Here is a 57671-nt window from a genome sequence, read left to right as displayed (position 1 = left end):
GTCATGGAATCTCCCCTTATAAAAATAATTTTGGAAGCAGTTTTGAAAAATTATTTCCACTCGAAAGTTGTTTCAGATGTAAGAAGGTGCTTTCAACCACATTCAAAAAGGGTTTCTTCGCATAATTTTAGTAATTCCGGTCGATTGCTCCACAGCGCAGAAAATGCTAGGACAGGAGAAAAGAACGTGTTTATTATGGAGAAATTTGTACAGGCTTGATATTCTGCTTGAAACGGTCAGAACCTTTTTTTAAGAATTTCTGAATTCTCGCTTCTTAACGATGATGATCTCCTCTTGCCTGTTCAGGTGAAAACAGTATAAAACAAATTCCTTTTTAAGACAATTTTTTTCGGGTAAGACGGAAAACGTCTTTGATGAGCCAATTGATATTTTGCGGTCGTTCAGCCAAACGGCGCATGTAATAGCCGAACCAGTCACGGCCGAAAGGCATATACGTTGTCATTTGATAGCCTTCGTTTGCCAATTCATATTGCATTTCCTGTCGAAATCCATAGAGCATTTGAAACTCAAATCGATCTTTTGGAATATTGTTTTCTTGAATAAATTTTTTCAATTGACGAATAATCCGATGGTCATGGGTTGCAATGGAAGTGAATGTATTGCCAAGCAGTCTTTTTTTCGCCAATTTCAAAAAATTTTGATCGATTTCTGTTTTGCATTGAAACGCAACTGCCGGACTTTCCTTATAGGCTCCTTTGACAATCCGAATGCGAACATTTTTCAATTTATCAAGAACCTCTTCCGCACATCGAAGATAGCTTTGTATAACCGTTCCCACGTTTTGATAATCTTTCAAAAGCAATTTTAAAATATCTATTGTCGGCTGAAAATGGGCATAATCTTCCATATCAATGTTTATAAAAATACAGTATTTGGTGGCCGCATCCAAGATTTCTCTCATATTTCCAAGGCAAAAATCCCGATCAATATCCAGCCCCAATTGGGTTAATTTTACTGAAACATGGCAATCCAGTTTTTCTTGATGAATTTTTTCCAACATATTAATGATTTGTCTTTTTGCTTTGCCGGCTTCTTCTTTATCGGATACGAATTCCCCCAGATTGTCAACAGTACAGCTGATTCCTTGTTCGTTCATTTTTTTAATTGTAAGTGTGACGCTGTCAATATCTGTCCCGGCAACGAACTTCTCAGCTCCAAGACGGAATCCCCATTTTCTTGCTTTTTTATTTAAAAATTTGTTTGTTGACAGAGCGATGAAAAAATTTCTTATTAAATTCTGCACCCCTTTTCCCCCTTACCTTTTTTACTCGGACCATCCGTTTATCAAGTTAACAATTCCCGCCTCTAGACATCGCTTTTATTGGACCTTTGTTCCTCAATTCTAATGTTTTCATCAATCAAAACATTTCGGAAACGGTTTTTGCTACCATGAACAATTTTAAATAGTCAGGGCCTCCAGCTTTTGAATCGGTACCGGACATTTTGAACCCCCCAAAAGGCTGATAGCCGACAATCGCAGCGGTGCATCCTCTGTTAAAATAAAGATTTCCAACATGAAATTCATATTTCGCCCGTTCCAAATGCTCCCTTGTATTTGAAATCACTGCACCTGTCAGCCCGTATTCAGTGTTGTTGGCAATTTCCAGCATTTCATTAAAATCTCTCACTTTTGCGAAAGCCACGACCGGGCCGAAAATCTCTTCCTGCATAATGCGCGCACTCGCATCCACATCTTTAAAAATTGTCGGGTACACAAAATATCCTTCGGAATCATCCGTTTGCCCGCCGTACACAAGTGTTCCTTCCTTTTTTCCGATTTCAATATAGCTTTTGATTTTATCAAATTGTTTTTGATTAATGACTGCCCCCATGTATACATCTTCTTCAGCTGGATTTCCCACCGTTAATGATTTTGTCAGCTCAACCGTTTTTCTCAACACTTCGTCATATACAGCCTCGTGAACCACCACTCTCGAGCAGGCCGAACATTTTTGGCCTGAAAAACCGAATGCGGAATGGACAATGGCATCGGCAGCCAAATCCAGATTTGCACTTTTATCTACAATGATCGTATCCTTGCCGCCCATCTCGGCAATCACCCGTTTTAAAAAATGCTGACCTTCCTGTACTTTTGCTGCCCGTTCATATATCCGGACACCAGTAGCCCTTGAACCGGTAAAATTAATGAAGTGCGCATCCTTATGGTCAACCAAGTAGTCCCCGATTTCTGCTGGGTCTCCGGGGACGAAATTGAGCACGCCTTCGGGCAGACCGGCTTCCTCTAGAATTTCCACCAGTTTGTATGCAACAACAGGAGTATTTTCCGACGGTTTCAGCAATACCGGGTTTCCGGCAACAAGGGGGGCAACTGTTGTTCCGACCACAATGGCGAAAGCAAAGTTCCATGGCGGAATCACCACCCCTGGCCCCATTGGCTGGTAAAAATAGATGTTATGTTCATTGGGCCGGTTGTTCATCTCTTGGTTCTTTGCAAGTTCGAGCATCTGTCTTCCATAGTATTCCAAAAAGTCAATACCTTCTGCTGTATCCGCATCTGCCTGTCTCCAAGGTTTGCCGGCATCATAGACGAGCCAGGCGGAAATCTCATGTTTTTTGCCGCGGGTGATGGCTGCCGCTTTAAAAAGCACATTTGCACGTGCCTCTGGGGACATTGTTCTCCATTTTTTAAAAGATTCCTTTGCTGCTTCAAAAGCCTGGTCAATGTGTTCTTTTGTCGCTTTTGACACTTTGCCGACAACCTGTACTTTGTTCGCCGGATTAACAGATGTCAGCTTTTCTTCGGTAAAAATTCTCTTGCCATTGATGATTAATGGGTACTCTTTGCCCAGTTCGCAACGAACCTTTTTTAAAGCGGCTTTAAACTCCCTTCGGTCAGCTGGATTGAGAAAATTGGTAAGTGGCTCGTGTTTGTAGGGAAAAACCATTAGTAAAACCTCCTTCATAAATCAACCTTCACTTTAAAATATGCAAAAATCATGCCAATCTTCTAAAATATTGGAAAAGTGGCATACATATTTTAATTTGTAATACTGCCCGTTTTTTTACTTGCAGCACACTTTCCAGTTCCAAGGCAACCTTCTATTTGTAGTAAATGACGCAGTTGAGAATGATCTTTTTTCAATGGCGTTTTGCCCGGGTTAGAAGAATTTTTCGCGCAATGGCCGCTGAACATATCAGCAAAGAAATAATCTCCCCCACCAAATACCTCAGCTGTTTCTACTTTAAAAACAATCTCTCTCTTTTCCATTTCCAACAAACAATATTTACAGCGAAATGGGGTCAAGTCCTAATTATTGTGTAAAATCACACTCCCAGCTCAGCGAACTTAGCTCCCGGCAAATCAATACACAAAATTCTGGACTTAATCCGAAATGGCACCGATCTTTCACTGAAAACTGAAACATTTTTAACAAGCTATTCAAATGATGTTACAACATCTTCCCTTCCCTCAATTGAAAGGCTATATGCCAATCCGGCATCACGAATCCATTATTCATAAACTTTTCAAAAGCGATGATGATGTGATGCAAATCACGTATTGCGGGAGTTGTTTTTACTATGATGAACATTGATAAAAAAGATGGAAAGGAGAAGATGGATGGGAAAAACTGTTGAATTAGATGTTCGCGAAGATTTAAAGAAGAAATTAGAGCCGTTTCAAAAAATAATGGCGGCCATTCAAACTCTTGCACAAAGAGATGTATTTATTTTACACGCTCCGTTTAAACCTGTTCCGCTTTTTCCTATCATGAAGAAAAAAGGGTTTTCTTATCAAGCGGAAAAAATAGAGGATAAACATTGGAAAATTACCTTTGTAAAAACGGAGGAATAAAAAAATGATACTGGATAATCGCGGCTTAGAGCCTCCACAACCGATGATGCGGACTTTAACGGCATTAGCAAAATTAAAAAAAGGAGAAACGTTGAAAATTATTAATGACCGCCGCCCGATGTTTTTATTTGAACAGCTTGACGATCTCGGTTATACCTATCAAACGGAAAAGCGCAGTGAGTCTTATCGGCCACGATCGCTGCCCTTGCCTCTTCAAGTGCTGGTCTATTTTATCTTGCACAAGGAGGAATGGTGCTGTTTTCTGGATTATTTGCCTGTACGATTGGCTCCGTATTGCTGAAATAAAAAAATAAGGGAACGATTTACTGAAATATAAAGGGTGATGTTACAATGGAAATAAAAGCAAAAATTTTGGAAAAACTGCAAAACGTTTTAGATCCTGAATTGGGAATTAATGTCGTTGATTTAGGACTGATCTATAAGATTGAAGTAAAAGACGGAACTGCATTCATTTTAATGACATTGACTACACCCGGCTGTCCGTTGCACGACTCAATTGCAGGCGGTGTGAAACGTGCATTGCGTGATATTGAAGGCATTCAAGACGTAAATGTTCAAATCACCTGGAATCCGCCTTGGTCCCTTGATAGAATGAACGAAAAAGCATTAAGGAAGCTAGAGTTCCTTACTTAAACGTTTATCAAAGACTGTTCCTTTCCTGAAAGGGACAGCAAGAAGTCACAATGATTTTGGTGTTTTTGGCTCCACTTCCAGCGCACAAACAACAGCGTCACATTTAAGATTTTCGTCGTTTCATCCTTTCCCAGCCAAAAAAATCCCCCTCCAGGAAAACCTTTTTACAAATGCTGTCTGCCTGCAGGGGATAAGTTTTGGTTGGATCTTGCACAATTAATATTGGTCGGCTGTTTTTTCAACTGTTTTTCCTAATGCAATGCGATTTAATATATAACACACTATAGCAAATAAGCAAAGAAGCAAAAACCCTAGCGAATAAGAACTTGTCGCATCTTTTACGATTCCCATTAAAATGGGAGGAAAGAAACCGCCGATGCCGCCCCAGGCTCCAACAATCCCTGTTACAGCACCAGTTTCCTTTGCAAATAATTGCGGAACTAATTTAAAAACCGCACCATTTCCTAATCCTGCCATGATGGCAATCAACAAACAGGCGATAGTCATGACAAACATGTTGCTCATTCCGAATGCAAGGATGGCTGCCCCGATTGCAATACCCGCAAAAACAAACGTTAAAATCCTCTCTGCTCCCATCCTATCGCTCATATATCCGCCAATTGGTCTTGCCAAAGTGGCAATTACAGTAAAACCGGCTGCTCTAAGTCCTGCATCGACGGAAGATATATGAAACAAATCAATCAGAAGCGACGGCAAATACAAACCTAAAGCAACAAAAGCGCCGAATGTCACAAAATAGAGAATCGATAATATCCATGTATGCTTATATTTCATTACTGACAAGGAATCAATCATTCTTTGTTCAGTTTTCGGCATTTCCGGCGTGCAAAACCAAACGAACAGAAGCATTATAACGATCGGAAAAATATAGGTTAAAAATGCCCCTTTAAGTCCGAAAACTTCTGCGAGTGTCGGAACAGAAAAACTGGCTACGGCTGTTCCAATATTGCCCATGGCATTGATTCCTAAAGCTGTTCCTTGTTTTTCCGGCGGTGTCAACCGGGAAACAAATGTAACTGAAATCGCGAATGACGTACCGGCCATTCCGATGAAAAAAGCCCAAAACATCGTCATTCCGTAAGAATTGGCAAAACTGACGCCAACTAACGGAACAATTAAAAATAATAAAAGCAAGGAGAACATTTTCCGTCCGCCATACCGGTCAGTCCAAATTCCGAGTGGAATCCGCATGACAGAACCTAGCAAGACGGGTATGGCAACTAAGATGCTTTTTTGGGTTGATGTCAAGTTATATATGTCTTGGAACGTACTTGCTAACGGAGATAAAATTCCCCATACGGCAAATGCAAATGTCATGGCTAAAGTGGTGACTGGCAGTAATGCTTTTTGTTTCATCAAAATCCCCCTCCTAAACAGATGATTGTTCCATCATTTGTATCATAGAAAAATAGGCGGGGAATGTTTGTGAACTTTATCACATAATTATTGATTGCCAAATAATTGTTAAAATTTCAGCTCAACAAAAATGTATTTCCGATTCCTGTCCATTCCATTAAATTGAAAAACTGCTTGCGTTTGCAACGGTTTAAACTTCCCGTTTTTGGCGAAGCCCTTTAGGAATGTATACACAATAAGGCTCACTTTCCAAATAGTCGCCTGTCACAGCATACGCTCTTGAGCGTGAACCTCCGCAAACAAAACGAAATTCGCAAACACCGCATTTTCCTTTATAAAGATTTGGATTGCGCAATTTTTGGAATATCGGAGAATTTCTGTAAATATCAGCCAATGATGTTTGGCTCACATTTCCCGCTTTAATTGGAAGCAATCCGCTCGGGTAAACATCGCCAATATGGGAAATAAACACAAAACCGTTGCCATCGTTTACTCCCTTCGGAGCACGGCCGAGTCCGTCCACTGCACCTGTAGATCCTTTAGACAAAATATCTTCATAATGGATTTCCTTTCCATCTATTTGCTGTTCGCGCTTTTTAGCTTGCAAGACAACACGACGGTAATGTTGTCCGGCAGTCGTTTTAATATCAAATGGTACATGCTTGCTCTTTTCATATAACCAACGAAAAACTTGTTCATGTTGGGCGGGAGAAATCATATCCGATTGTTTTCCTCTTCCAGTCGGTACAAGGAAAAAAACGCTCCAAAGAACGCATTCAAGTTTTTCAACCAAATTCGCCATTTCTTCAAGAACATGAACATTGTAGCGTGATACAACCGTATTAATTTGAACAGGAATCTGCAATTCATGCAAATATTTGATTCCTTTCATCGTTAAATCGAATGAACCTTTTGTCCCGCGAAAATGATCATGAATTTCCGCATTCGGCCCGTCCAAACTAAATGCCCAACGGGAAAGCCCGATATCTTTTGCCCTCTGCATCACTTCTTTAGTTACATTTGGAGTTGCGCTCGGCGTGATTGAAACACGCAATCCCTTATCAATAGCATATTCGGCAAGAGCGAATAAATCCGGCCGCATCAATGGATCACCGCCGGTAAATACTAATAGCGGCCGGTTCATCGCAAAAATATCATCAATTAATTTTTTTCCTTCCCGAAAAGTCAACTCACGACGATCACGATGATATTGCGCCTCGGCGCGGCAATGCAAACAATGTAATTGACATGCTCTTGTCAACTCCCAAATGACAATAAAAGGGTTTTGGTCATAATCCATCATCACATACAAACTCCTTTCTTTAAAAAAATATTATCTCTGCTTTCTCATCATATAAAAAGGTGAAATTTTCGAAGTGAGAGGCATCACACTTTCCGGCAGAAGAGAAGAAATGATTTTTACGAAAAAGTCATTCTTTTGACAAATGTTCAACAGCTGCGGATCTTCCCCGCGATTGCTTCGGTAATTCGCAAATGGATGAGCTGGTCTGCGCCAAACCTTAAGTATGTTTACCACCTCATTTTTATTGAAAACTATGATTTACACCACACGACTCATTTGTAAAGAAACGCTATAATATGAAAAGAAAAACAAAGTTGAAATGAAGGTGTGATGCCATGACAAATAGCTGGGTCGTTGAAAGATTAAGAAGCGTTCCCCTTTTCCGCGAACTGTCTGATGAAGAATTGACTTCCATAGTCGCTATCTCTCAAGTACGTACCTATCAACCAAAATCGTATGTATTCATGCAAGGCGACCTGCTGGAAAACGTATATTTCATCCATTCAGGAACGATTAAAATATATAAAACGGACAGAAATGGAAAAGAACAAATCGTTTCCATCTTGCAAAATGGAGAAATGTTTCCCCATATCGGATTTTTTCGCAAAGGATCTTACCCTGCTCATGCAGAAGTTATGGAAGAATCCACTTTAATTGTCATTCCCATCCAAGATTTTGAGGAAACGCTTATCCTTTTTCCGGAATTGTCCATTAAATTGTTTCGTGTGATGAGTGAAAAAATCATAGATTTGCAAAACCGGTTAGAAGAGCAAATTCTCCATAATACATATGAACAAATCGCATTGTTGCTGTTGCGGCTTACAAAAACGAACGCACTGCCGCAAGGAAAACTTTATCGTTTGACAACCCATTTAACGAATCGGGAATTGGCAAATATGATCGGAACTTCCCGTGAAACCGTAAGCAGAACGCTTAACCAGATGAAGCGGAAAGGTCTTATTCTTGTTGATGACGACGGATATTATTTGATTGATGCCGAACAATTGGAGGAAGAAATCTTTATGTAGCGGCCGCCAAAAAGAATACTTGTCTTTTTGATGAATGTTTGAAGCGATTAAGAATCATAATAAAGGAAAACGAATTTTCATGGAGGAAACGAAATGTCCACAAAACATCAAGACAAGAAAATGAAAATCAAGACAACCTTCGGGGCAAATGATGAACCTCTGAAGAGCGGCAGCGAATCCGACCTGACGCAAGGATTGGCCTTAACGCAGGAACAGGTAAGAGATACATATACGGAGGGCACAATTGATGGGATGATGGAGGATGTCGATGGCAACAACATCCCGTTGGAGACTGAAAAAGAATAATAATGCCTTTTTTTCCTGATGAGTGAAATGCCTGTACCCCCGCAAACATGATTTTCATCATGATGATTGCGGGGGAATTTCATGGCCAATTTTGTCTTGACAGCGTTAAAAAATATACCGGCAGTACTTTATTCGAATGATCGTTGGGCAATCAACCTTCTGCAAAGGAAATGCGGTTACGGCAGCATGAACAGATTGATGATCATAAACATTGCAAAACAAAAATATACGGCATTGCCTACTTCAATTAAACCGATTTTTAAAATCGGCATTTTTTTTCCGTAAAAATAAACAGCTCGAATAACACTCGGAATATAAGCTATGATATAAACGGCATACCCGGTAGCGATCAAGCCGATCATTAAGGAAATATGAAAACCCCAAGACAACCATTTATAGCTCGGATTGTTTTTTTCCCGAATCATTGTTTTGACATAAAAAGTGCTGCCGACAAAAAATAAAAAACAAAGCATTATGGCGATGAAAGCTTCTTTTATTATTTCTCCGCTTACAATAAAAGAACTGGCAAGACCTCCAATGCAAAAAACAGCGATTGCTGCTAGATCATTGAGAAAAGCGCGATCTTTTTTCTTTTTCCCATAATAAATATTTATTAAAAAAAACGGTGTCATCGCCAATCCGAAATATAATATTTTCCATCGATAAATTAATGGAATGAGCAGTAAAACGGCAGCTGCGGCAAAATAGAGAACAAACCACTTTATATAAAATGACTTGCGCTTATTTTTCATCGCCATCAATAACGGATATGTTGCTAAATATAAACATAACCAGCCGATAAATAATGGAATATGAATCCAAGAGAACCCTCCTATATATGCTCCCAATAGAAATGGTATAACAAGCATAGCCCAGGCTCCATGCTGTTTTGGAATCACTAATTTCTTGACGGCTGCCATCATGTATCCACCTTTCATCGACAATTTCTTCTACATTCCATTATAGTGAAAAAAACTAGATACGTTGTGATTTGTTGCATACCTCCCCGTTTTGTCACAAAATAGCCACAACACAAAACGGGCAAGTGACGCCTGTCACTATTGAAAAGAACGAACTGCGATATGATCTATCTAACAATGAAATTGGGAGGGAAAAAAATGAAAACAATGTTTACGGAAAATACGGCAGTTGGAGAAATTGTCGCAATGCTGCCGAAAGCGAGCGATGTTTTTAAAAAATATAAAATTGATTTTTGCTGCGGCGGTGATCGCTCTTTAAAAGAAGCAGCCGATAAACGGGGAGTGGCAATTGAGGATTTAATGAATCAATTGCAAGATCTGTATGCTGCGACTGATGAAAAAACAGAGAAAAATTGGTTGACAGCATCATACTCAGAACTTATTGACCATATCATAAAAAAACATCATCGTTATTTGTTGGAAGAACTGCCAAACCTTAGTCCCTATGTGACAAAAGTTATGCGCGTCCACGGCGGAAATCACCCACATCTAATAAAGGTTCACCAATTGTTTAATGAATTAAAAACGGAACTAGAACAACATTTATGGAAAGAAGAGTCTGAAGCATTTCCGCTTATCATCCAATACGACCAGCAGCCGACAAGCGAAAACGAACAAAAAATGAAAAAAATGATTGTCGATCTTACGAATGAACATGATAAAACAGGGGATATCATAAAAGAAATTAGGCGGATCACAAATGATTATACCCTTCCGAACGGGGCTTGCCGGACGTATCAACTCGTTTACAATCGTTTAGAAGCTTTGGAATCAGACTTATTTGAACACATTCATTTGGAAAATAACGTATTATTTCCACGCATTCTTCAATAATTTCGGGCGGAAAGAGGCGGCGATCCCCGCCTCTATCAGCACCATCTACTTTCCATCTTCGTCGGTCTCAGAGTCATTTCAAACGGACTGTTCAGCCCTTGATCTGACCATTAAGGCTTAAAACGTTTTATCCAGGTCGAAGCTTTAGACCATTGACATGCCAAGTTTCATGGCATGCCTTCGCACTTGCGGTTTTTCAGGGAATGGAAAGGCAAAAACGAAAAGTGCCTCGTGTTATGACGTCATGTTGGCGTTGCTGCTCTTTCAATATGGTTTCTTTCTTTTTTGGGAGCCGCTGATATACTGTTTGTTTGGCACAGAAGAAGAATAACTTCTACATCTTCCTTCTGATATAATAAGTATAATTAGTTATATCCAAATATTTTTCACCTACAACCATTACGATCACAAAGGAAGTGAAGGAAAATTGGAGGAATTTGTAGGATTTTGTATAAGGTGCGGCAAACCCATTCATTGTCTAAACGGTTTTTTGAATGGGGCTATTGACGAAAAAAATGGGTCGTTGTGTTGTTTTTCATGCTTAGAAGAGAATGAAAATGCGGATTTTACTCATCAATTCATTGAAAGCGCAAACAAATGCCGTTTAGATTGCGATGACTAGAGTGTACCAACAAGTCTGTTTTCTTTTATTTTTCTTAAAACATTGGGGTGATGGGCAAAGCAACTCACTCGCTTTCAAATCATAGTTTGCCTGTTCTCCTCGATCCTCTCTTGAACGATCCGCCATCTTGATTCTTGTAAAAAGATGAGAGATCTCTGGCAATCCATAATGACATGCAATTTCAAACAGCTTTATAGAAAGATATGTGACCGAATAATGTGTCCGATCGAGACCAAGCCGCCTTCTTTCAGAAGCTTATCAAAAATGTTCCTAAACCGCCAATGAAACAAAATATCACTGTATTAGAGTAAAAAACCCCTATCCTCCCTAAGTCCGGATAGGGGTAATCAACTTTTATGCTTCTGTTTCCAGCCAGCTATCAGTGACTTCTCCCGCTTCATCGATATCAATATAAAAAGATCCGTTGCTGTAACGATCACTTATTTTCATATCGGCAAGCGGAATGGCCTCTCTCATTCCTTTTTCCGTTTCTAACCATAAAAGTTCGTTCCCATGTGCCAACCATACGGACACCGTTCTATGCGGATTTGTTTTCAATTCCCTGTAAATCATTGTTCCGCGTCTTGCCCTTTGCGTGCGTTCCATTTCCCCCAGCTTCATTTTTTTCACAGCGCCTCTATGCGTGACAACAACGAGAACTTGATCGGCAAGTTGATTATTACTAACAGCTAAACTAGAAACGACTTTGTCGCCATCTTTTAATTGGATGCCTTTAACTCCTGCCGCTCGCGAACCGACGACATTCACTTCTTCCTCGTGAAAGAACAGGCCGTAACCGTAGGATGTCGACAAAAAGAGAAGGCAGCTTCCGTCTGTTCTATGAACGTCCACCACTTCATCATCGTCTTTTAAATTGATCGCAACAAGCGGTTTCGAATATCGCTGTGCTTTATATAAATGGATTTCCGTTTTCTTCACCATGCCGTTTTTGGTGACAAACAAGAAAAATTTCGATTCAGAAAAATCTTGAACCGCTATCCCGCTGATAATTCGTTCATCTTTATCAATCGGAATCATCTGCGAAATATGCTGCCCCGTATCCTTCCAGCGAATATCCGGGAGCTCATGAACCGGACAATATAAATAATTTCCTTTATTCGTAAACAAAAGAAGAACATCGGTAGTGTTCATTTCATATTGGCAAAGCAAGCGATCCGAATCCTTCATGCCGAAGTCTTTTCCGTTGGAGGCCGTGTATGACCTCAGGCTGGTGCGTTTTACATATCCGTCTTTCGTTACGGTGACGATCGTATCTTCGCTTGGAATGAGCGCTTCCATATTGATGGTGATCGATTCAATTTCCGCTTCGATCTTTGTCCGTCGTTCATCAGCATATGTTTTTTTCAGCTGTTTTAATTCAGATTGAATGACTTTGGAAAGTTTTTTTTCGTTTTCCAAAATGCTTGCTAGTTCCTGAATCTTTTTTTCAAGCTCTTCTGCTTCCTCTTTCAAAGCCGTAATGTCCGTGTTTGTTAAGCGGTACAATTGCAAAGACACAATCGCTTCTGCCTGCGGTTCGGTAAACGCAAATTCACGGATTAAATTGTCTTTTGCATCGCGTTTGTCTTTGGAAGCGCGAATCACGGCAATAACCTCATCCAGAATGGACAGGGCTTTGATTAATCCTTTTACGACATGCTCCCGTTCTTGTGCTTTTTGAAGTTCAAAAGCTGATCGATTCGTCACAACTTGCTTCCGGTGTTCAATGTAGGCATCCAACAATTCCGGAAGGCTCAGTAATTTCGGGCGGCGTCGATGAATCGCTACCATATTGAAGTTATATGGAACTTGCAAATCCGTATTTTTATATAAATAGTTTAATACCCCTTCGGCATCCGCATCTTTTTTTAATTCGATGACAATGCGGAGTCCCGTCCGGTCGGTTTCATCCCGCACTTCGGCGATCCCATCGACTTTTCTGTCAAGCCTGAGATCGTCTATTTTTTTCACTAAGCTTGCTTTGTTGACTTCATATGGAATTTCCGTTATGACAATTTGTTCTTTTCCGCCGCGGCCTTTCTCAATTTCGGCTTTGCCGCGAACAATGATTTTCCCCTTACCTGTCTCATATGCTTTTTTAATTTCATCCGTTCCTTGAACGATGCCCCCGGTTGGAAAATCCGGACCTTTCAGCACGTTCATCAGTTCATCTACCGAACAATCGGGATGATTCATCCGCAAAATGACGGCATCAATGACCTCACCAAGATTATGGGGTGGGATGTCCGTTGCATACCCTGCCGAAATTCCGGTTGATCCGTTGACAAGCAGATTCGGAAACATTGCCGGAAGAACTGTCGGTTCTTTCGTTGTATCATCAAAATTGGGAACGAACTCAACCGTGTTTTTATCAATATCCCGCAGCAGTTCAGAAGCCAGAGGGGAAAGCCGCGCTTCCGTATAACGCATCGCAGCAGGCGGATCGCCGTCTAGGCTTCCGTTGTTTCCGTGCATTTCCACTAATAGGTTGCGCACTTTCCATTCTTGGCTCATCCGCACCATTGCTTCATACACTGATGAATCTCCGTGCGGATGGAAATTTCCGATTACGTTCCCCACCGTTTTCGCTGCCTTGCGAAAACCTTTATCGTGGGTATTTCCGTCCATAAGCATTGCATATAATATTCTTCGCTGCACCGGTTTCAAGCCGTCCCGCACATCCGGCAGCGCCCGATCTTGAATAATGTATTTACTGTATCGGCCAAACCGATCCCCCAACACATCTTCAAGGGGCAAATCGACATATCGTTGTTCCGCTTCCATGTTTTCCTCCTCAAAAATAATTGTTTATATTTCTAAGATGCTTCCATCTTCTTCAAGTCCGAATGAAACGTTCTGTTCGATCCATTTTCGTCTCGGTTCCACTTTGTCGCCCATTAGCGTTGTCACTCTTCTTTCAGCTCTTGCCGCATCATCAATTCTTACGCGGATGAGCGTGCGTGTTTCCGGATTCATCGTCGTTTCCCAAAGCTGCTCGGCATTCATTTCGCCAAGGCCTTTGTAACGTTGAATTGTATAGCCTTTGCCGACTTTTTTCACCGCTTTTGAGAGCTCTTCATCGCTCCATGCATATTCCACAATTTCTTTTTTGCCGCTTCCTTTGCTTACTTTATAAAGCGGCGGAAGGGCAATATAAACTTTGCCGTTTTGAATGAGCGGCCTCATATAACGGTAGAAGAAGGTTAATAAAAGCACTTGAATGTGAGCACCATCCGTATCCGCATCCGTCATAATAATCACTTTATCATAATTGCAATCTTCAATGTTAAAATCGGCACCAACACCTGCTCCGATCGCATGAATGATTGTGTTAATTTCTTCATTTTTAAATATATCCTGCAGTTTTGCTTTTTCCGTGTTGATCACTTTTCCCCTCAACGGGAGAACAGCTTGGAATCTTCTATCTCTGCCTTGCTTGGCCGATCCGCCGGCGGAATCTCCCTCCACCAAATACAGTTCATTTTTCTTCGGATTGCGCGATTGAGCGGGAGTCAGCTTGCCGCTTAATGTCGCTTCCGATTTTTTGCGCTTTTTCCCTGATCTCGCTTCTTCCCTCGCTTTTCTGGCCGCTTCCCTTGCCTCTTGCGCCTTGATCGCTTTTTTTATGAGGAGGGCGCTGATATCGGGATTCTCTTCCAAAAAATAAGCGAGTTTTTCAGAAATAACGGCATCAACGGCAGATCTAGCTTCTGAAGTCCCAAGTTTTCCTTTCGTTTGCCCTTCAAACTGCAAAAGACTTTCCGGAATTCTGACAGAGATAATGGCCGCAAGCCCTTCCCGTATGTCCGCCCCTTCCAGATTTTTGTCTTTCTCCTTTAACAGACCCGCTTTTCGGGCATATTCGTTAAAAACTCTTGTCATTGCGGTTTTGGCTCCCGCTTCATGCGTACCGCCATCTTTAGTACGCACATGGTTGACAAACGAAAGAATATTTTCGCTGTATCCGTCATTAAACTGGAAGGCAAATTCGACCTCGATGCCCTGCCCCTCTCCTTCAAAATAAACGATTGGATGAAGCGTTTCTTTCCCTTCGTTTAAATAAGCGACAAAAGATTCTATTCCATTTTCATAACAATAAGATTCTTTAATTTTCTCCCGTTCGTCAATAAGATCCATTTTCAAGCCTTTTAATAGAAACGCAGATTCACGCAAACGTTCACTTAGTATTTCAAATTGAAATACTGTTGTGCTAAACATGGTCGGATCAGGCTTAAAGCGGATCGTTGTACCGGTCTCTTTTGTTTTTCCGACCTTCTCCAATGTTGTAACAGGCTTGCCCCCGTTTTCAAATCTCTGTTTGTAAATAAATCCATCCCGTTTAATGGTGACCTCAAGCCATTCCGACAAGGCATTGACGACTGATGCGCCAACGCCATGCAAGCCGCCGCTTGTTTTATAACCGCCTTGTCCAAATTTTCCTCCCGCATGAAGAACTGTTAATATTACTTCAGGTGTTGGTATTCCAAGTTTATGCATCCCCGTCGGCATGCCCCGACCTTTATCAGCAACCGAGATGCTTCCATCGTTATGTATTGTGACAATGATTTGATCACCGTAACCAGCTAATGCTTCATCGACAGAATTGTCGACGATTTCATAGACGAGATGATGCAATCCTCTTGAATCTGTGCTTCCGATGTACATTCCTGGACGCTTTCGGACAGCCTCCAATCCTTCCAACACTTGAATCGCATCATCATTGTATTCCATGATTTTTTCTTTTCCCACAAACCGCAAACTCCTTTCAATAAAGAACAAATGTTCGAACTTATTTTACCATGTCTTCTCCAAGATCGGCAAATCTTTCTTGAGTGAACTTATATTATTGTATAACTCAAGAAACGCTGTTTTCAAACCCTTCTCGAAAAAAAATCCCATCAAAACGAGATGGGATGGCTTCCATTGCTATTTTGTCAACGAATGGGCAACTTTTATGCAAAAATCCATAATAACGGGATACCCTTTTTCCTTTAATAAACGATAAGCTTCTTCATTTACGCAGCCTTGCTGCGCCCAAAAGACGTCGGCATCGACTTGCAAAAATTCTTTGGCAACATCCACTAAATATTCAGAACGCCTAAATACATTCACGATATCAATGTGTCCATCAATTTCCTTTAATGATGAAACGGCTTTGATCCCTAAAGCTTCATCAATCATCGGATTGACGGGAATAATTTCATATCCAGCCTCTTGCATCGCTTTCGCCACCATATACGACTCCCGTTCAGGTTTATTGGAAAGCCCGACCACCGCAATTCGTTTGCTTTTCTTTAATATTTCGCGAATTTCTTCCATGGAGGGATTTTGCAAGTCTCTTCACTCCTTTTGATATTTTCTTCATTATATCGTTTTTATAAAAAGATCACCAATCCTTTCATGATGATTTTCAGCAGATCCCTTGCAAATTTGTTATAGTTCTCTTTCATGAGATCATGTACAATAGTAAATAGCAACTTAAAAAAAGGTGATTGACATGATTATTTTTTCGGTCTTATTGCTATCTTATTTGCTTGGATCCATCCCATTCGGTCTGATTGTCGGAAAGCTTGGATATGGCATTGACATCCGGGAACATGGAAGCGGGAATTTAGGGGCGACAAATACATTTCGCGTTCTTGGAAAAAAAGCCGGATTCATTGTTACGGCTGCCGATATACTCAAAGGGACTCTCGCAGCAAGTCTTCCAATCATCTTTGGTGCAGAAGACATCCATCCGCTTATTTGCGGTATGATGGCAGTTGTCGGCCATATGTATCCTATTTTCGCAGGATTTCGCGGAGGAAAAGCTGTTGCGACAAGCGCCGGCGTACTGCTATTCTATAGTCCTTTGCTCTTTCTTTCAATTCTCGTTGTCTTCTTTATCGTCTTGTATCTATTTAAATATGTTTCGTTATCATCCATCATTACAGCTGTCTATACTCTTATCTGCAGCCTTTTTATGAGAGATGTACTGCTGATCATAGTAGTAGGGATTTTGGCCGCTTTTGTCATCTACCGCCACAGAGCGAACATCAAACGTATCATGAATAAAACAGAACCGAAAGTCAAATGGTTATAAATAAGGAGCGCAGGGGTTTACTTCCTCGCTCCTTGTTTTAATTTGGAAAGATTTAAATAAACATCCATTAACGTTTTATAGCCTTTCCTTGTAAAAATTTTAATATATTCACACCAAAGAGCTGCTGTCATTTTTGCATCGCCAAGCGCATGATGCCGATTTTGCACAGTGATTGAGAAACATTTGCAGCAATCCTCAAGGGTTACGGCATGAGTATCATGATTGGCCAGTTGAAACAACATGGCGGTATCAATGATTCGATGGTTAAAGGAAATGCGGAAAAGATCGCGGTTCGCTTTCGTTAAAAAGTTTTTTTCATGATTGGCATGGTGGGCAACAAGCGTTTTATTTTCCACAAATTGATAAAAGCTGATCAACACTTCCGTCAGTCTCGGAGCATTTTTGACATCCCTCTCTTCAATCCCCGTCAACCTTTTCACACCTTCTGGAATTTCCCCGTCGTAATGCACATAGGAATAAAACGTTTCCTCTTCAATATGGCTTCCATTGACTTTAACGGCGCCAATGGAAAGAATTTGATCCCCTTTCTCTGGAAAAAAGCCGGTTGTCTCCAAATCAAACACAACTGCATTCAGTTCTTCTAAAGGAACAGATAAACTCTCTTCCAGCTTTAATTCCTGTTGCATTTTGCGCAAAAAAGCTGCATGTTGAAAATTGCTTTGTCCCTCAAGACCTGAAAATCCCGGCGAATGTCCCTTTCCTTGAAATTGTTTCATAAAATGAAAAAAAGTTGGAATCTTCATCATTCTACGCCCTTTTCAATCATGGTGACCGTATCATTCATGAGTTTTTTCCCATTTAAAAAAATCTGTTTTAACATCTTTTTATCCTCTTTCGATACATTTTTCAAAAAAAGGTAGTGAACCTCGCTGTATTGATCCGCCTTTAAAGAATTAACAAAATGGATGGATAACAGCTCTTGAAAACTTTGATAGTACGGAGATAACAAATCCCCAAGCCCTTTTTGATGAATCAACACCTCAAATCTTGACAACGTACTTGTTTCTGTGATTTGCTCTTTTATCGCCAATAGACGGATTGAATTGACATACGGCAGCAATCCGGTTTGTTTCAAATCAATGGCTCCTGCATGAGGCCCATAGGTTTCAGGCAAAAACTGATGGAAAACGCCAATTGCTTTTTTTATATGCATCGTATTGTTTAACAGCCTTTTTAAAAAGCCGGGTTGTTTAGCAAGATGGTCAAAATAAAACTGTTTCAGTTTTTTCAACGGGTCGAACGTTCCGAAAATTTTTCTGGCGTCAAAAAAGATGAGCAAATAACGGATGGAATCAAATGTTTCTTCAGACAGCCACTTTTGAATTTGCTCGATCCATTTCTGTTCTGACTGGCACCATAAGGAATTGGAGCTCATCACATTTCCTTCACAATATGGGTATCCAAGGATATTTAGCCCCTTTGAAACTTCTTTCCCAAGCAAGAGAAAATAATGTTCGGCTTCTTTGTTGTTTGACTGAAAAATCATTCCATGGTCTTGGTCGCTGATTTTAGCCTGTTCACGCCTTCCCCCGCTCCCTACTAAAAACCATGAGAATTCACAAGGTGGCGGCCCATGCTCTTTTTCCATTTGCTCTAGCGAAAAACGAAACGACCGCTTCATTGCTTCATCATGAATTTTGTTTAATTCGGCGACATTTTTTGCCGTTTTCATTTGGCTGTCCCGCCATGTTTTTATTTCTTCATAAGGATGCGCCATGTCGATTTAAATCCCCTTTTTGGTAAATAAGCGTACAGACGGGATTGCCGTCCATACGCTTTTTGTTCAGCTGCCAAGCTTTTGGCTGTTTTTATGTTCAAACGCTTCCGGATAGCCGTAAACGCCGTGTTCGCTTAAGTCTAATCCGATCATTTCTTCTTCTTCCGTTACCCGCAAACCATTCATTAATTTTTTCATCACCGCTAAAATGATGAACGAAACGATAAAGGCAAAAAGTCCGCAAGTGATGACTCCCATTGCTTGAACGCCAAGCTGCGTAAATCCTCCACCGTAAAACAAACCTGGCTTTCCTACTGTTGCCAATTCGGGTGTTGCAAAAAATCCAGTTGATAATGTGCCCCAAACACCTGCCACACCGTGAACTGACAAGCAGTAGATCGGGTCGTCTATTTTCACTTTATCAAAAAATTTCATGCTGTAAAATACAAGGATACCTGCAATAACTCCTATTACGACAGCGGCCCAAGTCTCAACGAATGCACAAGAAGCTGTAATAGCAACCAATCCTGCAAGCGCCCCGTTCAACATCGTGGATACATCGGCTTTGCCGGTTGCCATCCAAGACGTCAACAAAGCACTAACGGCCCCTGCCCCTGCTGCTAAATTTGTATTTAATGCTACAAATCCAAAAAAGCCATCTTCAACTGTAATGGTGCTTCCTGCATTGAATCCGAACCAGCCGACCCATAAAATCAGAACGCCCAATGCAGTATAAACTTGGTTATGTCCGTAAATATTGTTAACAGTACCGTCTTTATTGTATTTACCAATCCGCGGTTTGAGCAAAATGGTTGCAGCCAAAGCCGCCATTGCGCCAGTCAAGTGAACAACGGTGGATCCGGCAAAATCTTGTTTGCCATGTTCAGCCAGCCAGCCTCCTCCCCAAATCCAGTGTGCGATGACTGGATAAACAAAAGCTGTAAATAAAACCGAAAAAATTAAATAAACCGAAAGCTTTGCTCTTTCTGCAAAACCGGCAAAGGCAATGGCTAAGGATACACCGGCAAAAGCCAATTGAAAGACGAAATAAGTAGGTGTTGAAAGAGACAAACCGTCAATCTCATAACCGGAATAGAAAAAGTGCGACATGCCAACGAAGAAATTGCTGTTTTCACCGAAAATAAAAGCATAGCCGACCGCCCAAAAAACAATGGAACAAATCCCGAAAGTAAAAACGGTTTTTCCGGCAATGTGGCCTGCATTTTTCATTCGTGTCGAACCAGCTTCCAGCAATATAAAGCCCGCCTGCATAAAAATAACTAAAATGGCTCCAAGCATCACCCATAAACTGTTCATTAACCATAATGAGTCCATCAAATTACCCCCTTATGTTAATATTTAATTCCTTACATGTAATAAAAATTAACATGTAAAGTATATCTTTATTTTTACATTGAATTAATTTTCATGTCAACTGAATTTCCATATCTTTTTCATTTTCTATGTAAGATTTTCTAACATATATATCTTTGAATGGCATGAATAACATTCCTTCGTCATTTGACAAATCTTTATTTTTTTCGGCAAAAAGTTTATGATAAATAAAAAAAGTAGAAGGATGTCCTTATGAACAGATGGATCCGTTTATCATGTTTTATCATTCTTTTCACTGCGAGCGCCTGCAGCTTTGATCTGTTAGCTGACCGGAAGCCAATCAACGAGGTGGATTGGGAAAATCGATCAAAAGAAACAAAACATGAAAAAGAACGCGAAAAACTATCAGTTTTTCCGAAAAAACGAACTTCCGCTCCGACGGTCACAACCGTATCGTTTTCGGCCATTGGCGATGTCTTGATCCATAGCCAAATTTTTAAAGATGCGCAATTTGCAGACGGTACCTACAATTTTCAACCAATGTTCGCCCAAGTAAAACCGCTTCTGCAAAAAGCGGATATCGCCATGGCAAACCAGGAATCGATCATCGGAGGAAAAGAGCTTGGAATTTCAAGCTACCCCTTGTTCAACAGCCCATTTGAAGTTGCCGATGCATTAAAGGATGCTGGAATTGATATCGTATCAACCGCCAATAACCACAGCTTGGACAAAGGGGAAAAAGGGATATTAAACGCCATTTCTCATTACGAAAAAATTGGTTTGCCGTATGTTGGCAGCTACAAAGACGAAAAAGATGCGAACACGATGAGAGTACAAACAATCAACGGAATCAAGATTGGATTTCTCTCTTACACTTATGGAACAAACGGCATCCCGCTTCCAAAAGATAAACCGTATTTAGTCAACCTGATCGACAGGCGAAAAATCAGCCAGGATTTAATCAATATGGACAAGCAGGTGGATGTCACGATCGTCAATATGCATTGGGGGCAAGAGTATCAACAATATCCTAATGAAGAGCAAAAGCAATTGGCGCAATTTCTAGTTGATAACGGCGCTGATTTGATCATCGGCCATCACCCCCATGTACTGCAGCCGCTGGAATGGATGGAAGGCAAAAGGGGTAACCACGCTATGGTCGTATATTCATTAGGAAACTTTTTATCTGGACAAAAAGGAGGAAATAAAGACATTGGGGGGATTTTTTCAATTGATCTTATAAAACTTGCCGATGAAAATAACACAACAATGACCTTGGCAAATCCGCGTCTTACTCCAACATATGTCACGAAAAATGAACATCAGCATTACTATGTTTCCTTGCTCGAAAACTTGGACAAGGCGAAATCTGAAAGTGTAATGAAACATATGTTTCAATGGATTGAGACAGAAAAAGTGACAAATCTTTTACAATAACCCTTATCTCTTGGAGCATTTCTTTTATTTATAATATAATGAAAGCAAGATACGCAAGGATAGGAGGGATCATAGTGAAAATTTCGATTTCAGAGGATGCGGCAAAATGGTATAAAGAGGAGCTTGACTTGAACGATGGAGATTCCCTTCGTTTTTATATTCGCTACGGAGGCTGCAGCAACGTCCAAAAGGGATTTTCGTTAGGTGTTGAGAAAGGGATTCCGAATGAAATTGGTTCAGAAACGAAAAAATTGGGCATCACTTTTTTCATTGAAAAAGACGATCTATGGTATTTCGACAATCAGGATGTGTCCATTGAATTGGATCAAGATATAAAAGAACCTGTATTTCATTTTTCAAATTAATGAAAAGCGGCTGTCCGAAAAGTGTTTTTTCAGCCTGAACCTTGAAAAATTTAAACCCAAGAATGCTGTTATATCAACATTCTCGGGTTTTTAATTTGGAAACAAAATGAACTTTTTAGCCAGCCCCTTCAAATCAGTTTAAACCGCCGCAAATGGTCGATTAATTGATATTTTTTCAATATTTCCACTTGTTTTTGCCCAAGCAAATCAAAATGAGGAAATTCTCCCCGATGATGAATCCATTCTGTTTTTAATCCATTTTCTAATCCCCACTCTTTTAATCGGATGACATCAGAGCAGCCCACTTTTGTTACACAATAGCAGTCAGGAAATCGTTCATCATACCAGTAATGTGTTAAAAAGGCAATGTCTCCTCTTAAAACTTTTTCCTTCCAATCTGACAACTCTTCTTTCTTTATTCCAAATGCCAACGTTTACTTCTCCTTTTTCATAGCTTGCAAATAGGCCTTGTGCCACTCAGGATAAAGTTTTTTGAACACGACTGGTCTAAACGTGTCCTTTTTCACACAAACATGGGAAGAAAAGGCTTTCGCTGCTAAATCGCCATCTGAATGAAAAATATTATAGCCATATACGGTTTTAACCCCGTTGTAATCTTCAATCCAAGTATGTACAATTGCTTTATTGCCATATGTAATCGGTTTTTTATATTCAATTTGAATATCGACGACAGGTGAAATAATTCCGTCTTTTTCCATCGCAGCATAAGAAAAACCAAGCTCTTGAATCAGTTTCGTTCTTCCGACTTCCATCCAAATTAAATAATTGGCATGATACACGACACCCATTTGATCGGTTTCTGCATAACGAACTTCGATTTCTTTCTTTGAAACAAGCATATTCCTTCTCTCCTTCTAATTTTATCATATCATAGCCTTTGCCTAAAAAGAAAGAAAAAGCCCGCACCTTGATTCGGTGCAGGCTTGTGTCTCCACTATTGTCTTTCCTGGCTGTGGGCTTCGTCTTTAATTTCTTGCCGCATTCCTTCAATACTTTCCATGCGGCGGCGATTTTTTGCTTCGATTCGCTCTCTTTCAACACCGCTTGTAAATTCCATTGTTTCTTCTGCATTTTCCATGTTTTCAATTGTGTTTTGCACCATTTCCTGCAATTTTTCCACATTGTCAGAACGATCATCAGGTTTTGCTCGATTGTTCATGTTGCCTTCTCCTTTCATGAGGAATGGAACATCATTTATTCTGTGCCGAATCCAGCTGAATTATTGATCTTTTTTTAAAAACGACTGTTCAGGATCGCTTCTATCATGAAAGGCCGAAGGGACCATTGGTTGGCACCTTCGGCCTTCGGGCATTGTCATTCCCTGAAAAAGTGGAATTATTCGCCTTTTGTTTGAATGACTTGGGGATGTTCATTTGTTTTATTTTGCATTTTTTTCCCTTTGTTTCCACCAAAACCTCTTGGCTTTGTTCCAATATGATTTGGACTAAAATACGATTGAGTTTTCTTTGAATTGGCCATAACCTATCCCCCTTCTTTTTGTATTGTTTGTCGGGCATAGGGGGATTATGTATCTTTATAGATCAGCTTGATTTTTCCAACAAACGTTTTTCAAAACGTTTTTCCAGCCGTTCCTCCAATTCGCGCAACGCTTCCCGATCATTTAACAACTTTTGCTTGTTTTCCAATACAAGTTGTTGAAAAGATCTTTTCCTTTTTTTCACTACAACCCCTCCCATCGATATTTCACCATTATCAGTTAAATGAAATTCTAGTAATAAAAAATATGCCCAATTTTCATAACCAATATACTTTTCCGGCTGCTTATTTCAGTTTTTTCAGCTTGTTTTCGATGATTTCATCGGTCATTTGTCCGATGACTTTATCGCGAATGATTCCGTTTTCATCAAGAAAATAAGTAGTTGGATAAGAGAGAACCTCAAAACCGCTGTTTGCTTTATTTTTTTGATCCAATAAGACTGGAAATGTATATCCGCCTTGTTTTATGTATGATTGAACGCTCTCAACATTTTTTTCGCTCACTGTAAAATTGACGGCAACGACTGTGACTTCATCCTTGTTTTGCTGATAAACTTTTTCCAGCTCCGGCATTTCTTTCTCGCAAGGTTTGCACCATGTCGCCCAAAAGTTCAAAATGACGTTTTTCCCTTCAAAATCGGAAATGGACACTTTTTCTCCTTCAAGCGTCAATAATTCAAAGTCAGGCGCTTTATTTCCCTTTTCAAGGCCTATTTCAGCTTCTTTTAAAAAGAAGGACTGCCATAAGGCAATGATGATGAGACAGATCAGGAATATGCCAGCGATGATTTTTTTCACTTTTTTCAACACCTCTTTTTTGACCTTGCAACATCCAATTCCCATCATATACGATTTCACTAAAAATGAACATCATTTCGCCGCGTTGTTTGCTTTTTTGACAAAAAAAAAAGCGAGGTTTTATCCCCGCTTTCAAAAAATCAATTTTTTAATTTATCACGAAGCACCATTTGCAAGATGCCTCCATGGCGATAATAGTCAATTTCCACTTCACTGTCGAATCGAACTAATACTTCAAATTCTTTTTGGTTTCCGTTTTCATCCGTAGCTGTTACTTTTACATAATCACGAGGTTTAACAGTTTCATCAATATGAACGTCAATGAACTCTTTTCCAGTCAATCCAAGAACTTCAGCGTTTTCGCCTTCTTTAAATTGAAGCGGAAGAACGCCCATCAGAACAAGATTGGAACGGTGGATGCGTTCAAAGCTCTCCGCAATAACGGTTTTAATTCCTAACAAATTCGTTCCTTTGGCAGCCCAGTCGCGGGAACTTCCCATTCCGTAATCTTTGCCCGCAATCACAACAAGGCCTGTTCCATCTTGTTTATATTTCATGCATGCATCATACATCGACATGACTTCACCTGTCGGCCAATAAGTTGTATAACCGCCTTCTGTGCCAGGTGCGATTTGATTGCGAATGCGGATATTCGCAAATGTGCCGCGCATCATTACTTCATGATTTCCGCGTCTTGAACCGTATGAATTGAAATCTCTTGGCGATACGCCTTTCGACAATAAATATTTTCCGGCAGGTGTATCTTTGCCAATGGCTCCAGCAGGTGAAATGTGGTCTGTTGTGACAGAGTCGCCAAATTTGCCGACAATACGCAATCCTTTTAACGGCTCGACTTTGCCAGGTTCTTCAGACAATCCTTCAAAGAACGGCGGATTTTGGATATATGTTGAGTCTTCATCCCATTGATATAACGGCTCATCTGTCGTCTCAATCGCATTCCAACGTTCATTATCATCAAATACCCGTTCGTATTCTTTGCGGAACAATTCCGGTGTAACCGTTTCTTTGACCACTCGATTAATTTCATCCAAGGAAGGCCAAATATCTTTAAAGAATACATCGTTGCCATTCGAATCTTTTCCAATCGGGTCATTTAATAAATCAATGTCGACTGTTCCTGCAAGAGCATAAGCGACAACTAGAGGCGGCGAAGCTAAGTAGTTGCCTTTTACAAGCGGATGGATCCGGCCCTCAAAGTTTCTGTTTCCTGAAAGAACAGAAGTGACAAGCAAATCATTTTCTGCAATGGCTTTTTCAATCTCTTCTGCAAGAGGACCGGAGTTCCCGATACATGTCGTACATCCATAACCAACAAGGTTAAATCCTAATTTTTCAAGATACGGCATTAAACCAGAATTTCTTAGATAGCCCGTAACAACTTTTGATCCTGGAGCCAATGATGTTTTTACATATTTTGGTACTGTTAACCCTTTTTCTACAGCTTTCTTAGCCACTAATCCGGCTCCTACCAAAACATATGGGTTTGAAGTATTCGTACAGCTCGTAATGGCCGCAATGACGACAGCGCCTGTTTTCATTTTCACTTCATCGCCGTTTGCCAACCGAACTGTTACTTCTTTATTGAACTCTGCCGGTTCGAGGCCAAATCCTTGGTTGCCTTGAGGAGCTGTAAGAGCACGATGAAATTCCTCTTTCATTTTGGAAAGCGGAATTAAATCTTGCGGACGCTTAGGTCCCGAAAGGTTTGCTTCAATTTTGGAAAGATCGATTTCCACTATATCTGTAAAAATCGGATCTTCCGCTTCAGGTGTAAAGAATAAACCGTTTTCTTTGCAATATTTTTCTACTACTTGTACATGCTCTTCATCGCGTCCTGTTAAACGCAAGTATTCAAGCGATTCTTGGTCAACTGGGAAAAATCCGCAAGTTGCCCCATATTCAGGAGCCATGTTCGCAATTGTCGCTCTATCCGCAAGTGGAAGCTTGGCAACACCAGGACCAAAGAATTCAACAAATTTCCCTACAACGCCTTTTTGGCGCAGCACTTGCGTCACTTTCAACGCCAAATCAGTAGCAGTTGTACCGTTTGGAAGTTCGCCAATGAGTTTCACCCCGATGACTTCCGGAACCGGAAAATACGAAGGCTGGCCAAGCATTCCCGCTTCAGCTTCAATGCCTCCGACACCCCAGCCTAAAACGCCTAAGCCGTTAATCATTGTTGTATGGGAGTCTGTACCAACAAGTGTATCCGGAAAAGCTTCATACTCGCCATTTTCTCCTTCAACGGCATGCACGACACTCGCCAAATATTCCAAGTTTACTTGGTGGACAATACCGGTTGCAGGCGGGACTGCACGATAGTTGTCAAATGCTTTTTGCGCCCAATTTAAAAATTTGTAGCGCTCAGCATTCCGTTCAAATTCAAGGTTCATGTTGTATTCTAAAGCATCTTCTGTACCAGCGCGATCAACTTGTACAGAGTGGTCAATGACTAAGTCAACGGGTTTTTCGGGATTAATTTTTTGCGGATCCCCACCCATATCGGAAATGGCTTTCCGTAAAGACGCTAGGTCTACGACAGCTGGAACTCCAGTAAAGTCTTGCAAAATAACACGCGAAGGTTTGAATGGAACATCTAAATCCTTAATCTCATTTGTTCCCCATTTTGCCAAGTTTTCAACATGTTCTTTTGTAATTACCCGTCCATCCAATTGTCTAAGAACAGATTCCAACAGCACTTTAATCGAATAAGGTAAACGGGAAACATGTCCAATTCCTGCATCTTCTAGAGCTTTTAAAGAATAATAATTGTACGTTTTTCCGTTGACAGAAAAGCTTTTTCTAGCTTGGAAAACGTCATTTTTCTTTAACTGTTGCTGAGACATTTTTTTCAATCCCCCTTTAAGCTTTAAATCTCTGCCAAAACGCCGAAAGTCTCCCCCGTTTGAAATGTTCGAACAATTAAATCTTAATATACTTTTTATGATAAGTAAATAACAATCATGTTATCAAATATAATAAGCAAGTCTTATATCGAAAATTAGACCATTCTTCCCATATCAAAATCTTATTGGCGGAAATTTTTTTCGCAAGTTCAGTGGTTTCATAAACCATTGCCAGCCAGATGGAAGGCGCTTGCCAGTTTTCACGTCTTTTTGAAGGTGTCACAAGTATTTCCTTAGCATCTTTTTTGGGATTTGTTCGTTTCATCCATTCGCAATCATACTGTTCCTCATAACTCGATAAAAATAAGGAAAAATAATGAATGAAATTTTGCAAGCACCTCAAATACTGCAGAAGGAGGAAAACGTGTGAATCCGCAAAAAAAGCAGAATGTATTGTCCAATGAAGGGAAATCAGGACAACCAGAGCCTTTGTCCGGTTCGAAAAAAACGAAAAATCAAAATCACTCCCGGCAAACACACAACAAATCACATGATCTGTAAAAATACAAAAGAAAACGCACGCTGCCTTGAAACATATGAAGGCAGCGTTTTTATTCAAAACCTCCTAAAAATCGGTTATTATACTATTTTTATATTTTTCATTTAGAACAATGTTTTACTAAAAATATTCCATTTTTAAAAAGTTGTTGGGTAATGATTGAATTTACCCTTGAATCTATCATAAAATAGTATAAACAGAATTTTACGGATGTATTTTTTGTTACATATATTTTATAAAGAAATTTGTTCGTTATGGAGGAGATTATGAACGGACGTTTATATGAAATGGTTTTCTATCCGTCCAAATCCGGCGATATTAAAATTAGCATTTACAGGGATGCGATAGAATATCAAGTATTTGCTGAAATTAATGATTGTTTTTCGATCGGACGCCATAAAAAGAAAATCGAAGCTGTCAGACGCGCGGTTGTTGAGTTGATAGATGCTTATGAATCGATCAATCCTTGACAGCTTTCATCTGATTTCTTATACAAAAATCCATCTGTGCTTGACATTCAGAAGATGGGGGTAAAAAAATGCTTGAAGGCTGGTTTTTATGGTTTATTTTGCTTTGGGTTGTTTTTTTGATCACGATGCTTTCAATCGGCGGTTTTTTTATGTTTCGCAAATTTTTGAAAAGATTGCCAAAAGCGGATGGCAAATCAGAACTTGATTGGGAGGAATATTATATTCAGCAAACCCGCCATTTATGGTCTGATGAACAAAAACAACTTTTGGAAGAGTTGGTGCACCCCGTTCCGGAACTTTTTCGCGACGTGGCAAGACAAAAAATTGCTGCTAAAATTGGCCAGCTGGCATTAGAGGAAAAGGCTTCAGCAATCACTCAAGACTTAGTGATCCGAGGTTATATTATGGCAACTCCAAAACGTGATCATAAATTTCTGATAAAACGATTAAAAGAAAAAAACATAGATTACTCACAGTATGAAGCTCTTTTTTAAATCATAACCATATATTCAGAACTGATAGGCTGTCTAGCCTTGCAAAATGGGAAAAGGGGTTATCCGAAAAACGTTTTTTTCAGCCCAATCATAAAAAAAGTAAGACCAAAGAATGCTGTTAAATTAACATTCTTTGGTCTTTTATTTGGAAACATGTGAAACTAAAATGGGCTTTTCAGACAGCCTCTTTTCTGTTGCTTGAAGCAGCAGATACAAACGGCTTGTTTTGGGCTGTTTGTTAGCTGCGTCAATCAAATCCGATTGAAAATGTGGATTTTTTCAAACGATGATCGCGGAAACCGCCGAACACGTTTGCTTCACACCGCATCTGAACAAACATTTTTCTTAAACAATTTGTTTATCGTCTCGATTTGCAAATTCTCCCTTCAACCTATAATTTATTTCTAATTTTTTCAATTTGTTCGGCAAATAACTGTTGATGACATCGTTTTTCCTTTTGCTGTAAGCTGTACCGAGTTCTTTTTCCAGCTGATCGTCAGCACAATCACGGCATTATTGTTAAGAATATTTAATATTTTCATTTAAAGCTATCCTCTTATACTAACAGTGTTTCATTTTCCAGAGGATGTCATAATGACGGTTTTTCCTTGAATCCCCACTGTTTCTTCAGTAGGAACATATTGTTTCTTGCTTTCGGAGCTGTTTGTAATCACAATCGGTGTGACGGCGCTTTTCGCATGCTCCTTTATATAATCCCAATCAACTTCAATCAACAAATCGCCTACCGAAACTTTATCACCTTTCTTGACAGCAACGCGAAAGCCCTCTCCATCTAGTGCAACGGTTTCCAGCCCAATGTGGATCAATATTTCCGAACCATCTTCAGCAAGAATGCCAACAGCATGTTTTGTCCGGGCTATTTGTATGATTGTTCCATCAACAGGGGCATGAACATGGCCGTTTGTTGGAATCATAGCGATTCCTTCCCCCATCATTTTTTGACTGAAAACAGGATCTGGAACTTTTTCCAACGGAATGATTTCTCCATTTAATGGTGCATAAATGTTTACTTCTTTTTTCTTCTTTTTAAAAAAGTTCAACATTGTAAAACCTCCAATATTTGTAATGTTTTTTGTATAATCATTATATAAAAAAAGCATGGGGTAACGTAAAGGAATGAAATCCTTTGAAATTACCACCATGCCTGATCGCATCAGTTACATGTGACCGATATACAACAATAATTAATATTACCAGTTTTTCTTTAAAAAAACAAGTGTAAGCGTTGGAAAATGTTATGAACGTTCCTTTCACCGTTTTTTAAATACAAAATGATAATTGATAAAATGCAGCCGCTCTTTTTTGGAAAGCCCCATAACAATTACAGGATCAAAGTTCATTTTTAAGCTTCTTATAAGTGATAAACATGGCAATTCGCCAAGGAACTATCATGCCAAAAGCTAAAAGGAAAAACATGCCGCTTAGTTCTCCAACATCAATCGTTGAGCTTAAATAGGATTTCAATATTATTCTTATGAACAATAACCCAAACAGAATAAAGACAAATGCCTTTGATCTTTTTAAATAGATTTCTTTGCCGCGCACTTCAAAAGTTGACGTTTTAATTAAAAAAATCGAGAAAATAAAGCCGACGGCCAAGGCCTCAAAAATTTCCATCGGCGTAATGCGAAATGGCGGAAATAAGTACATAAGTGCACCTGTGCTCATAAAAATAGGCGGCAAAATAATTTTTTTGGCCGTAGCAGGTTTTTGTGCAGCTTTTGTCCTGATAAAAATTGCAAGAAGCCCCATCATTACTGCAGCAATGGAAGACCAAACCACCATGAATAATCATCCTTTATCTTTTCAACTTCCATTTTATCATATATAAAAAAAGGTTGAAAAGGAAGCGTTTATTTCATGACGCGCTGAATGGCCTCAATCACACGGTCTTCATCAAACGGTTTCGTAATAAAATCAGCTGCTCCAGCTTCTATCGCTTCGATAACTCTTTTTTGCTGGCCTAACGCGGAACAAATAATAATTTTCGCATCAGAAAATTCCGATTTGATCTCTGAAATCGCTTCAATTCCGTTCATTTCCGGCATGGTAATATCCATAATGACCAGATCCGGTTGCAGCTGTTTGTATAGTTCAACCGCTTGAATCCCGTTTTCACCTTCACCCACAACTTCGATTTGATTGTTTTTTAAAATTTCTTTTAAAGTTTCCCTTAAAAATTTTGCATCATCAATGATCAGCGTTTTTACCATAACCCCACCCCATAACCCGCATAGGAACTAAAATCCAAAGATATTATACTATCTTTTCAGAAAAAAAGTACATAAATTTTAAAATCCAGTAAATCCTCCGAAAATGTTTGTAAAGAAAACAATAATTTTCGTCATCCAGTCAAAAAACAGTAAAACTCCCATCAAAATCATGACAGCTCCACCAATTTTCAAAATAGCGACATTATGTTTTTTGACCCAGCCAAGGCGGCCTAAAAAAAAGGAAAGAATGAAAAAAGGAATGGCAAAACCTAACGTATAAGCTGTCATATAGAGAACTCCAGAACCCGGGTCAGTGGCAGCGAGGCCAATGACAACCATTAAAATGGGACCTGTGCAAGGCGTCCAACCTGCAGCAAACGCCATGCCGATCAAAATGGAGCCGATGTAGCCCGCTGGACGGTTTTTGAATTCAATTCTTCTTTCTTTTAATAACATTTCCGGTTTAAATACACCCAATATGACAAGCCCGAAAAAAATAATGAAAATCGCCCCAAGCTGGCGGATTAAATCTTGATAATTTATAAAAAAACTGCCAATCAGCGAGGTTCCGAATCCAATCGCTATAAATATGATCGAAAAGCCGAGCAAAAAGAACAATGTATGTAATAAACTTCTTTTTTGCATCATAGCGTTTTCATTTTTTATTTCATTTACTGATACGCCTGTAATATATGATAAAAAAGCAGGATATAACGGCAAGCAGCACGGCGAAATAAATGATAAAAAACCTGCCCCAAAGGCAAGAAAAAGATTGATTTCCGGCATCAAGCCCACACCTTTCAACGTATCCTTTCCAGTCTATTTTAGCAAACATTCTTTTCAACACATTCATGCATTTTTTACAATTTTTTATCCAATAATCAAAACCAGCTTCCGCTAACCCTTTTGCGCAGGTTTCTGCTGCAAATTCATGATAAAAGACACGCTGACGCGTGTCCCGAAACATTTATTTCAACTGATTTTGCATCACTTTCATCATTTGATTGATTTTCTTTTGCGACGGCTTCATGCCCATTTGCATCATCATCATTTTCAGCATTTGTTCATTAATAGGCGGATTTTTCTTCAAATAATTCATCATATATTTTCGTGCGATAAAAAAACCTAACGCCACACCGGCAATAAGAGCCAGTACAGCGATTACGATCGCCAACCAAAGTTCCATTGTCTTTCCTCCTTCATGTTGTCTATGTAACAGTGTACTAAACCATTCGATATTATACAACATTTGTTGATTATTTTCCGCTGTTTTTAACAAAATTTCTATCTTTAATCGGATGCAGCCATCCAAAACGCTCATTCGCAAAATCCATGGCGAAAAAATGCGAATTGATTTTTCGCAGCGCTTCAAAAAAAATGATTTCTGCATCAATATTTCCCGTGGAAACAAGTTCAATCAGGCGTTCTTTCAAAACAACGGAAGCGCTCCCTTGATAATTTTTCAATTGAATGGTATGGATTGGCGTTACATGCTGATAATCACTACGATGTGATAAATACGATTCCAAAAACAGGTCCACATAATGGAAGGGAATTTTTTTCGTCACATAGTGAACTTGTTTTTCCAATTGTTTAAAACTTGGGTGTTGACGGCTTGTCCATTGATACTCCTGAAACAATTGGAAAATTTTAGCTTCTCTTTGATAATAATGCTCTGCAAACTCTTTTTTTATGATATACAAAAAAAAGTGCCTCATTTGCTCACCTCATTCTAAACATACCTTTTAGTCATTATATAGGATAGATCATAAAAGGTTTGTCTGATGGCGGCAAAATGAGGCACTAATTTTGTCGTTTATTGGCGAATGAATTCTTTTACTTTTTGTACAACATTTTCAACTGTGAATCCATATTCTTTCAAAATTTTATTTTCTGGAGCCGAAGCGCCAAATTGATTGATTCCTAAAATTTTTCCTTCGTCGCCAACATATCTTTCCCAGCCAAATGGAGAAGCCATCTCAATCGCTACACGTTTTTTCACATGTTTAGGAATAACTTCATTTTTATACTCCTCCGGCTGTTCTTCAAAGCGATCCCATGACGGCATGCTGACAACTTGGACATCTATTCCTTCTGACGCTAGCGCTTTTTGAGCTTCAATTGCCAGTCCAACTTCTGAACCGGAAGCCAACAGAAGAGCTTGTGGATGGTCGGATTTTGCCGGCGAAATAACGTAAGCTCCTCTTTTTACTCCTTCTTCTGCCAACTGATCCGTTCCCTTAATCGTTTTTAAATTTTGACGTGTTAAAACGAGTGCAGTCGGTTTTGATTCAGATTGCAGCGCTTCCTTCCATGCTGCTCTTGATTCATTTCCGTCAGCAGGCCGAATCACTGAGAGGTTAGGCATTGCTCTTAAAGAAGCTAGCTGTTCAATCGGCTCATGTGTCGGACCGTCTTCACCAACCGCAATACTGTCGTGGGTAAACACATATGTAACAGGGAGTTTCATTAATGCTGCCAGTCGAATAGCCGGACGCAAATAATCAGAGAACACGAAGAACGTACCACCAAACACACGCAATCCGCCATGGAGAGCCATTCCGTTTAAAGCAGCACCCATCGCAAATTCGCGCACACCAAACCAGATGTTGCGTCCGCCATAATTTTCAACTGAAAAATCCCCTCCATTTTTAATCGTTGTTTTATTGGAACCTGCCAGATCTGCTGAACCGCCGAAGAAATAAGGAACATTTTTTGCAATGGCATTAATCACTTCTCCGGAGGAAGAACGTGTTGCAATGCTTTTGCCTTCTTCATATACCGGAAGCGATTGATCCCAATTTTCAGGTAATTCGCCACTGATGGCTAACTTTAATTCTTTTGCCAGTTCTGGATAATTGGCTTCATATTTCGCAAATAGGTCGTTCCATTCTTTTTCCTTTTGTTTTCCAGCCTCTTTTACGGTCGCTTCAAAATGTTCATATACTTCTTTAGGAACATAAAAATCATCTTCAAAAGTCCATGAATATGCTTCCTTCACGAGTTTTGTTTCTTCTGCTCCTAATGGTGAACCATGTACGGAAGAAGTTCCTCCTTTATTCGGTGATCCGTAACCGATCGTTGTTTTTACTTCAATCAAAGTCGGGCGATTTTCTTCCGCTTTTGCTATTTCTATTGCTTTTGCGATCTCCTCCACGTTATTGCCATCTTCTACCCGAATAACTTGCCAGCCTTTTGCTTGGAAACGTTGTTCAACATTTTCGGAGAAAGATTTGTTCAAATCGCCATCTAATGAAATGTCGTTCGAATCATATAAAACGATGAGGCGTCCCAGCTTCAAATGCCCTGCTAAGGAAGCTGCTTCAGATGAAATGCCTTCCATTAAATCGCCGTCACCGCAAATAACGTATGTAAAATGATCGACAATATTATATCCTTCTTTATTATATTTTGCTGCAAGATGACGTTCCGCCATCGCCATGCCTACAGCCATCGCAATCCCCTGTCCTAATGGACCTGTTGTGGCATCAACGCCCGGCGTATGCCCGTATTCAGGATGACCAGGTGTTTTGCTTCCCCATTGACGGAATGATTTTAAATCATCCATTGTTACATCATATCCTGACAGGTGCAATAAACTGTATAGAAGCATTGAACCATGTCCAGCTGACAAAACAAATCGGTCGCGATTAAACCATTTTGGATTTTCCGGGTTGTGGTTCATAAATTTCGTCCATAATGTATAAGCCATCGGTGCAGCGCCCATTGGCATTCCTGGATGGCCAGAATTCGCTTTCTCAATTGCATCGATGGATAAGGTACGGATTGTGGTAATGGATAAATCTTGAATCGTAGATGTCATCCGGATATCATCCTTTCTTCTTTGTTATCAAAACATGACATACCATTCATGTGTACATTTACAATGGATAACTTTCATATTTGGAAAATGATCCTTTTATCTTTTCAATGCAGATGTTTGTTTTTAAGTCTTTTCAGTTTTTCCGGCGTCACATCTTTTCCGGTAGGATCAATAATTGTTACATTTTTTAAAGTGTTTTTAAAATTTTGGCGAAAAGCTTCTAAGTATTGATTTCTTAACGCCTGCTGTTCAACATATTCTTCTCTTGTCAATCCCTCTCGTTTTGACTTTTTCGATAGTTCATTAATACGGTCAATTTTTTCTCTTGAAAGCATACATAGACCCCTCATTTATTTTTGCCATGCCTTCTTTATCATACTAAATGTAATGAAGGATGACAACAATATTGTTCATGTTTCTATTTTCTCTCTTTTTCATATTCTTGATACCGCCGATGGATGGTAGCTTTTGAAACATCGTATCCTAATCCTCTTAAAATTGAAGTAATCTCAGCAAACGTTAGCTTATTTTTTCGCAAACGGACGATCTCCTCAATCGGAACCTCTTTTTTCTTTCTTTCAAACGAACCGTTATGATGTCGTAAATTTTTTTCAGGACGATATCCGTTTTCCACAGCTTTTTTCATTCCGCGCTTAATTTTCATATTATGTATTTTTCTTTGGTATTCCTCAACGATGCCGACAATTTCAAGCACCATCGAATCTGCTTCTGATAATTCCAATTCCCCTCGGTGGGCAATCGTGTAAATTTTAACGCCTTGCTTCAATAAATAATGAATGATTGCAATTTTGGCATTTCCCCTGCCAATGCGCGTTTCATCCTGTACTAAAACAGCATCAATTTTTTTCTCCTTCACAGCTTGGAAAAGCTTAAACACTCCCTCCCTCTCAATGTCATAACCGCTGGCTTTTTCTTCGATCATTTCGATTACGTCCATTTCATAAAGGGCTGCCAATCGCAGCAATTCTTCCTGCTGCCGTTTTAATGAGGTTTCCTGCTCCTCCTTCACCGTGCTCACCCTTGAATAAATAACAGCTCTCATAACCGTACCCCTTACAATAATTAAAATTATTGATTGGCTAAATAGTTAGCATTGTCAAATTTCGTTTTTTCAACCGGTATCACGATCGTTTCACCAGGTTTGACAACCAGCGTCTGCAAGTCGTTTTTTTCTTGAACCCATTGAACAAAATCCGAATGCGATAAATGATCATAATCTTTATATTCATCCGCAATTTTCCATAAACTGTCTCCTTCTTGAATCACCACTCTCATATAGCCGTCAAGTTTTTCTTTTTCCCCCGTATAAGATAGAGCTAAAATGCAAGCAGCCAGAACGACAAAAAAAGAAAAAATATAAGAAAACGTAAGCTTGTTCATGCACGTATCCTCCTTATACAGAATGTTTGTTCGCATTTCGTTGCTTTCAGTATAAATGAGAACAAACGTTTCTGTCAACAGCCATTTCGAACTTATGTTTGCTTTTTAAGGAAAAACATGCTATAATCAGCACAAATTAGATATAACTGAGGTGCTTGTTATGTCAACCAAATTGTCAAAAAGACAACAAGATATTTTGAATTTTATTAAAGAAGAAGTGCGAAAGAAAGGATATCCGCCTTCCGTAAGAGAAATTGGAGAAGCTGTAGGCTTGGCTTCCAGTTCAACGGTCCACGGTCATTTGGAAAGGCTGGAAAGCAAAGGGCTCATTCGCAGGGATCCTACAAAGCCCAGAGCGATTGAAATTTTGGACGAGGACAATAGCCGTTCGATGGCGAACAAAGTGATCAATGTGCCGATTATCGGTAAAGTCACCGCAGGGCTTCCGATCACAGCCGTTGAAAACATTGAGGAATATTTTCCTCTTCCCGATCACTTTGCTGCAAGCGACGATCAAATTTTCATGCTGGAAGTTGTCGGAGAAAGCATGATTGAAGCGGGAATATTGGATGGGGATTTAGTCATCGTAAGGCAGCAACAAACTGCCAATAATGGTGATATTGTAGTAGCGTTGACAGAGGAAAACGAAGCGACGGTTAAAAGGTTTTTCAAAGAAAAAGATTTCATACGTTTGCAGCCTGAAAACTCAACAATGGAGCCAATCATTTTAAAAAATGTCACAATCCTTGGCAAGGTGATCGGACTTTATCGTTCGATCCATTGAAACCGCCCCACCTTTGGGGCCATTTTGCCTGCGCCGATTAACCACTGATGGCCTCTTTCATAAAAGATATTGGCTCACATAATAAATATTATTTATATCTTTTCTCAATCTTTTATTTATCTTTGAATGAGCGGCGTTCCCCATTCTTTCCAATGTGGGATGGGAACCGTACACCGATCTGTCTTAATACGGAGGACAGAAAAAGGATATAAAGATAAATGAAAATATTCTGCAAATCTTACGATTACGCAGGGGTGTCATTATGTTCTATCATCTAGCGGGGAAAATTGTGCTCTTTATTCTTCATCTTTTTCGACTGCTGGAAGTCAGAGGGAAACAGCATATTCCAGCAAATCAACATTTTATCGTTACCTGTACACACCGCAGCTGGCTGGATGTTGTGATGCTTGCAGCTGCGTTATACCCAACACAAGTTCACTACATGGCTAAAAAAGAACTTTTTCAGTCGACGCCAGTTAAATGGTTTTTAAGAAAACTGAACGCTTTTCCGGTAAATCGGGAAAATCCCGGACCAAGCGCTTTAAAAACTCCAATGAAACTGCTAAAAGAACATAAAGTAGTAGGTATTTTCCCTAGCGGTACGAGAACAGATGGAGAAGTGCCTTTAAAGAGAGGGGCCGTCACCATTGCCTTGAAGGCGGATGTTCCAATCCTGCCTGCAAGCTATCATGGGCCAAAAAATATCAAGGAGCTATTCAGCGGCAAAAAAGCAATCGTAACGTTCGGCGAACCGCTGCATTTGAATTATACGGGAAAAGAGTTGAACAGAAGTGATCAATTCAGTTTTTCTCTCCAACAATTGGAAAAACGAATAAAATCTCTCGATCAGCTCTATTAACCTCAAATGAACAACAGCTTGCCCTTTATATGACAAGCTGTTGTTTGCATACGTTAAGCACTTACAAATCAAGTTCCTTCCACTTATTCGTTTTCAACGGCGGTTTATATGAACGAAGTCTCTCAAGCAGAATTGAAGGATTGCTTTCATAAATTAGAAATTCTTTATGATTTTCAGGCATAAAGCCTCCTTCAACAGCATTTTCGATCATTTGGATAAGCGGTGAATAGTATCCTTCCACATTTAAAAGCGCAACGGGCTTCTGGTGAATGCCAAGTTGTCCCCAACTTACGGCTTCAAAAATTTCTTCAAACGTTCCATAACCACCAGGAAGAGCTATAAACGCATCGGATAGTTCACCCATTTTCGCTTTTCTTTCATGCATATCCTTTACTTCATAAAAGTTTGTAAGATGTTGATGGACGACTTCTCCACGAAACAAATTGGTCGGCATGACTCCTGTCACACGACCACCTAAATCTAACACGGTGTTGGCGATTACCCCCATCAACCCGATTTTTGAACCGCCATAAACAAGTTCCAATTTATTTTTTACCAATTCCCTCCCAAGTTTAATGGCGGCTTCTTTATACTGCGGTTTTGACCCTGTATTTGAACCGGCAAAAACACATACACGCTTCATTTTTTGACCACTCCTCTTCCGTAGCTATTATATCAAAAAAAGAAGTGTGTAAATTGAAGAAAAGTCTTTTCCATAGTTCGTATAAAGCTCTCTTTCAGCCCAAATTTGTTCAGCCGCTTACGAACAATGAAATTTAGCGGAACTTGTATGCTTTGAAAAAACGGCTCGTTTAGAAAAAATGTTGCAAACAAGTTAAAACAGAAGTCTTGTATAAATATTAATTAGAGTTAAATGGGGTATTCGATAATGGATTTCATTCAAAAAAAGAAAAATTTAATTGAATTCGTTTTATGGCCGGCATTTTCTATTAAATACGTTTTCTACGAAGACTTTTGGATAAAGACGGATTTTTTTATAGTCGAATCCATATAAAAAGGATTTCTCCTGCAAACGAAATCTTTTCAGGATATCAAAAAGCTCTCGAATTATTTTATCAATCAGCACCGTCCGAAAGCGGAAAAATTACATCAAAAGATTAGGTTTTGGTTCAGAGTAATGTAAACAATTGACCAACAATAACAATTAAAAAAAGCTAATCGGCCGTTGACCGATTAGCCTGCCTTCATTACTCATTTCCTTTTTTCACCCATTCGGCAATGGCCACTGTCCGCTTTGCTTGATGTTTGACAGCATCTTTGACATTTTCCATCATGTTTCCGTTTTGGTCGACTGTTACGCTTGTCCCATAAGGATTCCCGCCAGATGTAAATGCGGAAGCATCCGTGTAGCCAGGTGCGGCAACGATTGCCCCCCAATGAAACATTGTCGTGTAAAGCGATAATATCGTTGCTTCCTGTCCTCCGTGACTGTTTGAAGCAGACGACATCGCGCTGACGACTTTATTGATTAGTTTTCCATTAGCCCAAAGGCCGCCGGTAGTATCTAAAAACTGCTTCATTTGCGATGGTACGTTTCCAAAACGAGTAGGGACACTAAAAATGATCGCATCTGCCCATTCCAAATCCTCTAAAGTCGCCTCCGGTACTTCTTTTGTTGCTTCGACATGCGCCTTCCAGGCAGGATTTGAATCAATGGCAGACTGTGGAGCTAATTCTCGTACTTTTAATACTTTGACTTCCGCTCCTGCCTCTTTCGCTCCTTCTTCTGCCCATTTCGCCAATTGATAATTTGTTCCTGTGGAGCTGTAATAAATAACTGCTAATTTTATATTTGCCACATAAAACCCTCCAGTTAACAATAAATAAACCAATTTTATACTATTTAACATACCCTTCATCCATTTTTTTATGTTTTTATTGGCAGTTTTTTTGAAGCTTTTGATACCACCCAAAAGCAGCTTCGACTTCTGTATTAGTGAGCTGATGGCCACCGCTTTCCCAATGTAAATAAACTTTTGCATTTGCGTTTGTCAGCAAGTCATGCAATTCCACCGTCTCTTCAGGAGAACAGATCGGATCGTTTTTCCCTGCAGAAATAAACACGTTCATACTTGTCAAATCAGGCAATTCAATTCCTCTCCGCGGCACCATCGGATGGTGCAAGATTGCAGCAGAAAAAGTATCTTGATAATGAAACATTAAACTGGCAGCTATATTCGCTCCGTTTGAATAACCAATAGCGATGATCTTTTTCCGATCAAATTTATATGTTTCAGCAGCATCGTTCAAAAATTCATACAATTCTTTTGTGCGGAAAACGAGATCTTCTTCGTCAAACACGCCTTCCGCCAGTCTTTTAAAAAACCTAGGCAAACCATTTTCCAACACATTCCCCCGCACGCCTAAAACAGACGCTTGGTCATCAATTCTTTCCGCAAGGGGCAACAGGTCATATTCATTTCCTCCTGTTCCATGCAGCAATAAAAGCGTTGGTTTGGACAAATCTTTTCCTTTTCGAAAAATGTGCTTCATTTTTTCCTCTCCTTTGCAGAATGGATTTACTTTGCTTTCAGTTCGCGGACATTGATTGGAATTAAAACTTTTTCAAGTTCATCACGATATTTCTCATATTGTTCCGGCAGCTTTAATTTTTCTCCAAGTTTATCAAGCGGCTCATCAATTAAAAAACCAGGAGGATCTGTTGCAATTTCAAACAAAATCTCACCATGTTCTCGGAAATAAATGGAATTAAAATATTTTCTGTCTTGGACTGGAGTGACACCATACCCTTCACTATGCAACAAAGTTTTCCAATTCATTTGCTCTTCGTCGTCTTTTGCTCTAAAGGCAATATGATGAACAACACCTGAACCCATGCGTCCTCTTCCCGATGGGGTTGTTTTCAAATCAATGATATTGCCGATTTCGCTTGCAGTTCGGAATCGGAGAAAGCCTCCGTCCTTCCCCATTGGCTGCAAACCTAAAATATTTTCAAGCAATTGAGCAGTTTTTTCAGGCTGAGCCGATAACAAAGTGGCTCCAAAAAATCCTTTAATTGCAACATCTGTTGTGATTCCGCCAAATTCCCAATCATTCAAGCTGCCTTCTTCCTGTTCCACCAATTCCAAATTCAAGCCATGCGGGTCTTTGAACTGTATAAAGGTTTGTCCAAACCGATCTGCCGTCGTATAAGGAATTTGAAAAGCTTCCAATCGCTCCTGCCAAAAATTGATCGAACCTTTTGGGATGGCGTAGGCCGTCGTCCCGACTTGCCCGTTGCCAATTCGGCCAGGATACGCTTCCGGCCATGGAAAGAACGTTATAAGCGTTCCGGGGCTTCCGGTTTTGTTTCCAAAATAAAAGTGGTATGTGCCCGGATCATCAAAGTTCACCGTCTTTTTCACTAATCTTAATCCAAGAACTCCAGCGTAAAAATCGACATTTTCTTGAGGATGACCGACAATCGCAGTTATATGATGAATACCAGATGTTTTTTGGATCATTTTTATATACTCCTTTTTCCTATATTTTTTCAAAACTTTGCTTTCCTGAAAATATTTTGAATTCGAGATAATTTTATCAATAGAGAACAACGGTGTCAAAAATTCCATCCTGATCTTCAGTGAAACAAAAAAACGCCGCCACCCATTGTGACGGCTTATGATTTTTCCGCTTCAGATATAGCAACCAACTGCATTTTGCTCTTGCCTGAAACAAAATAATAAATGAAGAAAACAACTAAAATAACCGCACCGGCCAGCAAATATACATGTTGATAACCGAACTTTAAAGCAACGAGCCCTAACAAATACGATCCGATTGCAACGCCGATGTCAAAAAAAGTAAAATAAGTAGCGGTTGCATAGCCGCTTCTCTCCGGCAATGCCGACTGCACACAAAGCGTCTGCAGGCTCGGTACAATCGCTCCATAGCCAAAACCAATAAAAACCCCCGAAGCTAAAAACAAAGCAACCGAATTGACAAAAGCCAATAAACCAAACCCGATCATAAAGCTAAAAAACCCCGGTATTAAAATAAACTTTGGTCCCTTAAGGTCATACAGCCTTCCTGTAAAAGGTCTTGTCAGAAGCATGACAGCGGCAAACAGCACAAAAAATGTGCTGGACCATGCTAAAAGGTGTTTTTGTTGAGCATAGATTGACAAATAGGACAAAACGCTTGAATAAGAAAATGCAACAAGTGATGCAAGCAAGGCAATCGGAACAGCATTTTTTTCAAACAAATTGTTAAGCGAAATCTTCAACATCGACTTATCTTTTATATGTTTGGGCTGCAATGGAATTGCTAGAGCAAAAAAAGATCCGGCAGCCATCAATATGCTCAAAGCGTAAAATAAAACTTGAAATGAATACGCCTGGATGAAAAACAGCGCAATAAACGGCCCTAATACGATCGCTAAATTTGTAGACATCGCATAGTATCCAAGCCCCTCTCCCCGGCGCTGTGCAGGGACATGATCAGCAGCTAATGAACCGCTTGCTGTCGTCGCAACACTAAACCAAATACCTTGGAAAAAGCGCAGCAGCAAAAGACCATAAAATGAATGAATAAATGCATACAAAATAGTACATAGCAAATAAAAGAAAAGACTGATCCACAACATTTTCCGCTTGCCGAACCGATCCAACAAAATACCTGTAAACGGGCGAACGACAATGGCCGAAAGCAGAAAGATGCTCATCAACAAACCCGCTTCATCATCAGTCCTTCCCATCTCTCCTTTCACATAAAGCGGCAACGTTGACACAAGTCCGTAAAAAACTAAAAACACCGCCATGTTCGTTAAGAATAAACTGATAAATACTTTCGTCCAAATCCGTTCTCTTGCCAAATATCTCACCTTCCTAGTTCATTTTTTGCAGCGATAATGGATTAATAAGAACCAATGATCATAAATATAATTCGGAACCCGAAATTTGTAAAGTTCCATACAACGTTTCTAAAAATGAACAGAAGAGAATATATTACCAACATTCCTGACTTCACGTGTTTGTCCAACAAAGGGAAATTTTTTTTGCAACTGCTTATCGTTGTATCTTTTTTTATACGAATACAATCGATGGCGCTCTTTAACAGTTTTTCAACACCGAAACAAACGCCACCAAAAAAAACGAAGGCAGGATGCGTAGTTCCTGCCTTCGTTTTTTTAAGAAATGTTTGCCAACTCGATCTCCACTTCTTTTCCAAGTTTTGACGATTTAATAATTCCGTCTATGATCGCTTGATTATATAAGATTTCCTCCCCAGGTATGGGAGCTGGTTTATTTTCTTTAATGGCTTCGACAAAGTCTCGGACTTTTTCATAAAAGATATCTATATTTTGGGATATAACCGGTATGCTTGTTTCTGCATGCTGTCCATTGATATCGTGAAAAAGAGTCATGGAGCCGATGCCGCCGTCCCATACGCCGCTCCATGGCCCGCTGCCGGCTGGAGTCAGCTTTAAACCCGCTTCCGTCCCGAGAAAAAGGGTCGGCCCTAAAGAGTCCATATGCATTGCCCATGAAATTTTGAAATTTAACACTTTCCCGCCTTCTAAACGGATAAGGGCAACCCCAAAATCTTCGACCTCGAAATTTTCCGCTTGGTCATAATACATTGGATTCGTTCCAATGTAGTTGGATGTGTAAGCAGAGACTGTCAGTGGTTTTGGATTGCCAAGCGTGTTTAAGGCAAGATCTAAAGAATAACAGCCAATATCCGCGATCGAACCCGCACCGGCCAGATCTTTATTGATGAATGTTCCTCCAGGTATCCCTCTCCTGCGGCCGCCGCCTGTTTGTATATAATAAACGTTTCCTAGAACTCCTGATTGTACGATGTCTTTCACTACTTTCATATTTGGATCGTATCGAGGTTGAAATCCGACAGATAATATTCGCCTGTTTTGTTTAGCCGTTTTAACCATATCGATTGCTTGTTCCAGACTGACTGACATCGGCTTTTCAACTAGGACATGCTTTCCTTCCTTGAGAGAATCGACACTCGTTTCATAGTGCGCTCGGTTTGGAGTGCAGATGCTTACGCCATCTAACTCCAGCTCCAAAAGTTTGCGATGATCATCAAAGGCTTGAGCGCCTTCTAAATTTAGGTTATCAAGAAATTTCTTTGATTTTCCTGGAATAATATCCGAAACAGCTACGATTTTTACATCCGGCATTTTCTTGTAAGACTTTGCATGGAGAGCGGCAATTCCTCCGCTGCCAATAATTCCAATCTTTATTTCTTTTTGCGGCATCTTAAACATCCTCTCTTTAAAATGACTGTTGATGAAAACTATAATTTCCACACATTTGAAAACTGCTTGCATTTCGATACTTTTTTGCTAGAAAACAAGCTCCTTCATTTCTTTTCCCCAATTCGTTCAATCAAATAATTTCCTGCCCTATATACCGATTCAGTAAATTGTATAACCTTGAGCGCAATTTCACCTTTCATATCATCCGGCTTGTGCCCCAATATGGTATCGATAAAATTTTTGTCTGGATTGGTTGTTGGTTCAGGAATATTTGGAATCATTGGCTCTTTGCCATACTGGCGGACAGTGATTTTCCCCATATCGTAAAAAATTGCACCGGATTCTCCGCAAAAAACATAAGACTCATACCAACACGGCGCATCGCCAACAATATTCAAACTGCCAATGGTTCCATCCGTAAATTTTATCGTAGTAAAAGAATTTATTTCCACCTCACACTCCCTGAGCGAGATATTGGTTTTTACTTCTTCTGGTTCTAGGCCCGTCGACCATAAGATCACATCAATGATATGGCTTCCGGAATCCATCAGCATGCCTCCGCCCGACAAAGAAGGGTTTTGCCTCCAAGTATGCTCAGTCAGCTGTTTCCAATCTTGATATAAGGATGCGTTTATCGAAGTTAATCTCCCTATCGTTCCATTTTCGATGCAATTCTTGATGAAAAGAAATTCCGGCATATAATGGCGCTGATAAGAAACTTGCAAGATTTTATTTTTTCTTTCCGCCAGTTCCATTAATTTTTTTGCTTCTTCGGAGCTGCATGTCATCGGTTTCTCAACTAATACATGACAACAGGCATTCAAGCAATCTTTTGCCTGGACAAAATGCCAAGTATGCGGCGAGCATAAGACAACAGCATCTAGCGCAACTTTTTCAAGCATCTCCTTATAATCGTTGAACTCTAATACTTCCCTTAAATTGTGTTTTCCGATCAATTCCCGCCTGTTTTGTGCAAGTGGATCCACAACGGCTGTAATGATAACATTTTTCAACTGCAACAAATGTTTCGCATGAATATGCGAAATGTCGCCAGCCCCAATCATCCCAACCCTTATTTGTTTCACGTGTAATCTCCCCCATAATAGAAAAAGGCTAAAATTGGCCATTGTTCATGGTTATTAGTCATGCTGAACTTTGATCCTCGCCCTTGATAGACTAATCACATTTTTTCGACTATTCGTCAATTGCAATGGCAATGATTCTCGTTCAATTTCTGTTAAAACATGCCTTAACGTGGAGTTTCATAAATTTTTTGACACTGCCAACAAAGCGCTATTGAAAAAATGTTTCTAAATACGTTTTTGCTTTTATAATCCCTTTTGCTTCCGCCTCCGCCGTGCCCCAGAAACGATGATCCTCCAATTCAATGCTGATCGGTCCTTGATAATTCAACTGTTCTAGACGAACTGCCACTTTTCCCCAATCGACTTCTCCATATCCTGGGATGGTGTAACGCCAAGACCCTTCGGAAAAACGATATTTCACATGAAATGTTGCGGGAAGGACGCCATAGTAATACTGTTCATTGAATAGAAGTTCCGTATCTTTGCCATGACAGTAAGTGATTCTGTCGCCGAACTCATGTAATACCCTTAAATAATCAATGCCTAATCGAACTAAATGGGAAGGATCAAAATTTAAACCAAAGTGATTTGAAGGTATGGCGTCAAACATCGCTTTCCACATTTCGGGTGTGCAACCGATTGCCGGGTATTGAGGGGCTGGGCCGGGCCAGCCTTCAAGGGCGAAAAATACATTTTCCTTTTCGGCATGTTTCACAACCTCCGGGAAAGTTTCCTTCCAAATGCTAAAGCTGTCCTGCCTCGATTGATGAAAATCTTCCGGAACAAGGCAGATAAACAGCACCTTCCCTCCTAATCTTGCAACATCGGTAATTTGTTGTTTTATTTTTTCAACTGCTTTTGCCCTTGCAACATCATCTTTACTTAGCAATTTCGTTGGCCCAACCGCTTCGGCGCCATCGACCGATCCCACTTCGAGGCCTGCTTCCTCGAACATTCTTTTTATCTCGGGGGTCAGCTGAGGAACATCCACCACATCAAGCCCAATATCTTTTGCAAACTCCAAAACGCTTTTTAAACCTTTTGAACCTAATTTTGGCGGTATTCTCATTCCAATTTGACGGCTCATTTTTTCCCTCCTAAATTATCATCCTTTTATGCCGCTGAAAGTGATTCCTTTAAGAAACGTTTTTTGCAAAAAGAAAAACATCACTAAGATCGGGAGCGTCATCATGGTCGAAACTGCCATCATCAGCCCCCACTCAGACCCTTTTTGACTTTGAAATTGCTGCAACCCTAAGGACATCGTATAAGCAGATTCATTTGTTAAATACAATAGCGGCCCAATAAAATCAGTCCAGCTGGCCATGAATTGAAATAAACCGACAGCCAGTACGGCCGGCTTTGCCAACGGCAGCATTATGCGCCAATAAATGCGAAATTCGCTGGCCCCATCTATTTTTGCCGCATCCCGCAGTGTATTCGGTATTCCAAGGAAAAACTGTCTTAACAAAAAAATAAAAAAAGGTACTCCAAAAAAACTGGGGACAATCAATGGCAAAGGCGTTCCAACCCAGCCGATTTTATTAAACAAAAGAAACAGGGGGATCATGGTTACTTGACCGGGAATCATCATAACGGCTAGCGTTGTAAAAAATAAAATATTTTTCCCCTTCCACTGCAGCTTTGCAAAGCTATAAGCTGCTAGCGGACATGAAATAATTACTCCTAATGTGCTAAAAACAGTGATGATGACAGTGTTTTTAAAATAGGTAAAAAAAGGAATGTACTCCATCGCATCAAGATAATTCGACCATACGATTGGGTTGGGGATCCATTTCGGAGGAAATGCAAAAATTTGTGAATGCGATTTTAACGAAGTTGAAATCATCCATATAAATGGTATTAAAAAAAAGATGGCTGCCATCAGCAAACAAGCGTGCGCCAAAAAAACTTTAAAACCTTTCACCGTCTTTGGACTCAACTTATCTCCCCTCCTATTTGCCCTGATAATGCACCCAACGCTTGGAACTGACAAATATCAATAATGTTAAAAGCATAATGACAACAAACAAAATCCATGCCATTGCAGAAGCATACCCCATTTTAAAAAACTTAAAGGCATTATCGTATAAATACATGACATAGAATGTGAGTGAATTGGCAGGGGTTCCTTGACCTTGAGTAAGAGTGTACGGCAATGTAAATTGCTGAAAAGCGCCGATGACCCCCATCACCAGATTATAAAAAATAACGGGAGTTAATAACGGCAAGGTTACGTGCAACGTTTTTTGCAACCAGTTCGCCCCGTCCACCTCTGCAGCTTCATAATATTCATCGGGGATGTCTCCCAGCCCGGCTAAATAAATGACAACTGCTTGGCCGATTCCCCATAAAGACATTAAAATCAAAGAAGGTTTCGACCATATTTCACTTCCAAGCCATGAAGGACCCGTTATCCCTATTAAATCTAATAAACCGTTGATCAGGCCAAAACCCGGGTTTAACAGCCACATCCACAAAACCGCCATAGCTACTTGAGGAACAAGCGTCGGCAAAAAATAAATCGTTCGATACAACGCCATTCCTTTTACTTTCATATTGAGCATCATAGCCAAGGCAACACCAAAAAAAATGCTCAAAGGAACAAAGAAAATAACAAAATAAATGGTGTTGTATATAGATTTCCAAAATAAAGGATCTTTTGCCAATTGTTTATAGTTATCCAGCCCTACAAATTCCCCTGATTGCAGGATGCTGTATGTCGTAAAGCTGAAATAAATGGAAGCAAGCAATGGAAAGGCATAAAACAACAGCAATCCTAAAATCCAAGGTGCTGCAAATAGCCAGCCGCTTAAATTTGAACCGAACTTGCTGCTCCTTTTTTTGAAAACGATCATTTTACGCCGGGCTGTCTGTTTTTCAATGACGGGCAAGATGTTTCACCTCCGTTATCAAATCGCCCACGGCAGTGTGGCCATTCTGCCATGGGCAGAGTAATCTTTATTTGCTTAACGCTTTATTTACTTTATCTGTCACTTTATCTAGATTTTCTTTCGGAGTGCCATTTCCCCTTGTGGAGTTTTCAACCGCATCTGCTAATTCGTTCCAAAGAAGAGATCCTTCTGAAATATTCGGGCGATGGCGGGATTTCGGCAAGATGTCGATAAATTCTTTCAAGATCGGATCCTTTTTGTAACCTAACTCCTCATTAACGGAATCAATGACCGAGAAGTCTTTTGCGATCTTGCTGAATATCTTTTGCCCTTCTTCACTTCCAAAAAATTTGACGAACTCCCAAGCAGCTTCAACATTTTTTGCTCCCTTCGGTATGACAACCGACCATCCCCCTGACCATGTGGTAAAATTGGTTCCTGAAGGAGTTGGGATAGGTGTTACACCATAATCCATTTCGGGGTTAAATTTTTCAATGGATGAAATGGAAAACGGTCCGCTAACTTGCATGCTCAGTTGACCGGAAATAAAGGGATCCATTGCGCCGGTTCCTTGTGAATCTGTGAATCCGGCAATATCTTCTACGTCATATTTCTTGGCAAAATCGGTTTCCCATTGAAGCGCTTCAACAATTTTAGGATGATTGGCTGTAACCTTTCCTGTCTTTGGATCATAAAACTCGCCGCCAAATGCCCATCCCCATGTATAAAGCCAGCCTTGCCCGTACCATGGAATGAAACCAATACGCTCAAACCGCCGCCCTTTTTTGATGGTTAATTTTTCTGCTGCATCCTCAAGCTCTTGAATCGTTTTTGGCGGATTTTCAGGATCCAATCCGGCCTTTCGAAAGTGGTCTTTATTGTAGAAAAGCAAGCGGGAATCAGTCGTCGTTGGAATTCCGTAAAGCTTTCCATTATAAACAGCTTCATCCCAAGCAAATGGATAGTACTTTTCCTTTGAGATCCCGTCTTTTTCGGCTAATTCTGTTAAATCGGTCAATGAACCTTGATCCGCCCATGAAGCAATTTCAAACCGGTCAAAATAAGCGACATCCGGCGGATTTCCCCCAGCAATCGCTGTTAACAGTTTTTCATTTTGGCCTTCCCCTTGATTTGCAATATAGACACTGTTAATCTTGATATCAGGGTGTTTTTTTTCGAATGCCTTGACAACTTCCTTCACAGCTTCTCCAGTTATATCTGTCATAGGGTGCCAAAATGTAACCGTTGTTTTCTTTGATTCATTAGAGCCAGTTTGGCTGTTCGAGCAGCCTGCGAAAATCAAGGACAAGAAAGAAAGAAAAATAAAGGTGCAGCGAAGTTTTTTAAATAACATTCTGAATTTTCACTCCTTATTGAATTTTCTAAAAATAATAGTCAGAATCCTCCTTTCTTTTTTAAGAATACGCTTTCATTTTTTATTGCGTTGGGGGGTTGCAAACCATTTTGACTACAAACCCCATCTCTCTCTTTTTGTTATATACAATTTAAATGAATATTACATATATGTCAATATGATTTTTCATAATTTTCTTACAATTTTTCGACTTGATTGACCGGTGATCAGTTCAAAGTTGATATTATAATGTTTAGGCTCCAAATGATTTTTTAATTGGTCGATCAGAAGATCAACTGCTTTTTTTCCAATCTCCTTTTCTCGTTGCTGAATATGCGTGTAAAAATGTTTGCCATCGCGCGCCGGCGGCGAATCAAAGCAAACAACCGAATAGTCATCTGGGATTTTTTTATTTAGTAAAGCGACTGCATTTTCAATCAGTTCGGCAATGCCGTACTCACAAGCAATCATTCCGGTAATTTCATGATTTTTTTCTAAAAATTCTTTTATCATCAAGATTTCTTTCTCTTTCATTTGCCAGTGATTTTCCGAATGTTGATATTGCGGCATCGTGCTGTAAAAATTGTTCAAAATATAATGATGGTCAAGCTTTAAGCCATTTTCCGCAACAGCGATGTGAAAACCTAAAATCCTGTCTTCAATGGAGGAAGTCCCGTACTCGGGCGGCGATAGAAAAGCAATTTTTTCATGCCCCAATTCTATTAAATGCCTTGTCAGGACAATCGCAGCTTCTCTATTATCCAAACTTACAGAACTGGCAGGTATTCCTTTTATGTACCGATCGACAAAAACTACCGGAAATTGGTTTCCTACTAATTTTAATAACTCATTATTGTAGTGGACACCGTGAACTGGAAAAACAATCAAACCGTCCACTTTTGCTTCATCGATCATCGCCGCAATGGCCTGTTTCTCTTCTTCCACCCTACCCAACGTTCTTCTGAAAAGGAAATGGCATCCGTATTCTGTCACCGTTCTTTCCATTGCTTTTACCAATCCCAACCCGAACACTTCACCAAAATCAGGTATGATCAATCCAATGGTATGACCTTTTTTGGGCGCCGATTGGGAGTCAGAAAGAGAGCTAATCGATGACCTCACAAAAGAGCCTTTCCCCCTGTATCTTGTAATCATGTTTTGCTCAACCAACAGATCAAGAGCTTTTTTCGCAGTAATTCTGCTCACATTATACATTTCCACCAATTCATGCTCTGTCGGCACTTTATCATTTTCTTTCAACGTTCCGTTTTTAATTTTGGCTAAAATGTCCATATAAATTTTTTCATATAATTTTTCCAACGATATCACCTTGATATATTTGATATATACAATATATCAATCAAACAAATGAAAAGCAAATAGTATTTCACTTTTCTAAAGTAGTATTCGGCTTTTCCCTTTTTTACAACTTTCAATCGCCACTGGAGGCATATTTCATGTCATAACCGATCTGGAAATGTTTGTATGACATTTTTTCAGGCGGTCCACGTCCTATTTCCGTTTCAGAACAACGTGTTGATAGGCCGGCCATACCTTGCCTTGCTATTTTATTTCTTGCCATCCTTCTTGTGAGGTTCAATATCGAAAAATTCAAAAAAATCATCGATATGTTCATTTTTGTCTTTTATCGCCCATTTTGCTATGATGAGTTCCACAAGACATAACCCGACTAATGTGAAAAATCCCACTAACATCTTCATTCCCCCTTTCCTTTGTCACCACGAACATAAAATATGAAACGCGTTTCATGTCAAGAATTTTTTTAGAAAGGAGTTCAAAGATGGCCAATATCCGTGAAATTGCCAAACTGGCAAGTGTTTCTGTTGCGACCGTTTCACGAGTGCTGAATCATCATCCGTACGTGAGCCAGGAAAAAAGAGAAGCTGTTTTAAAAGTGAGGAAGAACTGAATTATCAACGAAATGTTGTTGCTGTCCTCCTCAAACTTGATCGGGGTTGTTTTGCCGTTGATCGACCATCCCTGCTTCAGCCGATTGTCGATCTCATGGGGATTACAACCATCGATATTCCGATCAAAAAAATGGGGCAATTGGCGGTGCAAGCTATTATCCATAATGATGAAAAAAAGAAACAATGACATAAATAACTTACATTGCCTTTTCAATTGATCGAACGGCAAACCGTCTAAAGCAAAGAAAGCCGCCTCCCCTTTTAAACGATAAACAACTGTTGGCAATGCCTCTCTGTTAATCGGAAGGCGGCTTAGTTATCGATAGCGGCAAATGCTATTCCTGAAAAAACGTTGTTTCATTCATTCATTTGCTTTTTGTCCGGAAAAGATTCGCGAAAACGGTCTTTCAACCATTTTACCATTTTGCCTCGATTCCAGCCTGTTTCCGTTTCCTTCAAAGATTTAATACGCCAGTACATCGGCGGGTGGATCATAAACTGAAATTCAAACAAGCGCATAAACCATGAATCTCTTTCCAGTAATGAATGGTTCCCCTCCCCTTTTTGCAAATCGTACGTTTTCGCTTTCTGAAACAGTTCATCTTGCTTAGCAGCCAAAGCTGTTAAACCGTCAGCCATTTGCTGATTGCCATGATCAAGCAATACAGCGCCTAAATGATCGGCACGCACTTCCATCCATTGGGACAGAAGCGACTGAATAAACGGAAACAGAAGAAGGAAAAACCATATGGTCAAAAACAGCAAAAACTGCTGTCCTTTAAGGAAAGTATATATCCAATAAACAAATAAAACGACCAAGCCGATCACCGCCATCCTCATGAATTGTCCGATGAAGATATCCCTTTTTTTAACATGGATTGCTTCATGAGCCAAAATTGCTTCAATCGCTTCGATCGGCAGCTTCAGCGTTTCCGTCGTTAAAGTGATCATTGAGCGGCCAATGTTGGCTCCAGCCGCAAAACCGTTCAATTCATTTGTTTCCGTCTGATAAATGTTCACATTGGGAATGCCCGCTTTTTCCAGCACTTTTTTGGCAGCCGAAAGAACATCTGGATCCTCAACCTTTTTTACATCCAATGCGATTTTTAACAACCGATCTGAGATATAGAGATTAAACGCCCAATAAAAGAATGCTGCCATCACCATCACCCAAACGGGAACGTTAAAGAATGATAAGATGACGATCAATGTCGTGTAAGCGCCGACACCTTTCACGGATATCGCAAAATAGCCTTTTCCAAGCAATCTTTTCAAATTTTTCGGGTGGTAAAACGGAAGCACTTCCACTTGTTTGATTTCGGATGTCTCCGCTTGTTTTTCCGTCCTGTTGAAGGCTGAAAGCCATGAAGGATCATTTTTTACATTCAAATAGACAGTTTCCCCTGAAAAAGTGAGTTTTAGTGTTTTTCCCATGCTTGTTGTAAAATCCTGATTTGTCGAAAACAATGTAAATAATGGAAACAATTTTAGCACATCTACATTTGTTTCCATATTGGCCTCTATCAGCTCAGAAAACGGGTACCGTTTCGGGCTGATTTTCGATAATAAATAGAGACAATTGGTCTCTTTGCTGACAAAAACCTCCAGATTGTGGAAAATAGAGGCTTTTTTTAACATTTGACAAATTAACACAACATTTGCAAATAACAATACAGTCGACAAAACAGAATATGAAGAACCAAAAACGAAATAAATGATCGATATTCCAATGATGACGAATGTAAACAGAAAATCAATGAACAAGCGCACAGGATTTTTGATCAGCTCGATTTTTTCTGATTCTGCCTTATGCAGCTCATTTTTCATTTTTTCATAGCCGTCTTCGTCTGAAAATGTTATTGAGTACATCAAAAATGAATAAACTAGACAGGAAATGATACTAATCGCATTATTCCATTGAAACGATTGAAATAAAAAAACAGCCGCAATGATTGCCAGAATGGCTTCCATTGCCAACAAGACTTTGGAAGAAACATATTTCTCTAATTGCGTGTGGAGAAAAGCCAACACGATGCCGGCGATAACAGCCGCTACCATCCACCAAATATTCAACCTTTCCACCTTCTTTCATGAATTTTTGATGTTAAAAATATAAAAGCCAAACCGATCGCTTTGCATTTTCAAGTCTACTCTCTGTCGTCGTTTGCTTTGTTTACATAAATCACGAAAATAAACGATTGAAAGCGATGGATTAAACAGGAGATTTACATTCCTCCCATTGAAATAAAAACGCCATTTTTCTTTTCCTCTTCCTCCACTTTAATACTGCCAGCTGTTTTACGTTTTCCTTTCATAAAACGTTTCAATTCACTTCGGAAAATATCCATTTCCATTTGCAAAATGGATACAGGAATTTTCTTTTTATACTCCTCAAGTCTTAGATGAAAATATAGCTCAAGTACATTATGAGATATTTTGATAACCGGTAAGATGAATCATGAAAGGAGGGCATAAAAGTGAAAAAAATTGGACTTCTGGCAGTTGGCGTGGTTTGTGCTATCCTTTTAGCCGCTAACCTTGGGGCTGTTGCTGGGCTTTTCATCAGCTTGATCATCCTCTACTTTGCTTTTAAACAATTTTTGAAATCCGAATCGGCCGTAAAAAAAGTATTTTGGGCAATAGTTGGGCTGATCGCATTAAGTGTTTCTGCAGCAAACGTTCCGGCTATTGTCGGTCTCGTCGCCGCATATGTCCTATTTGTTGTATACAAAAAATGGGGAAAAACACAACAACTGATAGTTGAAGAAGAGGATCCGTTTACCAATTTCGAAAAGCAATGGGAAACTTTAAAACGACAATTATAAATGATAATGGAGGGAAAAACATGAGCAATCTGTTAACACGTTTGAAAAATGTCATCATGGCTGATTTGAATGAGTTGCTGGATAAAAAAGAACAACAAAATCCGATCGCCTTGTTAAATGAATATTTGCGTCAATCCGAACAAGAAGTGAAAAAAGTGGAAAGGCTCATTGAACGCCAACGTTTATTAAAAGACGAATTGGCAAAGGAATACTACCTTGCTCAAAAACTTGCGGAAAAACGAAAATACCAAGCGGAAATTGCCTTAAAAGCGCAAGAACCAGCCTTGCATCAATTTGCGGCAAATGAAGAAAACATTTATCATGAGCGGGCACAAAAGCTGAAAGAATCGCTTAAAGAAGCCGCAGAACAAATTGCCCAATTGGAACAAAAATATGAAAAAATGAAACATCAAGTAAAAGATATGCAAATTAGACGTATGGAACTGATGGGACGTGAAAATACAGCCCGGGCCAATTACAGAATTCATCATGTGCTGGAAGAAAACGATTTATTTGATAAAACTTTTTCCCGCTTTTCTGAAATAGAGTATTTTATCGATCGTTTAGAGAAAAAAGTAAACGATCAGTATTTTGCCAATACATTTGACGAAAAAATCGCAAAACTCGAAAAAGAATTAAAAAATAAAGAAACGGATTCAAAACCGTAAAAGAAATTGTTATGCTAAAAAGGCGTAGAGAATCTGCGCCTTTTCTATCATGTGCGGAAGGAGGAGCCTATATGTTTAAGGGAAATAGAAAAGAGAAGCTGAATTGGGCGGTTATATCGGTCGCCATTCTTTTCATTGGAGAACTTTTGCTATTTAACAGCAAGGCTCTTTTCTTCCTTATTTTTACGTTTTTTTTCCTTCATATCGGCAGAAAACGAATGCCGCGCCCATCCGGGAAAATTTTTTTCACTGCCGGTCTGTTAGGCATGGTTATTTTCTTTTTTGAGTTGTATACATTTCGTTTGTTGCTTTTTGTCTTTTTATCCTATTCGGTCATTCGTTTTTTTCAAACAAAACAGGCATCTTCACCTATTATTCAAAAATCCGATGACATCCCGAAAGAAAATGAGATTTTTTTCAGTGAACCATTGTTCAAAAACAAATGGTTTGGTCATCAAAAAACAAAAAAAGAAGTATATTCATGGAACGATGTCAATATCCAAACATGGATTGGCGATACTGCCATTGATTTAAATTACACCATTCTTCCAAAAGGAGAATCCGTAATTGTCATACGAAAGTTGTTCGGAAATATTGAAATTATTGTTCCTTATGAACTCGAAGTAACGGTTCATCATTCTGTATTGTTCGGCTCCTTTTCCATCTTTGAGCACTCGGATATGAAATTATGGAATGAAACCATTCGTTGCCAAACTAAAGAGTACCATTCTGCCGTTCGGAAAATGAAAATTATCACCTCAGTCGTTGCCGGCCATTTAGAGGTGAAACGGTCATGAATCTGTTAAAACGGCAAGTAATTATTGCCATCGCTGCGTCCATTCTCATCTTTTTCATGCTTGGCGTTTCGTTTTTTCTGGCCTTCCCTATCTCGGATTGGTCGTTAATATGGAAACAAAAACTTGCCGATATTCCTTTTATCATTTTTGCTGCTGGAATCAGCCTTGGCGCCGGTTTGTTCTTTGGCATAATGTCGGGATTGCCAATCAAAAAACAACTAGGCCAGCTTGAGGAATTGCTGCGAAAAATTGCACTAGGCCAACCGATTGAAATGCAAAAAGAATGGAACTTGAAAGAATTGGATGAGATTAGTTTTCATATTAAAAAAATCCAAAACCTGCTTGTAGAACAAACGAAATTGACGCAAAAACTGGCAAACGAAAATGTAAAAGAACAAGAAAAACGAGTGGAACAAATGGTTTCCCAAGAACGGCAGAGGCTGGCGCGGGAACTGCATGACTCGGTAAGCCAGCATTTATTTGCCGCATCGATGCTCATTTCCGCCGTCAAAGAGGATTTTGCCAATCTAAATGAAAATAAAATAAAACAAATTCGTTTAGTTGAAGAAATCATCCATCAATCACAGCTTGAAATGCGTGCTCTTCTTTTGCATCTTCGTCCCGTTCCTTTAAAAGGAAAATCACTGCAAGAAGGAATGGAAGAACTGTTAAATGAATTAAGGCAAAAAGTGCCATTGAACATTCAATGGAAAATTGAAGATTTTTTTTTAGAAAAAGGAATAGAGGATCATTTATTTCGCATTTTGCAAGAGTCGGTATCGAACACTCTTCGCCATGCGAAAGCAACCACACTTGAAGTACTGTTAATAAAGCGGAATCATCTGGCTATTTTGCGCATCGTCGATGATGGGATAGGATTTGATGTGGAAACAACAAAAACAGGTTCTTACGGCTTGCAGAACATGTTTGAACGAGCAGCAGAAATCGGCGGCACTTTGCAAATCGTCAGCATGCCGAATCAAGGAACACGGCTGGAAGTGAAAGTGCCGCTCTTATTGAATGAGGGGGAGAATGATGATTAAAGTGTTATTTGTCGATGACCACGAAATGGTGAGAATCGGTGTGTCGGCCTATTTGTCCTCCCAGCCTGACATCGAAGTCATCGGAGAAGCCGATAACGGCAAAAAGGCCGTCGAGCTTGCTCTGGCATTACGACCCGATATTATTTTGATGGATCTCGTCATGCCGGAAATGGACGGCATCGAAGCTACAAAAGCAATAATCTGCGAATGGCCGGAGGCGAAAATCATTATCGTCACAAGCTTCCTCGATGATGAAAAGGTCTACCCTGCATTAGAAGCTGGAGCCGTCAGCTACATGTTAAAAACATCAAAAGCCGACGAAATCGCCAATGCCATTCGTTCCACTTACCGCGGTCAGTCCGTGCTGGAGCCTGAAGTAACAACAAAAGTGATGGCGAAAATGACCAAAAAAACAAAACACCTTCCCCACGAAGAATTAACAAAAAGGGAAATGGAAGTATTGCTGTTGATGTCGCAAGGAAAAACCAATCAAGAAATTGCCGATGAATTATATATCTCGTTAAAAACCGTCAAAGTCCATGTCAGCAACATCTTAAGCAAACTCGAAGTCCAGGACCGCACGCAGGCGGTCATTTATGCATTTCGACATTCATTAGTAAAATAAGACCGTTCCGACTAAAACTTTTCTGTCTTTAATCATTTCTTTTTGAATGTGTGTCTCACCTTCCTTTTCATAACCGGCACATTCTTTTTTGATAGATTAGCTGGAAAAGGCGTGTGAAAAATCGATGTTCCGCCCTTCTGAACAAAACTCTATAAAAAAAGAGGTTGTCCGAAATACGGTTTTTCAGCCCAATTATGAAAAAAGTAAGACCAAAGAATGCTGTTAAATCAACATTCTTTGGTCTTTTATTTGGAAACATGTGACACTAAAAAGGGCTTTTCATACAGCCCCTTTCTTACCTCTAGTCAAGTGTTTTTTATTAAATAATTTGGTTAATCTAGATTTTATTTTGGAAGGAAGGGGTACCCCTTCCTTCCAAAATAAATTTTCGCATGACAAATAGACCTCACGATTTCCATTTTTTTCGCCAGGTCTTTGTGATATAATCTTACTTACGATTACTGATGCATTGTTGCCTTTTCGTAATCGTATTTCAGATTATGTG

General features: G+C 39.8%; 64 protein-coding genes and 1 pseudogene (1 of these 65 running past the window's edge). 20 read left to right on the top strand and 45 right to left on the bottom strand.

The features are described 5' to 3' along the window. The 4 genes from putP to AC0KTX_RS09030 all read right to left on the bottom strand — a co-directional run. A protein-coding gene (gene putP, locus AC0KTX_RS09045) for a sodium/proline symporter PutP (protein ID WP_340881530.1) crosses the window boundary here: on the bottom strand, positions 1-5 show its 5' portion. Its footprint begins 1474 nt before the window's first position; only the first 5 of its 1479 coding nucleotides appear in the window; it begins with the start codon at positions 3-5; the stop codon falls past the left edge of the window. A 329-nt stretch (positions 6-334) separates the two neighbouring features. Then, entirely contained in the window at positions 335-1264 is a 930-nt protein-coding gene (locus AC0KTX_RS09040) for a proline dehydrogenase family protein (RefSeq protein ID WP_340881532.1), read from the bottom strand. Between the two features lie 115 nt (positions 1265-1379). Beyond that, entirely contained in the window at positions 1380-2927 is a 1548-nt protein-coding gene (pruA, locus tag AC0KTX_RS09035) for an L-glutamate gamma-semialdehyde dehydrogenase (protein ID WP_474251894.1), read from the bottom strand. 92 nt (positions 2928-3019) lie between these two features. Beyond that, positions 3020-3259: a hypothetical protein gene (locus AC0KTX_RS09030; RefSeq protein ID WP_474251893.1), complete on the bottom strand. Its 240-nt coding sequence runs from the start codon at positions 3257-3259 to the stop codon at positions 3020-3022. Positions 3260-3601: 342 nt separating this feature from the next. On the opposite strand from AC0KTX_RS09030, the gene AC0KTX_RS09025 reads away from it, so the two are divergent. From AC0KTX_RS09025 to AC0KTX_RS09015, 3 genes and pseudogenes are all read left to right on the top strand, one after another. Then, positions 3602-3835: a DUF2249 domain-containing protein gene (locus AC0KTX_RS09025; RefSeq protein ID WP_474251892.1), complete on the top strand. Its 234-nt coding sequence runs from the start codon at positions 3602-3604 to the stop codon at positions 3833-3835. A 4-nt stretch (positions 3836-3839) separates the two neighbouring features. Further along, positions 3840-4016 (top strand): annotated as a pseudogene (locus tag AC0KTX_RS09020) (DUF2249 domain-containing protein); the annotation flags it as partial. A gap of 170 nt (positions 4017-4186) precedes the next feature. Beyond that, complete coding sequence (locus tag AC0KTX_RS09015) at positions 4187-4489, top strand: metal-sulfur cluster assembly factor (RefSeq protein WP_474251891.1); 303 nt, start codon at positions 4187-4189, stop codon at positions 4487-4489. 216 nt (positions 4490-4705) lie between these two features. Here AC0KTX_RS09015 and AC0KTX_RS09010 read toward each other — a convergent pair whose 3' ends face one another. Continuing rightward, positions 4706-5869 (bottom strand): MFS transporter, encoded by a 1164-nt coding sequence (locus AC0KTX_RS09010; protein ID WP_340881540.1) that lies wholly within the window; start codon positions 5867-5869, stop codon positions 4706-4708. Positions 5870-6056: 187 nt separating this feature from the next. Then, positions 6057-7169 carry a TIGR04053 family radical SAM/SPASM domain-containing protein gene (locus AC0KTX_RS09005; protein WP_474251890.1) on the bottom strand — a complete coding sequence of 371 codons (1113 nt, stop codon included), beginning with the start codon at positions 7167-7169 and terminating at the stop codon, positions 6057-6059. Positions 7170-7504: 335 nt separating this feature from the next. Here AC0KTX_RS09005 and AC0KTX_RS09000 point away from each other — a divergent pair, with 335 nt between their 5' ends. Both AC0KTX_RS09000 and AC0KTX_RS08995 read left to right on the top strand, forming a co-directional pair. After that, positions 7505-8197, top strand: a complete 693-nt coding sequence (locus AC0KTX_RS09000) for a Crp/Fnr family transcriptional regulator (protein WP_474251889.1) — start codon at positions 7505-7507, stop codon at positions 8195-8197. Positions 8198-8290: 93 nt separating this feature from the next. After that, the gene (locus AC0KTX_RS08995) at positions 8291-8503 is read left to right on the top strand and encodes a DUF4025 domain-containing protein (RefSeq protein WP_474251888.1); all 213 of its coding nucleotides are present in this window, start codon (positions 8291-8293) and stop codon (positions 8501-8503) included. A 176-nt stretch (positions 8504-8679) separates the two neighbouring features. Here the strand turns inward: AC0KTX_RS08995 and AC0KTX_RS08990 are convergent, their stop codons facing one another. Then, entirely contained in the window at positions 8680-9423 is a 744-nt protein-coding gene (locus AC0KTX_RS08990; RefSeq protein WP_474251887.1) for a YwiC-like family protein, read from the bottom strand. 198 nt (positions 9424-9621) lie between these two features. Here AC0KTX_RS08990 and ric point away from each other — a divergent pair, with 198 nt between their 5' ends. Further along, complete coding sequence (ric, locus tag AC0KTX_RS08985; RefSeq protein WP_474251886.1) at positions 9622-10317, top strand: iron-sulfur cluster repair di-iron protein; 696 nt, start codon at positions 9622-9624, stop codon at positions 10315-10317. 976 nt (positions 10318-11293) lie between these two features. Here ric and parC read toward each other — a convergent pair. The 3 genes from parC to AC0KTX_RS08970 form a co-directional block, all read right to left on the bottom strand. Further along, a complete protein-coding gene (parC, locus tag AC0KTX_RS08980; RefSeq protein ID WP_474251885.1) occupies positions 11294-13723 on the bottom strand; it encodes a DNA topoisomerase IV subunit A in 2430 nt (809 codons plus the stop codon). Between the two features lie 24 nt (positions 13724-13747). Further along, positions 13748-15670 (bottom strand): DNA topoisomerase IV subunit B, encoded by a 1923-nt coding sequence (parE, locus tag AC0KTX_RS08975; RefSeq protein WP_474251903.1) that lies wholly within the window; start codon positions 15668-15670, stop codon positions 13748-13750. 195 nt (positions 15671-15865) lie between these two features. Next, the gene (locus AC0KTX_RS08970; RefSeq protein ID WP_474251884.1) at positions 15866-16273 is read right to left on the bottom strand and encodes a CoA-binding protein; all 408 of its coding nucleotides are present in this window, start codon (positions 16271-16273) and stop codon (positions 15866-15868) included. 163 nt (positions 16274-16436) lie between these two features. On the opposite strand from AC0KTX_RS08970, the gene plsY reads away from it, so the two are divergent. Then, on the top strand, positions 16437-17021 hold the full coding sequence (plsY, locus tag AC0KTX_RS08965) for a glycerol-3-phosphate 1-O-acyltransferase PlsY (protein WP_474251883.1): 585 nt from the start codon (positions 16437-16439) through the stop codon (positions 17019-17021). A gap of 17 nt (positions 17022-17038) precedes the next feature. Here the strand turns inward: plsY and AC0KTX_RS08960 are convergent, their stop codons facing one another. The 3 genes from AC0KTX_RS08960 to AC0KTX_RS08950 form a co-directional block, all read right to left on the bottom strand. Beyond that, positions 17039-17785 carry an exonuclease domain-containing protein gene (locus AC0KTX_RS08960; RefSeq protein WP_474251882.1) on the bottom strand — a complete coding sequence of 249 codons (747 nt, stop codon included), beginning with the start codon at positions 17783-17785 and terminating at the stop codon, positions 17039-17041. Then, on the bottom strand, positions 17785-18759 hold the full coding sequence (locus AC0KTX_RS08955; protein ID WP_474251881.1) for a DUF294 nucleotidyltransferase-like domain-containing protein: 975 nt from the start codon (positions 18757-18759) through the stop codon (positions 17785-17787). Before AC0KTX_RS08955 ends, AC0KTX_RS08960 begins: the two co-directional genes overlap by 1 nt. A gap of 66 nt (positions 18760-18825) precedes the next feature. Continuing rightward, on the bottom strand, positions 18826-20094 hold the full coding sequence (locus tag AC0KTX_RS08950) for an ammonium transporter (RefSeq protein WP_474251880.1): 1269 nt from the start codon (positions 20092-20094) through the stop codon (positions 18826-18828). 252 nt (positions 20095-20346) lie between these two features. On the opposite strand from AC0KTX_RS08950, the gene AC0KTX_RS08945 reads away from it, so the two are divergent. Continuing rightward, on the top strand, positions 20347-21531 hold the full coding sequence (locus AC0KTX_RS08945) for a CapA family protein (RefSeq protein ID WP_474251879.1): 1185 nt from the start codon (positions 20347-20349) through the stop codon (positions 21529-21531). A gap of 74 nt (positions 21532-21605) precedes the next feature. Continuing rightward, complete coding sequence (locus tag AC0KTX_RS08940; RefSeq protein ID WP_474251878.1) at positions 21606-21896, top strand: HesB/YadR/YfhF family protein; 291 nt, start codon at positions 21606-21608, stop codon at positions 21894-21896. A gap of 128 nt (positions 21897-22024) precedes the next feature. On the opposite strand, the gene AC0KTX_RS08935 is transcribed toward AC0KTX_RS08940, so the two are convergent. The 7 genes from AC0KTX_RS08935 to acnA form a co-directional block, all read right to left on the bottom strand. Further along, a complete protein-coding gene (locus AC0KTX_RS08935) occupies positions 22025-22327 on the bottom strand; it encodes a hypothetical protein (RefSeq protein ID WP_474251877.1) in 303 nt (100 codons plus the stop codon). Positions 22328-22330: 3 nt separating this feature from the next. Then, the gene (locus AC0KTX_RS08930; RefSeq protein WP_474251876.1) at positions 22331-22756 is read right to left on the bottom strand and encodes an acyl-CoA thioesterase; all 426 of its coding nucleotides are present in this window, start codon (positions 22754-22756) and stop codon (positions 22331-22333) included. A 95-nt stretch (positions 22757-22851) separates the two neighbouring features. Continuing rightward, positions 22852-23076 (bottom strand): small acid-soluble spore protein Tlp, encoded by a 225-nt coding sequence (gene tlp, locus AC0KTX_RS08925; RefSeq protein WP_474251875.1) that lies wholly within the window; start codon positions 23074-23076, stop codon positions 22852-22854. A gap of 176 nt (positions 23077-23252) precedes the next feature. Next, positions 23253-23396, bottom strand: coding sequence for an acid-soluble spore protein N (locus tag AC0KTX_RS08920; protein ID WP_474251874.1), 144 nt, complete (start codon positions 23394-23396; stop codon positions 23253-23255). A gap of 62 nt (positions 23397-23458) precedes the next feature. Next, on the bottom strand, positions 23459-23599 hold the full coding sequence (locus AC0KTX_RS08915; RefSeq protein ID WP_474251873.1) for an FbpB family small basic protein: 141 nt from the start codon (positions 23597-23599) through the stop codon (positions 23459-23461). Positions 23600-23699: 100 nt separating this feature from the next. Continuing rightward, a complete protein-coding gene (locus AC0KTX_RS08910) occupies positions 23700-24212 on the bottom strand; it encodes a TlpA family protein disulfide reductase (RefSeq protein WP_474251872.1) in 513 nt (170 codons plus the stop codon). Positions 24213-24352: 140 nt separating this feature from the next. Then, entirely contained in the window at positions 24353-27079 is a 2727-nt protein-coding gene (acnA, locus tag AC0KTX_RS08905; RefSeq protein WP_474251871.1) for an aconitate hydratase AcnA, read from the bottom strand. 426 nt (positions 27080-27505) lie between these two features. Between acnA and AC0KTX_RS08900 the strand changes: the two genes are divergently transcribed. The 3 genes from AC0KTX_RS08900 (at position 27506) to AC0KTX_RS08890 (ending at position 28602) form a co-directional block, all read left to right on the top strand. Then, the gene (locus AC0KTX_RS08900; protein ID WP_474251870.1) at positions 27506-27640 is read left to right on the top strand and encodes a small acid-soluble spore protein P; all 135 of its coding nucleotides are present in this window, start codon (positions 27506-27508) and stop codon (positions 27638-27640) included. 264 nt (positions 27641-27904) lie between these two features. Then, positions 27905-28108, top strand: coding sequence for a hypothetical protein (locus tag AC0KTX_RS08895; RefSeq protein ID WP_474251869.1), 204 nt, complete (start codon positions 27905-27907; stop codon positions 28106-28108). Between the two features lie 68 nt (positions 28109-28176). After that, positions 28177-28602 carry a DUF2621 domain-containing protein gene (locus AC0KTX_RS08890; RefSeq protein ID WP_474251868.1) on the top strand — a complete coding sequence of 142 codons (426 nt, stop codon included), beginning with the start codon at positions 28177-28179 and terminating at the stop codon, positions 28600-28602. A 413-nt stretch (positions 28603-29015) separates the two neighbouring features. Here the strand turns inward: AC0KTX_RS08890 and AC0KTX_RS08885 are convergent, their stop codons facing one another. From AC0KTX_RS08885 to yneA, 11 genes are all read right to left on the bottom strand, one after another. Next, positions 29016-29144, bottom strand: coding sequence for a hypothetical protein (locus tag AC0KTX_RS08885; RefSeq protein ID WP_474251867.1), 129 nt, complete (start codon positions 29142-29144; stop codon positions 29016-29018). A 30-nt stretch (positions 29145-29174) separates the two neighbouring features. Continuing rightward, positions 29175-29666 (bottom strand): PTS sugar transporter subunit IIA, encoded by a 492-nt coding sequence (locus AC0KTX_RS08880; protein ID WP_474251866.1) that lies wholly within the window; start codon positions 29664-29666, stop codon positions 29175-29177. 286 nt (positions 29667-29952) lie between these two features. Next, positions 29953-30408, bottom strand: coding sequence for a CcdC family protein (locus tag AC0KTX_RS08875; protein WP_474251865.1), 456 nt, complete (start codon positions 30406-30408; stop codon positions 29953-29955). A gap of 68 nt (positions 30409-30476) precedes the next feature. Beyond that, positions 30477-30836: a response regulator gene (locus tag AC0KTX_RS08870; protein WP_474251864.1), complete on the bottom strand. Its 360-nt coding sequence runs from the start codon at positions 30834-30836 to the stop codon at positions 30477-30479. Between the two features lie 78 nt (positions 30837-30914). Next, positions 30915-31622: a cytochrome c biogenesis CcdA family protein gene (locus AC0KTX_RS08865; protein WP_474251863.1), complete on the bottom strand. Its 708-nt coding sequence runs from the start codon at positions 31620-31622 to the stop codon at positions 30915-30917. Between the two features lie 181 nt (positions 31623-31803). Beyond that, complete coding sequence (locus AC0KTX_RS08860; RefSeq protein WP_474251862.1) at positions 31804-32022, bottom strand: YneF family protein; 219 nt, start codon at positions 32020-32022, stop codon at positions 31804-31806. 70 nt (positions 32023-32092) lie between these two features. Further along, positions 32093-32554 carry a sporulation inhibitor of replication protein SirA gene (gene sirA / locus AC0KTX_RS08855; protein ID WP_474251861.1) on the bottom strand — a complete coding sequence of 154 codons (462 nt, stop codon included), beginning with the start codon at positions 32552-32554 and terminating at the stop codon, positions 32093-32095. A 98-nt stretch (positions 32555-32652) separates the two neighbouring features. Then, complete coding sequence (tkt, locus tag AC0KTX_RS08850; RefSeq protein ID WP_474251860.1) at positions 32653-34659, bottom strand: transketolase; 2007 nt, start codon at positions 34657-34659, stop codon at positions 32653-32655. A gap of 104 nt (positions 34660-34763) precedes the next feature. After that, on the bottom strand, positions 34764-34994 hold the full coding sequence (locus tag AC0KTX_RS08845; protein WP_474251859.1) for a DUF896 domain-containing protein: 231 nt from the start codon (positions 34992-34994) through the stop codon (positions 34764-34766). An 83-nt stretch (positions 34995-35077) separates the two neighbouring features. Then, positions 35078-35722, bottom strand: a complete 645-nt coding sequence (locus AC0KTX_RS08840; protein WP_474251858.1) for a YneB family resolvase-like protein — start codon at positions 35720-35722, stop codon at positions 35078-35080. 26 nt (positions 35723-35748) lie between these two features. After that, a complete protein-coding gene (gene yneA / locus AC0KTX_RS08835; protein ID WP_474251857.1) occupies positions 35749-36060 on the bottom strand; it encodes a cell division suppressor protein YneA in 312 nt (103 codons plus the stop codon). A gap of 160 nt (positions 36061-36220) precedes the next feature. Between yneA and lexA the strand changes: the two genes are divergently transcribed. Then, positions 36221-36844: a transcriptional repressor LexA gene (gene lexA, locus AC0KTX_RS08830; protein WP_474251856.1), complete on the top strand. Its 624-nt coding sequence runs from the start codon at positions 36221-36223 to the stop codon at positions 36842-36844. Between the two features lie 262 nt (positions 36845-37106). Next, positions 37107-37703, top strand: coding sequence for a lysophospholipid acyltransferase family protein (locus AC0KTX_RS08825; RefSeq protein ID WP_474251855.1), 597 nt, complete (start codon positions 37107-37109; stop codon positions 37701-37703). Between the two features lie 61 nt (positions 37704-37764). Here AC0KTX_RS08825 and AC0KTX_RS08820 read toward each other — a convergent pair whose 3' ends face one another. The 13 genes from AC0KTX_RS08820 to AC0KTX_RS08760 all read right to left on the bottom strand — a co-directional run bounded on the left by AC0KTX_RS08820 (position 37765) and on the right by AC0KTX_RS08760 (position 50992). Then, positions 37765-38346 (bottom strand): LOG family protein, encoded by a 582-nt coding sequence (locus AC0KTX_RS08820; RefSeq protein ID WP_474251854.1) that lies wholly within the window; start codon positions 38344-38346, stop codon positions 37765-37767. A 565-nt stretch (positions 38347-38911) separates the two neighbouring features. Next, positions 38912-39523, bottom strand: a complete 612-nt coding sequence (gene wrbA, locus AC0KTX_RS08815) for an NAD(P)H:quinone oxidoreductase (protein ID WP_474251853.1) — start codon at positions 39521-39523, stop codon at positions 38912-38914. A gap of 76 nt (positions 39524-39599) precedes the next feature. Next, positions 39600-40217, bottom strand: coding sequence for an alpha/beta hydrolase (locus AC0KTX_RS08810; protein ID WP_474251852.1), 618 nt, complete (start codon positions 40215-40217; stop codon positions 39600-39602). Between the two features lie 26 nt (positions 40218-40243). Next, positions 40244-41188 carry a ring-cleaving dioxygenase gene (locus AC0KTX_RS08805; RefSeq protein ID WP_474251851.1) on the bottom strand — a complete coding sequence of 315 codons (945 nt, stop codon included), beginning with the start codon at positions 41186-41188 and terminating at the stop codon, positions 40244-40246. Between the two features lie 155 nt (positions 41189-41343). Then, on the bottom strand, positions 41344-42537 hold the full coding sequence (locus AC0KTX_RS08800; RefSeq protein WP_474251850.1) for an MFS transporter: 1194 nt from the start codon (positions 42535-42537) through the stop codon (positions 41344-41346). Between the two features lie 315 nt (positions 42538-42852). Beyond that, positions 42853-43944 (bottom strand): Gfo/Idh/MocA family protein, encoded by a 1092-nt coding sequence (locus AC0KTX_RS08795; RefSeq protein ID WP_474251849.1) that lies wholly within the window; start codon positions 43942-43944, stop codon positions 42853-42855. 104 nt (positions 43945-44048) lie between these two features. After that, positions 44049-45029 carry a Gfo/Idh/MocA family protein gene (locus tag AC0KTX_RS08790; RefSeq protein WP_474251848.1) on the bottom strand — a complete coding sequence of 327 codons (981 nt, stop codon included), beginning with the start codon at positions 45027-45029 and terminating at the stop codon, positions 44049-44051. Between the two features lie 208 nt (positions 45030-45237). Then, positions 45238-46116, bottom strand: coding sequence for a sugar phosphate isomerase/epimerase family protein (locus tag AC0KTX_RS08785; RefSeq protein WP_474251847.1), 879 nt, complete (start codon positions 46114-46116; stop codon positions 45238-45240). An 18-nt stretch (positions 46117-46134) separates the two neighbouring features. Next, positions 46135-46971 carry a carbohydrate ABC transporter permease gene (locus tag AC0KTX_RS08780; protein ID WP_474251846.1) on the bottom strand — a complete coding sequence of 279 codons (837 nt, stop codon included), beginning with the start codon at positions 46969-46971 and terminating at the stop codon, positions 46135-46137. A 13-nt stretch (positions 46972-46984) separates the two neighbouring features. Further along, on the bottom strand, positions 46985-47887 hold the full coding sequence (locus tag AC0KTX_RS08775; protein WP_474251902.1) for a carbohydrate ABC transporter permease: 903 nt from the start codon (positions 47885-47887) through the stop codon (positions 46985-46987). Between the two features lie 103 nt (positions 47888-47990). Next, complete coding sequence (locus AC0KTX_RS08770) at positions 47991-49277, bottom strand: ABC transporter substrate-binding protein (protein WP_474251845.1); 1287 nt, start codon at positions 49275-49277, stop codon at positions 47991-47993. Positions 49278-49463: 186 nt separating this feature from the next. Further along, on the bottom strand, positions 49464-50597 hold the full coding sequence (locus AC0KTX_RS08765) for a GntR family transcriptional regulator (protein WP_474251844.1): 1134 nt from the start codon (positions 50595-50597) through the stop codon (positions 49464-49466). Between the two features lie 248 nt (positions 50598-50845). After that, positions 50846-50992 (bottom strand): hypothetical protein, encoded by a 147-nt coding sequence (locus tag AC0KTX_RS08760; protein WP_474251843.1) that lies wholly within the window; start codon positions 50990-50992, stop codon positions 50846-50848. Between the two features lie 86 nt (positions 50993-51078). On the opposite strand from AC0KTX_RS08760, the gene AC0KTX_RS08755 reads away from it, so the two are divergent. After that, complete coding sequence (locus AC0KTX_RS08755) at positions 51079-51207, top strand: LacI family DNA-binding transcriptional regulator (RefSeq protein ID WP_474251842.1); 129 nt, start codon at positions 51079-51081, stop codon at positions 51205-51207. Positions 51208-51565: 358 nt separating this feature from the next. Here the strand turns inward: AC0KTX_RS08755 and AC0KTX_RS08750 are convergent, their stop codons facing one another. Next, a complete protein-coding gene (locus AC0KTX_RS08750) occupies positions 51566-53281 on the bottom strand; it encodes a M56 family metallopeptidase (protein ID WP_474251841.1) in 1716 nt (571 codons plus the stop codon). A 404-nt stretch (positions 53282-53685) separates the two neighbouring features. Between AC0KTX_RS08750 and AC0KTX_RS08745 the strand changes: the two genes are divergently transcribed. The 5 genes from AC0KTX_RS08745 to AC0KTX_RS08725 all read left to right on the top strand — a co-directional run bounded on the left by AC0KTX_RS08745 (position 53686) and on the right by AC0KTX_RS08725 (position 57166). Then, positions 53686-54033, top strand: coding sequence for a lmo0954 family membrane protein (locus AC0KTX_RS08745; protein WP_474251840.1), 348 nt, complete (start codon positions 53686-53688; stop codon positions 54031-54033). Between the two features lie 20 nt (positions 54034-54053). Then, positions 54054-54701 (top strand): PspA/IM30 family protein, encoded by a 648-nt coding sequence (locus AC0KTX_RS08740; protein WP_474251839.1) that lies wholly within the window; start codon positions 54054-54056, stop codon positions 54699-54701. A 71-nt stretch (positions 54702-54772) separates the two neighbouring features. Beyond that, a complete protein-coding gene (gene liaF, locus AC0KTX_RS08735; protein ID WP_474251838.1) occupies positions 54773-55498 on the top strand; it encodes a cell wall-active antibiotics response protein LiaF in 726 nt (241 codons plus the stop codon). Further along, entirely contained in the window at positions 55495-56541 is a 1047-nt protein-coding gene (locus tag AC0KTX_RS08730) for a sensor histidine kinase (RefSeq protein ID WP_474251837.1), read from the top strand. Before liaF ends, AC0KTX_RS08730 begins: the two co-directional genes overlap by 4 nt. Continuing rightward, on the top strand, positions 56534-57166 hold the full coding sequence (locus AC0KTX_RS08725) for a response regulator (RefSeq protein ID WP_474251836.1): 633 nt from the start codon (positions 56534-56536) through the stop codon (positions 57164-57166). Before AC0KTX_RS08730 ends, AC0KTX_RS08725 begins: the two co-directional genes overlap by 8 nt. Positions 57167-57671 lie beyond the last annotated feature (505 nt).

The organism is Aeribacillus sp. JST-2 (genome assembly GCF_056032925.1).
This window is presented reverse-complemented; position numbering and strand designations above follow the sequence as displayed.

Coding starts and splice junctions, on each gene's coding strand:
- pruA (WP_474251894.1), bottom strand. CDS start 2,927: ATGGTTTTTCCCTACAAACACGAGCCACTTACCAATTTTCTCAATCCA.
- AC0KTX_RS09025 (WP_474251892.1), top strand. CDS start 3,602: ATGGGAAAAACTGTTGAATTAGATGTTCGCGAAGATTTAAAGAAGAAA.
- AC0KTX_RS09015 (WP_474251891.1), top strand. CDS start 4,187: ATGGAAATAAAAGCAAAAATTTTGGAAAAACTGCAAAACGTTTTAGAT.
- AC0KTX_RS09005 (WP_474251890.1), bottom strand. CDS start 7,169: ATGATGGATTATGACCAAAACCCTTTTATTGTCATTTGGGAGTTGACA.
- AC0KTX_RS09000 (WP_474251889.1), top strand. CDS start 7,505: ATGACAAATAGCTGGGTCGTTGAAAGATTAAGAAGCGTTCCCCTTTTC.
- AC0KTX_RS08995 (WP_474251888.1), top strand. CDS start 8,291: ATGTCCACAAAACATCAAGACAAGAAAATGAAAATCAAGACAACCTTC.
- AC0KTX_RS08990 (WP_474251887.1), bottom strand. CDS start 9,423: ATGGCAGCCGTCAAGAAATTAGTGATTCCAAAACAGCATGGAGCCTGG.
- ric (WP_474251886.1), top strand. CDS start 9,622: ATGAAAACAATGTTTACGGAAAATACGGCAGTTGGAGAAATTGTCGCA.
- parC (WP_474251885.1), bottom strand. CDS start 13,723: ATGGAAGCGGAACAACGATATGTCGATTTGCCCCTTGAAGATGTGTTG.
- parE (WP_474251903.1), bottom strand. CDS start 15,670: ATGGAATACAATGATGATGCGATTCAAGTGTTGGAAGGATTGGAGGCT.
- plsY (WP_474251883.1), top strand. CDS start 16,437: ATGATTATTTTTTCGGTCTTATTGCTATCTTATTTGCTTGGATCCATC.
- AC0KTX_RS08960 (WP_474251882.1), bottom strand. CDS start 17,785: ATGAAGATTCCAACTTTTTTTCATTTTATGAAACAATTTCAAGGAAAG.
- AC0KTX_RS08955 (WP_474251881.1), bottom strand. CDS start 18,759: ATGGCGCATCCTTATGAAGAAATAAAAACATGGCGGGACAGCCAAATG.
- AC0KTX_RS08950 (WP_474251880.1), bottom strand. CDS start 20,094: ATGGACTCATTATGGTTAATGAACAGTTTATGGGTGATGCTTGGAGCC.
- AC0KTX_RS08945 (WP_474251879.1), top strand. CDS start 20,347: ATGAACAGATGGATCCGTTTATCATGTTTTATCATTCTTTTCACTGCG.
- AC0KTX_RS08930 (WP_474251876.1), bottom strand. CDS start 22,756: ATGCTTGTTTCAAAGAAAGAAATCGAAGTTCGTTATGCAGAAACCGAT.
- tlp (WP_474251875.1), bottom strand. CDS start 23,076: ATGAACAATCGAGCAAAACCTGATGATCGTTCTGACAATGTGGAAAAA.
- AC0KTX_RS08920 (WP_474251874.1), bottom strand. CDS start 23,396: ATGGCCAATTCAAAGAAAACTCAATCGTATTTTAGTCCAAATCATATT.
- acnA (WP_474251871.1), bottom strand. CDS start 27,079: ATGTCTCAGCAACAGTTAAAGAAAAATGACGTTTTCCAAGCTAGAAAA.
- AC0KTX_RS08895 (WP_474251869.1), top strand. CDS start 27,905: ATGAACGGACGTTTATATGAAATGGTTTTCTATCCGTCCAAATCCGGC.
- AC0KTX_RS08890 (WP_474251868.1), top strand. CDS start 28,177: ATGCTTGAAGGCTGGTTTTTATGGTTTATTTTGCTTTGGGTTGTTTTT.
- AC0KTX_RS08885 (WP_474251867.1), bottom strand. CDS start 29,144: ATGAAAATATTAAATATTCTTAACAATAATGCCGTGATTGTGCTGACG.
- AC0KTX_RS08880 (WP_474251866.1), bottom strand. CDS start 29,666: ATGTTGAACTTTTTTAAAAAGAAGAAAAAAGAAGTAAACATTTATGCA.
- AC0KTX_RS08875 (WP_474251865.1), bottom strand. CDS start 30,408: ATGGTGGTTTGGTCTTCCATTGCTGCAGTAATGATGGGGCTTCTTGCA.
- AC0KTX_RS08870 (WP_474251864.1), bottom strand. CDS start 30,836: ATGGTAAAAACGCTGATCATTGATGATGCAAAATTTTTAAGGGAAACT.
- AC0KTX_RS08865 (WP_474251863.1), bottom strand. CDS start 31,622: ATGCCGGAAATCAATCTTTTTCTTGCCTTTGGGGCAGGTTTTTTATCA.
- AC0KTX_RS08860 (WP_474251862.1), bottom strand. CDS start 32,022: ATGGAACTTTGGTTGGCGATCGTAATCGCTGTACTGGCTCTTATTGCC.
- sirA (WP_474251861.1), bottom strand. CDS start 32,554: ATGAGGCACTTTTTTTTGTATATCATAAAAAAAGAGTTTGCAGAGCAT.
- tkt (WP_474251860.1), bottom strand. CDS start 34,659: ATGACATCTACGATTCAAGATTTATCCATTACCACAATCCGTACCTTA.
- AC0KTX_RS08845 (WP_474251859.1), bottom strand. CDS start 34,994: ATGCTTTCAAGAGAAAAAATTGACCGTATTAATGAACTATCGAAAAAG.
- AC0KTX_RS08840 (WP_474251858.1), bottom strand. CDS start 35,722: ATGAGAGCTGTTATTTATTCAAGGGTGAGCACGGTGAAGGAGGAGCAG.
- yneA (WP_474251857.1), bottom strand. CDS start 36,060: ATGAACAAGCTTACGTTTTCTTATATTTTTTCTTTTTTTGTCGTTCTG.
- lexA (WP_474251856.1), top strand. CDS start 36,221: ATGTCAACCAAATTGTCAAAAAGACAACAAGATATTTTGAATTTTATT.
- AC0KTX_RS08825 (WP_474251855.1), top strand. CDS start 37,107: ATGTTCTATCATCTAGCGGGGAAAATTGTGCTCTTTATTCTTCATCTT.
- AC0KTX_RS08820 (WP_474251854.1), bottom strand. CDS start 38,346: ATGAAGCGTGTATGTGTTTTTGCCGGTTCAAATACAGGGTCAAAACCG.
- AC0KTX_RS08810 (WP_474251852.1), bottom strand. CDS start 40,217: ATGAAGCACATTTTTCGAAAAGGAAAAGATTTGTCCAAACCAACGCTT.
- AC0KTX_RS08805 (WP_474251851.1), bottom strand. CDS start 41,188: ATGATCCAAAAAACATCTGGTATTCATCATATAACTGCGATTGTCGGT.
- AC0KTX_RS08795 (WP_474251849.1), bottom strand. CDS start 43,944: ATGCCGCAAAAAGAAATAAAGATTGGAATTATTGGCAGCGGAGGAATT.
- AC0KTX_RS08785 (WP_474251847.1), bottom strand. CDS start 46,116: ATGAGCCGTCAAATTGGAATGAGAATACCGCCAAAATTAGGTTCAAAA.
- AC0KTX_RS08775 (WP_474251902.1), bottom strand. CDS start 47,887: ATGATCGTTTTCAAAAAAAGGAGCAGCAAGTTCGGTTCAAATTTAAGC.
- AC0KTX_RS08770 (WP_474251845.1), bottom strand. CDS start 49,277: ATGTTATTTAAAAAACTTCGCTGCACCTTTATTTTTCTTTCTTTCTTG.
- AC0KTX_RS08760 (WP_474251843.1), bottom strand. CDS start 50,992: ATGTTAGTGGGATTTTTCACATTAGTCGGGTTATGTCTTGTGGAACTC.
- AC0KTX_RS08755 (WP_474251842.1), top strand. CDS start 51,079: ATGGCCAATATCCGTGAAATTGCCAAACTGGCAAGTGTTTCTGTTGCG.
- AC0KTX_RS08740 (WP_474251839.1), top strand. CDS start 54,054: ATGAGCAATCTGTTAACACGTTTGAAAAATGTCATCATGGCTGATTTG.
- liaF (WP_474251838.1), top strand. CDS start 54,773: ATGTTTAAGGGAAATAGAAAAGAGAAGCTGAATTGGGCGGTTATATCG.
- AC0KTX_RS08730 (WP_474251837.1), top strand. CDS start 55,495: ATGAATCTGTTAAAACGGCAAGTAATTATTGCCATCGCTGCGTCCATT.
- AC0KTX_RS08725 (WP_474251836.1), top strand. CDS start 56,534: ATGATTAAAGTGTTATTTGTCGATGACCACGAAATGGTGAGAATCGGT.